Source organism: Stieleria maiorica (genome assembly GCF_008035925.1).
Taxonomy (GTDB): Bacteria; Planctomycetota; Planctomycetia; order Pirellulales; family Pirellulaceae; genus Stieleria; species Stieleria maiorica.
This window is the reverse complement of record NZ_CP036264.1, coordinates 613473-671143: the sequence shown is the minus strand read 5'-3', so window position 1 is coordinate 671143 and position 57671 is coordinate 613473. Positions and strand designations below refer to the sequence as shown.

At 60.1% G+C, this 57671-nt stretch carries 37 protein-coding genes, 1 tRNA gene and 2 pseudogenes (2 of these 40 cut by a window edge); 16 read left to right on the top strand and 24 right to left on the bottom strand.

The annotated features are described in order from the left end of the window. The 5 genes and pseudogenes from Mal15_RS02090 to Mal15_RS02065 form a co-directional block, all read right to left on the bottom strand. Positions 1-2844 carry the 5' end (the start) of a DUF2341 domain-containing protein gene (locus Mal15_RS02090; protein WP_147866230.1) on the bottom strand. It extends 6702 nt beyond the left edge of the window, so 2844 of the gene's 9546 nt are visible here — the first part of the coding sequence; the start codon lies at positions 2842-2844; its stop codon lies off the left edge, out of view. Positions 2845-3182: 338 nt separating this feature from the next. Beyond that, a pseudogene (locus Mal15_RS35045) lies at positions 3183-3263 on the bottom strand (GTP-binding protein); the annotation flags it as partial. 38 nt (positions 3264-3301) lie between these two features. Beyond that, the gene (locus Mal15_RS02075) at positions 3302-10054 is read right to left on the bottom strand and encodes a choice-of-anchor M domain-containing protein (RefSeq protein ID WP_147866228.1); all 6753 of its coding nucleotides are present in this window, start codon (positions 10052-10054) and stop codon (positions 3302-3304) included. A gap of 110 nt (positions 10055-10164) precedes the next feature. Further along, positions 10165-10458 carry a hypothetical protein gene (locus tag Mal15_RS02070; RefSeq protein WP_147866227.1) on the bottom strand — a complete coding sequence of 98 codons (294 nt, stop codon included), beginning with the start codon at positions 10456-10458 and terminating at the stop codon, positions 10165-10167. Positions 10459-10503: 45 nt separating this feature from the next. Further along, positions 10504-11577 (bottom strand): hypothetical protein, encoded by a 1074-nt coding sequence (locus Mal15_RS02065; RefSeq protein WP_147866226.1) that lies wholly within the window; start codon positions 11575-11577, stop codon positions 10504-10506. A gap of 683 nt (positions 11578-12260) precedes the next feature. Between Mal15_RS02065 and Mal15_RS02060 the strand changes: the two genes are divergently transcribed. From Mal15_RS02060 to Mal15_RS02045, 4 genes are all read left to right on the top strand, one after another. Beyond that, complete coding sequence (locus Mal15_RS02060) at positions 12261-13850, top strand: sulfatase family protein (RefSeq protein WP_233903233.1); 1590 nt, start codon at positions 12261-12263, stop codon at positions 13848-13850. Positions 13851-14022: 172 nt separating this feature from the next. Beyond that, a complete protein-coding gene (locus Mal15_RS02055) occupies positions 14023-14967 on the top strand; it encodes a hypothetical protein (protein WP_147866225.1) in 945 nt (314 codons plus the stop codon). Further along, positions 14964-15935 (top strand): hypothetical protein, encoded by a 972-nt coding sequence (locus Mal15_RS02050; protein WP_147866224.1) that lies wholly within the window; start codon positions 14964-14966, stop codon positions 15933-15935. Before Mal15_RS02055 ends, Mal15_RS02050 begins: the two co-directional genes overlap by 4 nt. A gap of 106 nt (positions 15936-16041) precedes the next feature. Beyond that, complete coding sequence (locus Mal15_RS02045; protein ID WP_147866223.1) at positions 16042-17496, top strand: DUF1501 domain-containing protein; 1455 nt, start codon at positions 16042-16044, stop codon at positions 17494-17496. Between the two features lie 267 nt (positions 17497-17763). Here Mal15_RS02045 and Mal15_RS34975 read toward each other — a convergent pair whose 3' ends face one another. The 3 genes from Mal15_RS34975 to Mal15_RS02030 all read right to left on the bottom strand — a co-directional run bounded on the left by Mal15_RS34975 (position 17764) and on the right by Mal15_RS02030 (position 24161). After that, the gene (locus tag Mal15_RS34975) at positions 17764-21261 is read right to left on the bottom strand and encodes a sulfatase-like hydrolase/transferase (RefSeq protein ID WP_315854283.1); all 3498 of its coding nucleotides are present in this window, start codon (positions 21259-21261) and stop codon (positions 17764-17766) included. Positions 21262-22182: 921 nt separating this feature from the next. After that, a complete protein-coding gene (locus Mal15_RS02035) occupies positions 22183-22674 on the bottom strand; it encodes a hypothetical protein (RefSeq protein WP_147866222.1) in 492 nt (163 codons plus the stop codon). Between the two features lie 14 nt (positions 22675-22688). After that, a complete protein-coding gene (locus tag Mal15_RS02030; RefSeq protein ID WP_147866221.1) occupies positions 22689-24161 on the bottom strand; it encodes an alpha/beta hydrolase in 1473 nt (490 codons plus the stop codon). A gap of 413 nt (positions 24162-24574) precedes the next feature. On the opposite strand from Mal15_RS02030, the gene Mal15_RS02025 reads away from it, so the two are divergent. From Mal15_RS02025 to Mal15_RS01995, 7 genes are all read left to right on the top strand, one after another. Continuing rightward, entirely contained in the window at positions 24575-26818 is a 2244-nt protein-coding gene (locus Mal15_RS02025; protein WP_147866220.1) for an FAD-dependent oxidoreductase, read from the top strand. A 341-nt stretch (positions 26819-27159) separates the two neighbouring features. Next, entirely contained in the window at positions 27160-28398 is a 1239-nt protein-coding gene (locus Mal15_RS02020; RefSeq protein WP_147866219.1) for a matrixin family metalloprotease, read from the top strand. A 20-nt stretch (positions 28399-28418) separates the two neighbouring features. Continuing rightward, the gene (locus tag Mal15_RS02015) at positions 28419-29000 is read left to right on the top strand and encodes an ECF-type sigma factor (protein WP_147866218.1); all 582 of its coding nucleotides are present in this window, start codon (positions 28419-28421) and stop codon (positions 28998-29000) included. Positions 29001-29085: 85 nt separating this feature from the next. After that, positions 29086-31512: a serine/threonine-protein kinase gene (locus tag Mal15_RS02010; protein WP_147866217.1), complete on the top strand. Its 2427-nt coding sequence runs from the start codon at positions 29086-29088 to the stop codon at positions 31510-31512. A 244-nt stretch (positions 31513-31756) separates the two neighbouring features. Then, entirely contained in the window at positions 31757-32512 is a 756-nt protein-coding gene (locus tag Mal15_RS02005) for a CYTH domain-containing protein (RefSeq protein WP_147866216.1), read from the top strand. Next, a complete protein-coding gene (locus tag Mal15_RS02000; RefSeq protein WP_147866215.1) occupies positions 32497-33186 on the top strand; it encodes a DUF4956 domain-containing protein in 690 nt (229 codons plus the stop codon). The genes Mal15_RS02005 and Mal15_RS02000 overlap by 16 nt, the downstream gene beginning before the upstream one ends. 53 nt (positions 33187-33239) lie before the next feature. Next, positions 33240-35084 carry a CotH kinase family protein gene (locus Mal15_RS01995; protein ID WP_147866214.1) on the top strand — a complete coding sequence of 615 codons (1845 nt, stop codon included), beginning with the start codon at positions 33240-33242 and terminating at the stop codon, positions 35082-35084. Positions 35085-35282: 198 nt separating this feature from the next. Here the strand turns inward: Mal15_RS01995 and pgm are convergent, their stop codons facing one another. Then, entirely contained in the window at positions 35283-36926 is a 1644-nt protein-coding gene (gene pgm / locus Mal15_RS01990; protein WP_147866213.1) for a phosphoglucomutase (alpha-D-glucose-1,6-bisphosphate-dependent), read from the bottom strand. A 201-nt stretch (positions 36927-37127) separates the two neighbouring features. Here pgm and Mal15_RS01985 point away from each other — a divergent pair, with 201 nt between their 5' ends. Then, positions 37128-37307 carry a carbon storage regulator gene (locus tag Mal15_RS01985; protein WP_147866212.1) on the top strand — a complete coding sequence of 60 codons (180 nt, stop codon included), beginning with the start codon at positions 37128-37130 and terminating at the stop codon, positions 37305-37307. A gap of 122 nt (positions 37308-37429) precedes the next feature. Here Mal15_RS01985 and Mal15_RS01980 read toward each other — a convergent pair whose 3' ends face one another. The 5 genes and pseudogenes from Mal15_RS01980 to pdxH all read right to left on the bottom strand — a co-directional run bounded on the left by Mal15_RS01980 (position 37430) and on the right by pdxH (position 40578). Beyond that, positions 37430-37636, bottom strand: a complete 207-nt coding sequence (locus Mal15_RS01980; protein WP_147866211.1) for a hypothetical protein — start codon at positions 37634-37636, stop codon at positions 37430-37432. A gap of 11 nt (positions 37637-37647) precedes the next feature. Beyond that, positions 37648-37836: pseudogene (locus Mal15_RS34970) on the bottom strand (hypothetical protein); the annotation flags it as partial. Positions 37837-38009: 173 nt separating this feature from the next. Beyond that, complete coding sequence (locus Mal15_RS01970) at positions 38010-38882, bottom strand: SHOCT domain-containing protein (RefSeq protein WP_147866210.1); 873 nt, start codon at positions 38880-38882, stop codon at positions 38010-38012. Between the two features lie 281 nt (positions 38883-39163). Then, the gene (locus tag Mal15_RS01965) at positions 39164-39901 is read right to left on the bottom strand and encodes a hypothetical protein (RefSeq protein ID WP_147866209.1); all 738 of its coding nucleotides are present in this window, start codon (positions 39899-39901) and stop codon (positions 39164-39166) included. Positions 39902-39933: 32 nt separating this feature from the next. After that, positions 39934-40578 carry a pyridoxamine 5'-phosphate oxidase gene (gene pdxH / locus Mal15_RS01960; protein ID WP_147866208.1) on the bottom strand — a complete coding sequence of 215 codons (645 nt, stop codon included), beginning with the start codon at positions 40576-40578 and terminating at the stop codon, positions 39934-39936. A gap of 113 nt (positions 40579-40691) precedes the next feature. Between pdxH and Mal15_RS01955 the strand changes: the two genes are divergently transcribed. Together Mal15_RS01955 and Mal15_RS01950 are read left to right on the top strand one after the other, a co-directional pair. Then, complete coding sequence (locus tag Mal15_RS01955) at positions 40692-41462, top strand: YqgE/AlgH family protein (protein ID WP_147866207.1); 771 nt, start codon at positions 40692-40694, stop codon at positions 41460-41462. Between the two features lie 139 nt (positions 41463-41601). Further along, positions 41602-42039 carry a S1 domain-containing protein gene (locus tag Mal15_RS01950; protein WP_199773799.1) on the top strand — a complete coding sequence of 146 codons (438 nt, stop codon included), beginning with the start codon at positions 41602-41604 and terminating at the stop codon, positions 42037-42039. Between the two features lie 254 nt (positions 42040-42293). Here Mal15_RS01950 and Mal15_RS01945 read toward each other — a convergent pair whose 3' ends face one another. From Mal15_RS01945 to Mal15_RS01900, 10 genes are all read right to left on the bottom strand, one after another. Beyond that, the gene (locus Mal15_RS01945; RefSeq protein ID WP_147866205.1) at positions 42294-42653 is read right to left on the bottom strand and encodes a flotillin-like FloA family protein; all 360 of its coding nucleotides are present in this window, start codon (positions 42651-42653) and stop codon (positions 42294-42296) included. Beyond that, on the bottom strand, positions 42650-44170 hold the full coding sequence (locus Mal15_RS01940; protein WP_167546585.1) for a TlpA disulfide reductase family protein: 1521 nt from the start codon (positions 44168-44170) through the stop codon (positions 42650-42652). The genes Mal15_RS01945 and Mal15_RS01940 overlap by 4 nt, the downstream gene beginning before the upstream one ends. A 144-nt stretch (positions 44171-44314) precedes the next feature. Then, positions 44315-46177: a hypothetical protein gene (locus Mal15_RS01935; RefSeq protein WP_233903232.1), complete on the bottom strand. Its 1863-nt coding sequence runs from the start codon at positions 46175-46177 to the stop codon at positions 44315-44317. Continuing rightward, a complete protein-coding gene (locus Mal15_RS01930; RefSeq protein ID WP_147866203.1) occupies positions 46174-48528 on the bottom strand; it encodes an ABC transporter substrate-binding protein in 2355 nt (784 codons plus the stop codon). The genes Mal15_RS01935 and Mal15_RS01930 overlap by 4 nt, the downstream gene beginning before the upstream one ends. Continuing rightward, entirely contained in the window at positions 48525-51899 is a 3375-nt protein-coding gene (locus tag Mal15_RS01925) for a PQQ-binding-like beta-propeller repeat protein (protein WP_147866202.1), read from the bottom strand. Before Mal15_RS01925 ends, Mal15_RS01930 begins: the two co-directional genes overlap by 4 nt. A 127-nt stretch (positions 51900-52026) precedes the next feature. Beyond that, positions 52027-52815 carry a biopolymer transporter ExbD gene (locus Mal15_RS01920; RefSeq protein ID WP_147866201.1) on the bottom strand — a complete coding sequence of 263 codons (789 nt, stop codon included), beginning with the start codon at positions 52813-52815 and terminating at the stop codon, positions 52027-52029. Positions 52816-52847: 32 nt separating this feature from the next. Continuing rightward, a complete protein-coding gene (locus Mal15_RS01915; protein WP_147866200.1) occupies positions 52848-53273 on the bottom strand; it encodes an ExbD/TolR family protein in 426 nt (141 codons plus the stop codon). Next, the gene (locus Mal15_RS01910; protein WP_147866199.1) at positions 53270-53758 is read right to left on the bottom strand and encodes an ExbD/TolR family protein; all 489 of its coding nucleotides are present in this window, start codon (positions 53756-53758) and stop codon (positions 53270-53272) included. Before Mal15_RS01910 ends, Mal15_RS01915 begins: the two co-directional genes overlap by 4 nt. 6 nt (positions 53759-53764) lie before the next feature. Then, positions 53765-54415: a MotA/TolQ/ExbB proton channel family protein gene (locus Mal15_RS01905; RefSeq protein ID WP_147871803.1), complete on the bottom strand. Its 651-nt coding sequence runs from the start codon at positions 54413-54415 to the stop codon at positions 53765-53767. 94 nt (positions 54416-54509) lie between these two features. Further along, positions 54510-55436 carry a hypothetical protein gene (locus Mal15_RS01900; RefSeq protein ID WP_147866198.1) on the bottom strand — a complete coding sequence of 309 codons (927 nt, stop codon included), beginning with the start codon at positions 55434-55436 and terminating at the stop codon, positions 54510-54512. A 328-nt stretch (positions 55437-55764) separates the two neighbouring features. On the opposite strand from Mal15_RS01900, the gene Mal15_RS01895 reads away from it, so the two are divergent. Next, positions 55765-55837 (top strand) — tRNA-Phe (locus Mal15_RS01895). A 387-nt stretch (positions 55838-56224) separates the two neighbouring features. Further along, positions 56225-57671, top strand: the 5' portion of a protein-coding gene (locus Mal15_RS01890; RefSeq protein WP_147866197.1) for a sodium-dependent transporter. The gene runs 155 nt beyond the window's last position; 1447 of the gene's 1602 nt are visible here — the first part of the coding sequence; it begins with the start codon at positions 56225-56227; its stop codon lies off the right edge, out of view.

Here is a 57671-nt window from a genome sequence, read left to right as displayed (position 1 = left end):
GAACCACGCGGACAGGGTGAAACTGCTGGCCGACTGTGCCACCGTACTCGTAGTCGCGACATAGTCAGTCGATCCGTCAAACGTCAGTGCACCCGAACCGACATAGCCGGTGCTCCAAGTCGGATCATCGGAATCGACGGCGGCGGTTGCGCCCAGGGTCGCATCGTTGCCCATCGATCCCGAATCGACCGTGTTCTGTCCGCTGCCTTCGTCGAATTGCCACCAGTTGGCCAGATTGGTTGTTGTCGGTCCGACGTCCAACGTCGTGTTGACGGTGGTAGAGTAGGCATCATCGGTTGCGACCGGGGCGGTGTTGGTGACCGTGACGTTCTGGGCAAATTCGGATGTATCGCTAAACGAATCGAAACTGATGTTGCTCTTTGTCGCGGTAGCGCTAATGAACTCACCTTCAACAACTGGCGCCGAGAATGTTGCGTTGATCGCCGCGTTCCCTGATCCATCGGTCGTGACATTGACATAGCCTAGAAAACGCTGTCCCTCACCGTATCCGCTGCCATTGCCGGTCGCGTCAGCAAAGAACTCGATCCGGTAGTAACTGTTAGCAATTCCATTGAGCGTTCCGATGATATTCACGTCGGTCGCGGAGACCATCTGCGCCGATGTCAGAATCGGATAATTTTGGAGGTTATTCGCACCGGCATCGCTATCACCAGAGTCGTTAGCTGTCACCCCATCGCCACCAAGATCAATGCCGAGCCCTGCGTTGGAGTGGATGACGTTTGAGAGAATCGAATTGCCGATGATTCCCGCGTCAGCGTACAAACGAATTCCGTCACGGAGATTGCCTGCGATCAGGTTTCCATCTCCAGCACTGCTCCCCCAAATTACATTGTTTGTGGGATTGCCAGTAGCCGCCCCTGCAAATCGACTGATAAAGATGCCGTCAAAATCGTTGCCCAGCGTCGCATTTCCGTCGACATCCGTGCCGATGTAGTTGTTGAGAATGACGTTTCCCGTCGAAGCTGCTCCGCCAATACGAATTCCCAATCCATTTCCGGAGATGACGTTCCGTTGGAAGGGAGACACCCCACCAATCGTATTGTTTGCACTGTCGATAATGACGATGCCGTCGTTGGTGTTACCGAGGTCGTTCAGCCCGTACGCGTCAGTTCCGATGAAGTTCCCCGTGATTGTCGTGTTTGAAGCGCCCGACTTGATGACGACTCCGGAATCTGCATTCGCCGAAATCACGTTTCCTGCTCCGGACACTGAGCCGCCGACCAGATTATTCGTGCCCGAATTGATTTCGATTCCATCCCCAATGCGGTTGCCGCGATCAAGAGCACCGGATTCGTCGGTGCCGATGAAGTTTCCTTGCACGATGTTGTCGGACGTGTTGATCTCGATACCTTCCCAGTTCATCGAAATCACATTTCGCTGGGCCGATGTTGTGCCTCCGATCGTGTTTCCCGTCCCCGAAATGATTGCAATTCCAACGTCCGTGTTTCCGCCACCGGTCGCACCGTCGGGATCAAGCCCGACGTAGTTGCCTTGGATGACATGCCCGGTGACTCCAGTTCCAACAATTGTGATCCCTTCGTCGCCATTGTTTGTGATCACGTTGCGAAGGATTTGCGCATTTGATCCGGCGATATCAATCCCGTCGTCGCCGTTTCCAATGCCCGTCGATCCCGTCCCGGAAGTTCCGATCCAGTTGTCGGCGATCGTGACGTTGTTCGCTCCGGAAGCGATATGGATCCCATCGAGGGTGAATCCGGTGATCATCAATCCCTGAATCGTACTACCTGCTCCGCCCGCAGCGACGCTGATACCGCTAAAGCCGGAAGCATTGCCGTCAATCCGCACGACTGGAGTCCCCGCGTAATCGGGTTCGCTCAAGCCGTCGAGTGTCACTGCGTCGGTGATCGAAAGTCCCGAGTTTAGGCTGATGACATGAACGCCCGTGCCGGTGATGTTGAAATCGATCGTATCCAGCCCCGCGTTGGCGTTGGCGTCGAGGATCGCCTGTCGCAGCGAACCGGCACCGGAATCGTTGGTGTTGGTGACGGTGTAGGTCGCAAGCGTCCCTTCCCACGCGGATCGGGCGGCCAAGGAAAACGCCACCTCCGTCTGAATGGTTCCCACTTGGTACTCAAAATCCCAGTCGCCACCGAGAGTCTGGTGCCCGGTTGCGTCCTCGCTGGCCGCGACGTCGCAATCACACAAAGCAGCGAGTGTGTCGATCAGTTCACGACCATCGTCCGTGCTGGCCAAATCACATCCGTAGATCAGCAAATCCGCATCCGCATCGAGAACGCCCGCCCAGGATGCGATTTTCTGGGCATAGCCGGTTGCCGTGTCCAAATCCAGTCGCGCATTGCCGAGCCGAAGTCCCTGGCCGTCTCCGTGGCTGACCAGATGTACCGCGTCGACACCGGAAAGACCGGCCAGGGAGCGGCTGATCTGGTCGATCCCGTCCTCGTCGCCGGCCAGTTCGATGACCAGCCATTGCGTCGCATCGTCGGCGTCGGCTCGCAATCCATCGATCAGCGTTTCCGCATCTTCGACTCCGGCATCCACGAAGACGACTTCGATCGGGCGAGCCGGATCGAGCGGTGACGGGCTTGCAGCGTCGGAGGCCAGTTCGTCTTGAACCGACGAGTCGGAATATCCATTCTCCGGCGCTGCGGTGGGCAACCCCTCGAAGGCATGCCCGTCTCCCTGCGGCTGACCTTCGGTGGCGATCAATTCGATCAGCGCATCAAGGTACGCTGCATCAGCGTTCGCCCCGGCATCGATCGTGTCCGGAGCGTCGGCGCTGAGCAGGATGCGATCTTCGAGCGGATAGAAGTCGAAGACACGGATGGGTGGTTTGACAGGCAAAAGCGGCGTCTCGTTTCGCAGGACGGCTCGTCGGATTCGGGCCCCCGGTGACGCTCCGCCCCCTACATCGGAGCGGATTTCGATACTGCAAACCTAAGTCAGCAGATCGCAGATTTCCGATTTCCCTAGAAAGGATGGGTCCGATGAGGGAATCCCGGCAATGGCGGTTGCGCGCGATGAATCGACTGAGCAGGTTGTGCGGCTTTCCAACCTTCGGCCAATGCGATTTCGGAATCGCTGCCCACCAGAACCCGCCGAAATCGAGCCGGGCGACGCGTCCGGCCTGGGACCAAGCGCCGATCTTGTCCAGGCGACTCGCCAACCAAAAGAATCCCTTACACGTGATTGAGCAGCGTGGTCTTGCCAGCTCCAAGGAATCCCGAAAGTACGGTGACGGGCAGTTTGGTTGTGGTGGTCATGAGTCGGGTAGAACGTTGACGCGGAGGCGGCTAGTCGCCTAAAAAAGTTGCTGATCGGCGGCGATCAGTTCGATCAACTCGTCGTCCTCGCTGTCCTCGGACATCAGAGACTCGGACGTCAGAGACATCGCCGAAACGCCCAACGTGCTCAACGCCTCGTCCGTTGCGGAGGCTCGTTCGGACTGAAGCCGGCTCAATCGGTTGATCACCCACAACGCGTCCATCGGCGACGTCTGGCCATCGCCATTGACGTCCAAGAAAAAGGGACGTGCGTTCGTCTGTGACGCCAAAGCGTTGATGACCAGCAAAGCGTCCCGGGGCGACGTCTCGCCGCTGTTGTCGACGTCGTAGGCATCGTTCCCGTTGCTGAAGGGGCCGAAGCTGGAGAACGTTTCCAGTGTCGCTTGAGTCAGTTCCGGCGGCGGTGACGGCAGTGGCAGATCGAACTCAGGCGTTGGGTACGCCGAGCTGAACATCAACCTTTCAAAGCCGTCAACGGTCAAACCCTGGTTGGCGTCGAAGTAAGCCAGGTCGTCATAATCGACCAGTCCGCTGCCATCAAAGTCAGCCCAGCGTGCGAACGGTGGTTCTGCATCTCCAACGGTTTGGCCGAAGGCTGCGGCAAAAACGGCGAAGTCCGCAAAGTCGATGCTGTCACTGTCGTCGACATCGTAGGGCACCGCCCACATGGCCGTTGGCGGTGCTGCACCCGCCACCACGTTCACTTCCTGACCTGCGACGTCGGCAACCGCCGATGCCGCCAACCCGATCCCTTGGGGGCCAAGAATCTGCGTGCCCGCTTCATCGACCGCGACGTCGTCCGAATCGGTGGGACTGAATAGCACATGCCCGACAAGCACCGGTTCCGTCCCGAGCCCCGGGTCCGTCGCGATCAACTGGATGTTGGAAATCATACCCGCGATGTCGTCCAACAGCGGCAAACCGTTGGAAAACTCGAACGACGGGCCCGGTTTAAACTTCATCGCGGTTGTGATCGATGTGTCGTAGCTCAGATCGAATGCAATCGTTTCTACTCCAGCCATCTCCGTGACGTTGGACAGATAGACTTCCACGTAGAACGGTTCCCATTCGTGCACATACGACACCGAGTCGGGAACCCGAGCGGTGCTGCCATCGCCGCGCGTCGCCGATGGTTCTCGTACGACCGCGAAATCCAGTTGCAAGGATTCGGTGTGGGTGACGGTTGCGATGTCACTTAAATCCACGTCGTCGAATCCGACGTTTCCGCCTCCGAACGTAGCGAACTGCAGGCTGCCGGGCAGCAATCGGTACTCGGCATCCCCGGCACTGGTGGCGACGACCTCGACATAGCCGAGGCGAGCCCACTGCGGCGCGAGTGCTTGTTGTTGGATCAGAGTTCCGCCACCAAAGTCGTCGATCAGACCCGCCGCATCGTCGATCTCGCCAGATTGCAGAACATCAAAACTCTCGTTGGTCAGCTGCAACGCATCCAGCAAATCTGTGGTGTACTGAATGTCGATGCGGCCGCCCGCGATGCCACCGATCTGACCGCTTCGGTCTTGAACCCAGACTTCGACGAAGTAGCTCTCGCCGACGGGAATCGAGTCGATGCCGGCTGGCAGATCGGCGAGGCTAGCGTCGGAAGGAAGTGCCACGGGCACAAGTTGAACGTCGATCGATTCAACCTCGGCGGGCAGCGTCACCGGCGTCGGCTCGCCCGATTCGTTGACTTGGAAGTACAACGTCGTCACGCCGCTTTCGGTGTAGGGATCCATGCCCGGGTCCAGCGTGCCGTTTCCGTTGGCGTCCAGAAAGCCCGACGCGACCACGTCGATTTCGTAGAAGCCAGCTTCGGTGAACGCCATGTTGGTGTGATCGTGGCTGCCCTCGCGCAGCCAATACGAATCCAACGCATCAAGCCCGTCGGCCGACGCCATCCACACGCGCGGGCCTTCGCTGCCGATCGAGTACATCGAAAACTCGCCCCCAGCCGGACCGCGGACATCCATCAAATCGAGTTTGATCCAACGACTGGTCGTGCCCACACGCGGGTCGTCGACCAGGTACGCGGCAAACGTCCCAGGAGTGGTTTCTTCGGCACCCAATCCTAGGAAGGGCAGATCCGCGGTTGGCGAGGCGGGCAAGACGAACACGGTGCCGTCGGTTGACCCCAGGAAATCCCACTGCGAACCACTCGGGACCGTTTCCGCCGAACTCGGTCCGGCGATCGTCAGGATTTCATCGGTCGCGTAATCGCCCTCGGGGTCATCCGCGTGGATACTCAATTTCCACCCACCGTCGACAAAGTTCACGCCTAGATCGGCATGCCCCGCGGTGTAGAAGGTTGACAGCGTTCGCTCCGGTCGGCGATTGAGCGTGTACACCTGACCGCCCGTGAATCCGGAACCGAGCGAATTTCCGCCAACGTTGGTGACGGTTGCATGTAACAAGACATCCAAACGAATCGTCCCCGATCCGAAGCCGGTCCCGACTGTGACCACGTAAGTCGTGCCGCTGCCCTCGACTGCGGTGACGCTCGCGCCGGCCACTCCGTCGGCGGTGACGTCAAAGTCGGTCGTGTCCACACCGCTGACGGACTGATCGAATTCAACGCGGAAGCTGACCGAACGCGCGACGGTCGGGTTGGTGTCGATGCGAGTGATCGACGTCACCAGCGGAGCGACTCCGTCGATCAGAACGCCCGACAGGTCCGTCGCCGGAACATTCAAATCGTTTCCGGTGATCACCTCGCCGACGACGTCGACAAGGGTCCCGCCGTTGGGATCGATCGATGTTCCGAGTTCGATCCCATCGCTGTCGGCTGCGCCGGCGGGGACGACATAGCGGAACGTCAGCGTGTTGGTGCCGGATCCGCCGACGTAGGCAAATTCAACGGCGCTGCCGCCCACCGTGCCCGGAATGAAGGGCGATCCGGTCACCGTGACCGGCGACCCGAAATACACGCCGACGTTCACGTACTGACCGGTCCGATAGGTCCCCGCCGCCGGTGCGAAGACGGCCGTCGCCGATTCGCCGGTCCGGTTCTCGATGCTCATCACTGCGGTGGCGTACGCAGCGGCCAGCACATCCTTGTCTCCGTCCCCATCCAGATCGACCACGGGCGTGGCCATCACGGCGGTTCCGCCGGTCGAAACAATCGTCCGCGCCGCTTCAAATTCCCCAGCCCCGTTGCCCGGCAACCAGACGACATCACCGTTGGCGCCGCTACCAACGATCACATCGACGCCGCCGTCGCCGTTCAAATCTTCGGCGGTCAAGCGGTAAGGAGTCAGCACGGCGGTGGTCAGGATCTGTTGCGGGCCGAAGTTGCCACTGCCATCGTTCTCGTACACTGCGACCTTGTCGTCATACGAGGCCGACACCAGATCGAGGTCGGAATCCCCATCCAAATCGACAGCGATCACGCTGAACGGACCGGTCAGCTCCGACGTCACCGTTAGAGTCAATCCAAAGTTGCCGTCGCCGTCATTGGCAGCCCAGAGGATTTGGTTGAGTGGGAAATTGGCCGCCGCCACGTCTTGGTCGCCGTCTCCATCGAGGTCCGCGAAAGCCAAGCCGAACGTGTAAGGGACGTCAAACGGCAGCGCTGCTGCCATGGCGAAGTTACCGGAACCGTCGTTGGCATACCAAGTGACCTCGCCCGGCTCCCGATTGTTAGCCACGGCATCCAGGTCGCCGTCTCCGTCCAGATCGGCCAATGACACGCCCAGCGTCCCCGGGGACACTCCGGGAAGATCTACGATCACGTGTCGGCTGCCGAATGTACCTGATCCGTCGTTGGGGTACCAAGCCAGCCCGACACCGGTTTCGGCCACGATCACATCCAGGTCACCATCGCCATCCAGATCTCCCGCGACGGCTTCATCCGCACCAACCGCCGCGACGGTGATCGACGCACCGAACGTTCCGGCATCCAACGGCAGCCACGCCACCGAACCGAAGGACGGCACGAGCAAGTCCTCGTCACCGTCACCGTCAAGATCCGCCAGTGCCGCGCCGGTCGGTCCGGCCGGAGCGGTCGAAAGGGTTGCGGGCAACGCGAACGGCACCACCGCCGCCGGGTGCGGACCCGTTGTGACATCGAGGACCACGGCGGGGGACGGACCGTAGGCGACCGTTCCGTCGGGCTTCAGGATGGAGACGCGATACTCCGCACCGTCATCGGCCATCGTCGCCGCGAACGTCAGCGTGCTGCCGCTCTGGCCCGCCACCGGAGAAAACGTCGATTCACCCGCGCCCTTGCGCTCCCAAAGGTGGCTGGTCAGAATCGTGCCGACATCGGTCGGCAGTTGGCGGGTCAGCGTGACCAAATTGTCGCCGATCACCGACAGCTCACCGGTGACCGTCGGCTGCTGCAACGGAGCGCTGCCGTGGTCATCGATCTCGATCGTGACCGGACCGGCGGCCATCGGATCAAAATTGGAATTCGCGAACGTTAATGTGGCCCGCACTTCAAGCCCATCCATCGCCTGCTCCGCGGTCAGCTGATGGTTCAACCCTTCGGCCCCGGGCATCGTCTCCCAGTCCATGCCGGGCCAACGCCACTGCCAGGCGATCGAATCCCCCTCACCCAATCCGGGATCGGCGAACAGTTGCAGGTCCACCGGGGAACCCTGGTGGTAATGATCCGGCAGCGAGCTGAATAAAAAGAGCTGATCCGACGCGTTGTCGATCACCGTCAGGTAGGGATAGGCTCCGCCGACGAGCGCCGTGTTGCCACTTTCATAGGCCACCCTGGCCTGGATGTACATCCGCTGCCCGTCCAAGTCGGCCGTGAGCGGCATCTCGAACGTTCGGCCTGCTTCTCCTTGCGCGACTTTCATCGGGTTCTGGTCGTCGTCGTACATCGCCCACGAATACGTCACCTTGTCGCCCAGGTCTGGATCGACCGTGATCATCGCACTGAACGTCTGGCCCGCCCGGTAGACAGGCTGCATGCCTTCAAAGAAGAACTCCACTCGTTCAGCGTCGACTTCAAAACTCTCGGATTGAGCCACAACCAGACCGTCCCGGATCACCTGCAACGCCAGCGGGTAGAGGTTATTGCTGGGTGGTTCAAAGGCAAACGTGCGCGCATCGATCTGGTCGTAACCGCGCGCCGACCTCCACAGGGCGTAGTGGTCGAGCGAGGCGTTGATGACAACCTTCAGGCTTTCCCCTTCGACCAACTCCCGACCGGTGGCGACCAGTGACGCCGTCTCACCGATGCGGAACGGAGTCGGCCCGTTGTAGGTGATCGACAGCGGCTCGACCGCGTTGGACACCGTGATCGGACCCGCCCACTTGGTCGTGGCGATCGCTTGGAAGTCCTGCATGACCGCAGCGACCAACTCGTACCCGTCGAAAGACGCGTCCAGCTGCATGTCCAGAAGTCCGGCTCGGGCGTCCGGGGTGTTGGTCTCCGGGACAAATCGGCTCAGCACGGTCCCCGAGAAGTCGGTCCCGGCCGGACGGATCCGCCACTGAACCTCCTGCCCCTCCTCAAGTGTCACCCCGGCGATCCTGGCCTGCAGGACCTCGCCGGGCAGGTAGGATTCCTGGATGCCGGTGACACCGAACGAACCGTCGTTGGCCCGGATCGTCACGGTCGTGGAAACGACATCACCCAGCAACCCGTTCGCGTCGTCTTCGGATTGCCTGAGGTACGTGTCGATGCCCGCCGGCAGCGGCGTCATCAAACCGACGTGGAACGATTCGTCGCCCTCGGCGGTCGCGTCATCCAGGATCGGGATCTCGATCGTTTTCCGCGTCTGGCCATCGGCTAACACGATCTCACCGGACATCGGCGTGTAGTCGCTATCGGCCACCGCCGTCGCGTCGCCGGTGGCGTAGTTGACACTGATCCGCCCATCGCTGCCGCCGGTGCGAACCACATCGATCGACGCCGTGCCGGCATCCTCGTCGACGCTGTAGCTGGACGCATCGAACTGCACCTGTCCGACGCTCTCGACGGAGAAATAGACGGTGATCGGATCGCTTTGACTAAAACCCGCACTGTTGGGAGTCGTCGAATTATCATCGCCGAAGTAGGCGGACAATCGCAGGTCGACTTCATAGCGCCCCGGCTGCGTGAAGCCGAAATTGTAATGCGCGTGGCTTCCCGTCGAGATCCAAACGGCGTCGTCTGCGGAGATGCCGTCGGTCGTGTCCAGCCCCAACGCGTTTGCGTTGGCGACGCCGTCGTCAAACGAGGACATGAACACCACCGTCTGGCCGAAGACTCCCGACTGCCACATCGAGAATTCCCCCGACCCCGCCGAGCCGTCGGGATTCACATGCCTGACGTCGGCCAAGGCTGCCTTGGCCCATCGAACTTGTTGAGCGCCGGTTCGGCCTTTCGACTCTGCTGAAGCGTCATACCGATCAACGGTGTCATCCAAACCATACCCCGCCACTCCAAGAAACAGCGCTTCGGCGTTCTGCGCCTGCGATTGTGGCAACAGGTAAAAGTTCTCACCGGGGTCAACCCCGACAAAATCCAGCGGAGCGCCTTCTGGCATGACGACCCGCGCGGGCGATCCGGCGTACAGCAGCGCCTGATCGTTGGTGTAGTGAACTTTTCCGCCCGTTTCGTCCGCTTCCACGCCCAACTGCCACTGGCCCGATTCGTGCTGGAGATTCAGGTCGACGTGTTGGGTGGTCAAGAGGTTTTCGAGCTCTGCCGCCAACAATTGACGCCGCTCCAGCTGCTCCAGTCGGGAGGCTCTGCGACGCGTCGCTGGCCGCAACCCTCGACCCTTGGCATGACTTCGCGAACGGGACCAGCGGCCAAAACGGAAGGTACTCATCACTCCAAAACTCCAGGCAGAAGGAACGCAGCTGCAGACTCAGACACCGTTTACATGCACACAATGTGCATATACTATGATTGTGCACCCAAGCTTGCAACCGGCCTGTGTTACCCAATCGGCAATTTCGTCCTGACCGTGCATTCCGCAACGACTTCGGTGGCGTTCAAACTCGCTTCGGCCTGGAATAAGCGCCAAAAGTTAGCGGCGACGTGAAATGACAACTCACGCCAAGCTGGCGCAAATCTCTCGGCCGGCGCGAACGGACGTTTGCCGTTGTTCCACCGGATCAGCGTCCCCCGACGGTACTCGATCCCCAACTGCTCGATGATGTGCACTTCATACGCGCGAATCCAATCGATCAGATCGAGGGTCAATGCAACGCATGCGTTGCGTTGCGACATGATGCGAGGATCCTGGAAACGCACGGCCACCCAAGCGGTCGGGTCTCAGGGGGCTTGCAGCCCTGAAGAGGCATCGTCATCACTTGGTGGAGGGACCGGTACCGTTGTCGGGCCGTTATAAAACCGCATCGAGGCCTCGGCGGCCTGCACGGTTTGGGCATCGATGGCCCGCAGCCTTTCGAGCGCTTCGGCCGCCGCCGGCAGCGGGCAAGTCTTCAAGTAAAGCACGGCGGCTGGTTTGACGAAACGGGCTTCTTCGTTTGCCTCCTCGAACAGCTTGGCAACGCGGTCGATCATCGACCAGTCTCCCCAACGCGCCAAGTCAGGGATCACCAGATCGGCAAGCGTCGGCCGGCAGAGCATCAGCCGCAACGCTGCCGCCAAACGCTCGCGCGGTAGGACTTTCAACTGCGTTCCATGAACGCGTATCGCATTGATCGCCGCAAAGGAATCCAAGTATTCGGCATCGGAGCTTGCCAAGTAAGCTTGCTCGACGCGACCTAACCCCCGTTCTCCCGCGAGCGCGATGAAGCAGGCGATCGCGGCGTCCATCCCAGGGTCAAACGTCGCGTCGACTTCCCGCTTGCGAAGCATCTCGTCAAACAGGCTGGCATCCGCCGCCGTCCCGCATTGACTCAAGAACGTCCAGCACAGACGGCGACGATGCACCGGAACCGACGCATCACGGAGCTGGCTGATCACCCATTCTCGATCCAGTTGATCGGCGACCGCTGCGATGTCCTCCAACGTGGCCTCGGCAAACTCGTTGTAGGCGTCGGCCGCGACAAGTTCGTCCCCGTGTTGAAGGAAACGCAGGAAGTACCCTAATCGCCGTGGCCCACGCTCCGGCAAGCGACTCAAGCCGCGCAGGTAGGATAACGCTTTGGTCGATACCTGCTCGGGAGAATCCCATTCGGTGGGAGCCTCGCCGTAGCCGACAATCCAGAAGGTCGCATCCCGTGGCAGTTCCTTGATGGACGCCACCTCGATCACCGAGTCGGCAAGTTTTGGGCGGCCCTTGAAAACTTCGATGACACGCATTCGATACATGCGAAAACCGACCGATACTTCGGAAATGGATTCGCAGCGAGCGATCACTGCCGCTGTCGATGCATCCAAGTCATCGCTGATCGTTGGAGCAAGCGCCGAACAAAAAGGGCATGCCGAGGCGCGCACGCCCCAGCACGGGGCAAGTGCCACGAGAAGGCAAAGCAACAAGCGGCCAATCATTCCGTGGGCCACGCGAGATCCGAACCGCGACGCCGGATCAGCCGGCACGATCGCCGGACTGCAAGCAAAATTCGAATCCAAAACGAGGCCTATCGATGTGGTCGTGACGATCCCTGGGCAGGCACGCAAACGCAGCGTCCGAATGACTCGTGCATCGAGGTGGATGCAACAAGGCATGACAAGCTAGCCGAAAACTGCAAAACCAGACAACAGGAATGTGATTCCCAAGAGGCCCTCGCGAGGAAGTTCTTGCCGGAGAGCATGTGCAGGATCACGAGAGTGGGACGCATCGAAGGTTGGCAGGTGTCCCGTTCGACGACGTCCACTTCAGTGCACAGAAGTGTTGGGCGCGGCAACCCGGCCCAGTCGCCGCCGGGATTTGACTCGGGGGTTGAGAAAGAAGAAACTGTCGCCGGGAGCCGAGTTCGGTTCCTCGCCGCCAGGGGAGCACCATACGGTTTTCCGACCGCAATCCTCTGGTTTTTTTGTGCGCATCATCAACCGCCTCGTCGCGGTGGCGTGTGACCTCGATACGAGCGCGCGGCACGAAAGCGCAGTGAAAGAGACAGACAATGCCCGCATTCAAGAGAATGGGATTCAACATGATTCAATTCCTCGCCTCCACGCAGACCAGTAGCCGCCGGGTATCCCCGCATCAATTACTACACGCACTCGCTGCATTCGCGTTGATTCCCGTTGTCGGCCTGTTGACACAAGCCGTATTTATTCCTGTCGCACATGCCGAATCGGCCACTTGCCCCAACATCGTCTTTATCCTTGCCGATGACATGGGGTATGGCGATGTCCAAGCCCTGAATCCCGCGTCTCAGATCCCCACACCGAACTTGGATCGATTGGCGACCGAGGGCATGACGTTTACCGACGCCCATTCGCCGTCGGCCGTGTGCACTCCGACTCGTTACGCGACCCTGACGGGACGTTATTGTTGGCGAAGCAAGTTGAAACGCGGCGTGCTCAATGGCTATGGAACACCCTTGATCGAAACCGATCGGCCGACCGTCGCGTCGCATCTGAAACAGCACGGCTACCACACCGCGGTGATCGGCAAGTGGCATCTTGGACTCGGCTTCCAGAAGGACGAACGCGGACAATGGGACTGGACGCAACCGCTCAGTTATTCGCCGGTCGACGCCGGGTTCACCCGGTCGTTGGTCATCCCCGCCTCGCTCGATTTTCCGCCCTACGTTTACATCGACGGCCACCAGATCACCGGCAAACCCGACCGCGTGCAGCCGGCCCGATCGTTCCCGGCGTTTCTCAGAAAAGGGGAACTCGGCTCGGACTTTTCGATCGTCGATTGCTTGGACCAACTGACCGCCAAGGCTTCCGAACACATCCGCTCGCGTGCCGCCCAAGACGAACCGTTCTTTTTGTATTTCCCGCTGACCGCGCCCCACAAACCGGTTTTGCCGCATGGGCGGTTTGCCGGAAAGACGAAGCTTGGCCCGTATGGTGATTTCGTCACGCAAGTCGATTGGACGGTCGGGCAAGTGATGACGGCGATCGATGAAGCGGGACTCGCTGAAAACACGTTGGTGATTTACACCAGCGACAACGGATCGTTCATGCGACGGCAGAGTGACGCCGGCCAGGTGGATCATGTCAGCGACGAATCGATCCAGGCCTACTACGAAGGCAACCACAAGGCCAACGGACCCTGGCGAGGGACGAAGGCGGACATCTGGGAAGGTGGTCACCGCGTCCCGTTCTTTGCCCGTTGGACCGGCACGATCGAAGCCGGTTCACGTTGCGATCAACCAATCTGTCATGTCGACCTGTTTGCGACCGCGGCAGAGTTGGCGGGGACCAAGTTGCCGCCGGCCGACCAGGCGGCACCGGACAGTTTCAGCCTCGTGCCACTGCTGCACGACAAGACGGACCAGTTTCGTCGCGCCCCTGTCGTCAACCATAGCGCCAACGGCACCTTCGCGATCCGCGACGGGAAGTGGAAGTTGGTGTTCAGCGACGGTTCCGGCGGACGCGAGAAACCTTCGGGCAAGCCGTTCGGCACGCCGTGGCAGCTATATGACCTGGACAGCGATCCGACCGAGTCGAATGATCTGGCCGAGACGAACCGAGAGGTGGTTGAGCGGCTGGGAGCGGAGTTGTTTCGTTTTTTGGCCGATGAGAAGAGCCGGTAGGGCGTTTCGAGGTCACCCTCCCCTCGCTTCGCTCCCTCCTCTTGCCGAGAGGTTCCTGTCGAATCCCGCGACACCGCATCGGTAACGTGCCGTTCAAAAATAAACCGCCCCGCAATCGCGTCGATCGAGCCTGCTACACTAACGCTTTTCCGTCACGGTGTGCAGGAGATTCATGGCAACCGACTTTGCCAAACCGACGTCCGATCAACTGGAGATTGCGTGCCAGTCGTGTGGTGCGAAATTGGTGGTCCAATCGCACATGCGTTCGACGCTCTGTCCGTATTGCGCTTCGCCGTCGATCGTCAGCCGTCCGCCGTCGGCTAATCGTCCCTCACCAACGTTCCTGGTCGGATTTGTCATCGATCACGAACACGCGACCAATGCGGTGAAGAACTGGATCTCCGGCAGCCATATTTTTGCGCGTTCGGATTTCAAGGCCGCGGTTCCGGAACTGACACGGGGCGTCTATCTTCCGGCCTACCTGTACGCCGCGGTGGCCAACACCCAGTACTCGGCCAGCATCGGGGAAAACTACACCGAAACCGAAACCTACACGACGACCGATTCCAAGGGCAAAACGGTCCGACGAACGCGGACGGTGACGAAAACCGAGTGGCGTCCGTTGAGCGGAAACCATTGCTGTTACGTCGTCGACGTGGTCGTCAGCGCATCGCAGGGTGTCACCAACGCAGCGTTAGAGGCCGTCGAACCGTTCGACCTGCGCGCCCTGCGGCGGTACGCCGATTCCTTCATCTCCGGTTGGCTCGCCGAGGAACCGTCGCGCGGCCAAGACGAGTGTTTTCGCTTGGCACACGACGAGACGATCGAGAAAGTGGGTGGCATGCTCAAAGGATTCATGCCCGGCGACTCCCACAGCAACCTGGAATACCAAACCGATCTCTCGCACGAGGTGATCGATCTGGTACTATTGCCGATCTGGACCTATGCGGTGCGATATGCCGAAGACCGACCGCCGATCCAAATCTTGGTCAACGGTCAAACGGGACGTGTCGGAGGCAAAGTGCCGGTTTCGGCAGCCAAAGTCACCCTTGCCGTCATCGGCGTATTGTTGTTGATCGGCATCGTCTTCATAGCGATCATGGCGGCCCAAGGATGAGTGAGTCAAGTGTTGCAGAGCGAACGTGCGGCCGTTGCGAATCGCCGCTTGAAACCGGTGATCTACGCTGCGCGATATGCGGTCAAGCAGCCCTGGACGCGCAAGCCGATGTACCGAAAAAGCTTGCCGTTCAGATCCTGCGGTGCACCGGTTGTGGCGCGGCGATCGCCTATGATCCGAAACATCAGGCGCCAAGCTGCTCCTTTTGTGGCGATGTGGTCAAAGTCGAATCGATCGACGATCCGATGGAACAGACCGAACACTACTTGCCGTTCACGGTCACGCCCGACGAGGCCCGTGCGGCACTGCGGGGGTGGCTCGATTCACGCGGCTGGTTCCGCCCATCGGACCTCTCCGCCTCGGCTCAATTGACGCAACTGAAACCGCTCTGGTGGGTCGCTTGGGTCTTCGATGCCGATGCCTTCGTCAGTTGGGCGGCGGATTCCAATGAGGGCAGCGGGCGATCGGACTGGGCGCCGCACTCCGGTCAGAACGAAATCCATTTTGACGACATCCTTGTCTCGGCCTCCCGAGGTCTGAGCGTTCGCGAAGCCGCCGCGATCAGCCCGGGGATGAACTTGGCGACCAAACGTGCCGCGCCCGAAGGCGCCGTCCGCGATGCGACACTCGAACAGTTCGATGTCCAACGTTCCCAGGCCCGCCAAGAAGTCTCCGCAGCGATCCATCGGATGGCCGCCGAGCGGGCGCAAAACCACTTCATCCCCGGAACCCGGTTCCGCAACGTCCACGTCGCGATCGTCCTCCGTCGACTCGTCACGCGTCGCTTGTCCTTGCCCGCCTACGTTCTGGCGTATCGTTACAAGGAGAACCTGTACCGTGTGGTGATTTGCGGCCAGGATAAACGTCTGATGGTCGGAACGTCCCCCAAGTCGCTATTGAAAATGATCGCCGTCGCTCTGATGGTCGGCGTCATCGCCCTTGTGATCTTGGGAATCATGGCCGGATAGCGGCAGGCGGGCCACCAACACTCGCTGGCAGTGGACTTTCGCCACCGGCACTCGCTACGATGAGCGATGGCTCTGCAACGAACACAGCCATATTAACGTATGATTCATGATGAAACGCCAGACCACTGATCGACGCTCCATCCTCCGCCAGGGGCTCGGTGGATTCGCAGGAATTGCACTGGCGGACATGATGCATCGTCAGGATGCCGCGTCCGACGTCGTGCTGCACCATCGGCCGAAAGCGAAGCGGGTCGTGCAGCTGTTCATGGCCGGGGCGGCCAGTCATGTCGACACGTTTGATTACAAACCGCTTCTGGAAAAACGCGACGGACAGCCCTGGGATCCCGGCGAAAAGGTGGAACTGTTCCAAAGCCAGCCCGGCGATTGTTTTGCCAGTCCCTGGAAATTCAAACCGTACGGGCACAGCGGCAAGCAGCTCAGCGAGATCGTCGCCCCGCTGGGTGATGTCGTCGACGAGATCGCCTTCATCCACAATCTGGTGGGAAAAACCGGCGTCCACAGCCAGGGTACGCTGCTGCAAACGACGGGATTTAACCTGCCCGGATTCCCCAGCGCAGGGTCGTGGGTTTCGTACGGACTGGGCAGCGAAAACGAGAACCTGCCGACCTTCGTCGTGCTGCCCGATCATCGTGGGTTCGCGTCCAACGGCGCCAAAAATTGGGGCAACGCGTTCCTGTCGGCAAGCCATCAAGGCACGGTGATTCGGCCCAGCGGCGCGACCCCCATCACCGATCTGTTTCCACCCCAAAGCAACTTCATCACCCCCGACAGCGATCGCGCCGGGTTGGATGCACTGAAACAAATCAATCAGGCCTACGCACGGCAGCGGCCCAGCGATGATCGACTCGATGCCCGCGTTCGCTCCTACGAACTGGCCGCCGCGATGCAACTCTCGGCCACCGACGCGCTCGATCTGTCCAGCGAACCGCAACACATCCGTGACTTGTATGGATTGGTCGATGAAGGCTCACACGTCGATGATTCGGAAATCAACGCCAAGGCCGAAGCGGAGTTCTTTGGGCGGAAGTGTTTGGTCGCCCGTCGGTTGCTCGAACGCGGTGTCCGTTTCATCCAGATTTGGAGCGGCAACGACAACGGATTTCCTCGTCGCAATTGGGACAGCCACGAAAACGTCCCCCGCGATCACGGACCGCTCGCGTTGGGGATGTCACGCGGAGCGGCGGCGTTGATCAAAGACCTCGCACAGCGTGGGATGTTGGAGGACACGTTGATTTTGTGGACGACCGAGTTCGGCCGAATGCCGTGTTCCCAGGGAACCGAAGGCCGTGACCACAACCCGTTCGTGTTCACCAATTGGATGTGTGGCGGCGGTGTCCGTCCGGGGACGTACGGCCACAGCGACGAGTGGGGGTTCCGCCCGGAAAGCCCCGATCACGCGACCACCGTTTACGACATCAACGCCACCATGTTGCATTTACTGGGCATCGATCACACCAAGCTGACCGTACGCCACAACGGAATCGATCGCCGACTGACCGACGTCCACGGCCACGTGTTGCGCAATCTGGTCGGCAATTAAGAAACCGGTCGCCCAGTACGACGGCCCTTCCGGGCGATCGCAGCATACTGTACGACGGCCCTTCCGGGCGGTCGCAACACACTGTACGACGGCCCTTCCGGGCGGTCGCAACACACTGTACGACGGCCCTTCCGGGCGGTCGTCGTAAACGACTCACCGCGACGACCCGGAAGGGACGTCGTACAACAAAAGGGACGTCGTACAACAACCTGCCGCCTCGTGCCGCCGGGGATCGGCTAAAGCCTAGACACCAACGAATCCCCGTCGCTACTTCGCGGCTTTCTCTTGCTTCTTCTTCTGATTCAGAAACTGGTACATGTTAAACCGCTGAGGGAACGCGACGCCGGTTTCTTTCGCCCAGGCTTCCCACATCGCGATCATCTCCTTTCGCAACACGGGTTTCTTGTCGGCCAGATCATTCAACTCGTTGCGGTCCTTGGAAAAGTCATACAACTCCCAAGGTTTCTCGTACTCGCGGACGAGCTTCCATTTGCCCATGCGGACCGCCGCGTTGCCTTCGTGTTCCCAGAACATCGGGTCGAAATGGATGTCTTGGCGGACACCGGCCAACAGTGGCGCTAGCGATTCGCCTTCGCACTGGGGGATCCCCTCGGGATAGCTTCCGCCGGCCAGATCGATCACCGTGCTCATGAAGTCTTGCAAGTAGGCGCGTCGGTGCATCAACATGCCACGATCGTCTTCGGGGATTCCCGCCGGCCAATGGGCGATCATCGGCGTGCACGCGCCGCCTTCGTGGACATAGTGTTTGTACTTTCGATACGGCGTATTGCAGGCGCCGGCCCAGTGCAATCCGATGCGTACACCGGCGGTCGTTTCCAGCGGCGGGTCTTTGACCATCGCTTCATCGCCGACGCCGAAGTTACCGCCTTCTTGACATGCACCGTTGTCGCTCAAGAAAAAGATCACGGTGTTGTCCAGCTGGTCGATGGCCTTGAGGTGTCCGACGAGCTTGCCGATGTTTTGATCGATCGAATCGACGCAACCGGCGTAGGCCGCCATGACGGCATCCAGACGATCGCGCTGCTTCTCGTTCAAGCTGTCCCACTGCGGTCCCGGATGCTCGGCCGGCACGGTGTCCTTACGCAGCAGCCCCATTTCACGCTGACGCTCGTTGCGTGCTTTCATCATCGCCCGCCAGCCGTCTTTGTATTTGCCGCGGTACTTTTGGTAATCCTCCCATTTGGCGTTCAGCGGCCAGTGCGGCGCGTTATAGGCCAAGTACAAAAAGAACGGGTCATCACCGGACTCGGTCGCTCCGTCGATGTACTCGATCGCCTTGTCGGTAAAAGTGTCGGTGGCGTAGAAACCCTCGGGTACTTCGATCGCATCGTTGCCCTCGGTCAATCCACGATCGCCGCCGGGTTTGAAATAATTGATCGCGCCGCTGATGCATCCGTAATACTTGTCGAATCCGCGTTCCAGTGGCCAGCACTCCTTTCGATCCGCCCCCAAGTGCCACTTGCCGGTCATCAGCGTGGTGTAGCCGGCCGATTTCAACACCTCGGCCAGCGTCGTGCAGTTGTCATTGAGATAACCTTGGTAGGGGCCTTCGAACCCGAGTGGTTGTCCGGGCGGCGCGGTCATGTGACCGATGCCGACTTGGTGTGGTTGCAGCCCCGTGATCAAGCTGGCCCGCGTCGGGCAGCAGCGTCCCTGGTTGTAGAACTGGGTGAATCGCATCCCCGCAGCGGCCAAGGCGTCGATGTTGGGAGTTTCAATTTCACCGCCGTAGCAGCCGAGATCCGAGTAGCCCATGTCGTCGACCAGAACGATGATGATGTTCGGCCGCGTCTTGGACAGCCGGTTGCCTCCGGCGACCAACTCGGCGTCGACCGCGATCTGTTTCAGGTGGGGCGCGGCGATCTTGATGACGTCGCGATCGTAGGTCATCAAGCCGTTGATCTCACCTTCCACATCGGTGGTCTGGGTGTAGACGGCACCGGCGACGCCTTGCTTTTTGAGCTCTGCCAATCGACGGATCGATTCCTTGTAACGCTCGATGTATTCTTGCTTGGTCTTCGGCAGACCACCATAACCCCAGTTGCGTTTGCTCTTGACCCACAAGTGATCGGCAACCGGCCAGCCGTGACCGCCGAATTCGCCCACGATCTTGACGAAGTCGTTGTAGCGATCGTCATCGACTGGGAAGTCCGGGTGAGGATAAACGTGTTCATCGGCCATGTCACCGACGGCAAAGAAGTTGCCTCCGCTGGCGATGTTGATGTGCCGCGTCGGGTCGTAGTCGACGATCCACTTGCCGACTTTCATCGTGCGGTGTTGTCCCCAACGCTCGTTGAACGGCACCCAGGTTACAATCGACGGGTGGTTGTAAAGGTGATCGACCATCCCCTTCAGTTCGGTCATGTACTGAGCGTGCGCCCAGTCCGGCCAGGTCGCGTCGAGCGGATCGCCGGGCTTCCACGACTTGGGCGTGTTGGCCTTTTCGTGATCCTTCGCCAATCGTTTCCATTTAGGCCATTCGGCGGAATCAAATCCCGCTCCGCCTTCGACTTGATCTTGCCAGACCAGCATGCCGACGCGGTCACAGTGGTAGTAGTACCGTCGCGGTTCGACCTTGATGTGCTTGCGGATCATGTTGAACCCTGCGCGGCGCAAGAAGTCGATTTCGAATTGAATCGCGTCGTCCGACGGAGGCGTCAGCAGTCCGCCGGGCCACCAGCCTTGGTCGAGCGGCCCCCAGTGAAAAATGTCCTGGCCGTTGAGCGTCAGTCGCAGGTTGCCATCGGCGTCACGCCGTTTGCCGACCGTTCGCAACCCGACATAGGACGCGACCGAATCGACCACCTGTCCGGCTTCGTCGAGCAGTTCGATTTGCAGGTCGTACAGCGTGGGTGATTCCGGCGACCAAAGTTTCGCATCGGCGATGGTGAGCCGGACTTCGCCGCTGTCGTCGCGGGCCTGGGCAACCTGTTGGTTCTCGTCTTTCACGACGACGCGCACTGTGTTTGCGTTACCTACCGTGTCGGCTTTGACCATGACGTTTCCATCGGCATCACCGGTGACTTTCAGGTCCACGATGTGGGACGCTGCGACCGGCTCGATCCAAACGGTTTGCCAGATCCCCGAAACAGGCGTGTAAAAGATGCCGCGGTTGTCGACCTTTTGCTTGCCGCGAAGCTGGTACTGGCCCTCCGCGTCGGTCGCATCGACCACCTTGACGACCAACTCGTTTCCCGACTCCCGCAGTTCGCCATCGATCAAGAAGGAGAAAGGCAGATTACCGCCGACGTGTTCGCCCAAGGCTTCGCCGTTCAGAAAGACGCTGCAGCGGTAATCGACGGCCTCGAAATGAAGCCGCAGCGTGTTCGTGTCGCTCGGCGTTTCACCGGTGAACACATCGGCTCGATCAAAGGTCGTTCGGTACCAGAGTGTTTCGTCAGCGGACAGTCGCCGCCCGACGCCGGACAGCGGGGATTCGATGGCAAAGGGGACCAGGATCTTCCCCGCCCACTCGCTCGGCTTCTCTGCGTCCTTTGGCGTGACGGCATAGTCCCACAAACCGTTCAGATTGGTCCACTGCGAACGCGTCATTTGCGGCCGCGGGTACTCGGTCCAAACATGGTCCGGCGTGATTTGTTTGCCCCAACGCGTCAGCATCGCATCCTTGACCGGCGACCAATCGGACGCCGCAATCGTCGACGGATTCGTCCAACACGACGACACGACAAAAATCAATGCGACGGCGTGAAGCACGGCCGGAGCAGGGTTTAAACGAGAGAGCACGGGGAGTTCTCCAACAGGAAAGTTATTCGTTCTTCTTTTTATTCGGGCCGACTGGGAGATCGCACCGACTTCGCGCGCCAAAGACCGCCACCGGCCGGCCACGGGCTTGGGGCAGAAGGATTGAGCCCACGGATGGCAGAGCGTCCCCACGGATGTCATCCAGAACGGTGGAAGCCGCGGTGCGAAGTCATTGCCGTCCCATGTTAAACCAGTCCTAAGCTGCTAGGGACAGGATTTCGCAGTGAGGAGAACATCACGAAATAGATTGACGCAGAATCACAGTCAGCATGTGGAACAGATTTCCAGCGGGACAACGCCCGCTTGACGTAGCGACGCTCGCCAGAGCGCGGTACATGCAGGAGGATCCGCCTTCTGACGAAGGTAGCGACGTTCGCATGACGATTCAGGATCTTTCTTGCATCATGTGGCTCTGTCCAGCTAGATACCTCCTCCCCAGAACGACGAGCCTGGAAGCCTCTCCCTCAGTATGCCGCGCGTTTGAGATTGTTCGGAATCAAACTGCGCTTCGCCGGCTCCCGGTGTGGGTTCTTTGATCGTGCTGTCTTTGGCGGCTTGCCGGAGACACGCGGCGATCCCCCAGCGATCGTTATCCTCCCAGTGCCGACGCAGGGTTCTGGCCCCCAGGGCGCAGGTGATCAACAAGCGCATCGCGGAACCGCTGCAGCCCGGCGGGGCCGGCAAACGATTCGTTGAATCCGTAGGTGGCGAAGAGTAAATCGATTCATCGATCACGTCCTCTGAGACGGGGAGAGATGATTGCAATCGTGCCAGTCTACCAAATGTAAACCCGACGATTTTGCGATTTCTAATTCCTGTCGACTTCCGCTGCGTCATCCGTTTGAATCGATCATTCGATTCTTGAAAACCGCCACGATAGAGACGTCGCCAGATAGCCATCCGTCATTTGCCAACGTCGTGCCTCAAGTACTGTTTCCACGTGATGGACGTCAGTTCCTCCGACTCTCCACGCGTGACAATCAACGTCGTCGAGGAGGCCTCGGAATTGACCAGGATGGTGTGAAACGCAAAGGGGCGTCCTTCGGATTCATCGCTGAAAACGACCGACCGGCCGACGTCCGGTTCGATGCCGAGCGTCTTGTCGTTGGTCGCGTTGCGGGTGAGCAGATCCTGATAGAACGCCAGGACTTTCTCGACCGAATCCGGCGTCGTCATCGTCGTCTTCAGGACTGATGACGGGACCGTGCGATTTCCATCGGCGGCGATGGTGGCTGCATCCGACATCTGCGATTTGCCGATGTCCGCGTCCGGGTAACGCCATTTGACAATCGTTCCGATCAAGGTGACGGGTTCTTCCGCGCACGCGGCGGGTATGACGACGATCGCGTTCGACAAAACCAGCAACAAAATCATCAGTCGACCAACAAAACGCATTTCGATTCTCCGGTTTACGGTTCCAGACGGCGGTATTTCAGCAAAGATGACTCGGCGGGGAGCGATTTCTTAGCCGAATTCCCCGCATTATCACAGACAGTGGTCCCCAAAGGGGACGGGGTTTGATTCGGCAAAGTGTAGAACCGCTGTCCCCAGCTGTTCTCCCCTAAAAGCGAAGCGTAACACTCCGGACGCGTGTGAAACGGAGTCGTCCCGGATGAGGGTGATTGGGTTGTCTTCGATGTTGAGAGTGTCGACGTCCTCTCCGAGGTCGTCGCTGGGGAAGCTTCGCTTCCGAGGGCGACGAGTTCGGAGAACACGTCGACAGGGGCGTCAAAAGGGGGCGGGGATTGATTCGGCAAAGTGTAGAACCGCTGTCCCCAGCTGTTCTCCCCTGAAAGCGAAGCGTAACACTCCGGACGCGTGTGAAACTGAGTCGTCGCGGATGAGGGTGATTGGGTTGTCTTCGACGTTGAGAGTGTCGACGTCCTCTCCGAGGTCGTCGCTGGGGAAGCTTCGCTTCCAGGGGCGACGAGTTCGGAGAACACGTCGACACTGCCCGAGCCGATGGTGACGCCTTCTCTCCCTTCGATTTGCTCCGTCGCGTCGGCGTCGCCGAGATAGCGGTCCAGGAAGCTGAGGATCTTTTGCCGGTAGGCTGCCGGGTTGTGGTGGAGCAAATCGACGTGTCGGGCGCCATCGACCAGCCACAACATCTTCGGCTCTCGCGCGGCGTCAAACATCGATCGTGTTTCGGCGACGGTGGTGTGTCGGTCGTCAGTTCCGGAAAGGATGCAGACCGGACAGTCGATTTCTGCCATGTGGTCGATCGGCCGAAGTTCGCTCGGTGAGATGCCCAGGCGGGGTTGCAGCTGAAGCAACAACAGGGACGCCGGAATGGTTGCAAACCGACCAAGCCGGGCGGCGACGCGATTGTGGACGGCATCGCGAATGTCGGGATAGACCGCTTCGAGCACGAGGGCGTCGATGTCCAGCGGAGACGCCAGCAGAGCCGCCGCCCCACCGAGCGACACCCCGATGACGCCGATCGGTTGCCCCGGGTGTTCACGCCGCGCGAATTCGACCGCGGCGCGAACGTCATGTTGTTCCAGATATCCAACCGTGATCGCCTCTCCCGGGCTCTCCCCGTGCGCCTGCAAATCGATCAGCACCGTCGCGTAGCCCGCATCATGAAGCATCCGAGCGCGATCGAGCATCTTGAGACGAGAGCCACGTATCCCGTGAAGCAGAACGATAACTCCCTTGCTCGCATCGGGCCGTGTCTGCCAGCCGGAGATCATCGCTCCGGAATCGCTGGGCACACTGAAGGCGGTGGCGTTTATCTCCTGTGGCGGAGCACCGATGATGCGCGGGTTGGGCGCGATCAGGACACCGGCGAACATCCAAGAAGCAGCCAAGGCGACGGCGATTACGCATGACGTCGCGACCATCGCGCGGCGGAGGAGTCTTCGTCGCAAATGCCGCATCGATTCAATCCCTCGAGTTCCTTCGCCGTCGCCCGGTATGACCACTGGCCCCACAGTATACTTGCGGCTTCACGCTACCGATGCAGCAGCTCGCTGGACAGCGTCACATCGTGCGGTATCGAATCCAAAACAAGCACGCAGCGCCAGCAAGTGACTCTCTCACTTGCGCTTCGAGCTTGTATTGCTCGAAAGGTGGAGCTATTCAGCCAGGCACTTCCCGTCGATCAAACACAGACAACATGCTTAGGCAACCCCCGTCCCGTTTATTGCGCTACGAGACGGCAGCGAAGAAAACCCACAGATGGCAAAGCGTACCCACGGATTCCAGGTTGCATGACATCCGTGGGTACGCGCTGCCATCCGTGGGGTATATTCGTCGTAATGGCCCCTTCGTCCGAACGTAAACTGGTAACATGCTGCGATCCACTGCTCACCTTCCCTTGCTGCTCATCGCGACGCTGACCGTCGCGACTCCGTTGTCGTTAAAATGCCATGCCCAAACCGCTGCGACCGCCGTCCAGGCCGACGTGTGCGTTTATGGCGGCACGTCAGGCGGCGTGGTGGCGGCCGTCCAGGTGGCGCGGATGGGAAAGCGTGTGGTGCTTGTCGAACCGGGGCGGCACCTCGGCGGGATGACGTCGGGAGGATTGAGTGCCGTTGATATCGGCGACCCCCGCAGCGTCGGCGGACTCGCCCGCGAGTACTTCACGCGGTTGGTCGCGACGTACGGCAAGGAACTGAACTGGGGGCAACCGTTTCGAGGCAAGGGCGGACCCGCCACCGGCGGAGCCTATTCGATCGAACCGCATGTCGCCGAACAGGTCTTCGATTCCATGGTCGCCGAAGCCGGCGTCGTGGTGCTTCGGGAAGCGCGGCTGGAATCGGTGCGCAAGAGCAACAATCGCATCGGTGCACTGGTCACCGAAGACGGCCGGTCCGTGTCGGCAACGATGTTCATCGACACGACCTACGAAGGCGATTTGATGGCCGCCGCCGGGGTGTCGTACACGCTCGAGCGTGAAGGCAACGCGAAGTACGGCGAACAGTACAACGGGATTCATTACGCCGCGAAGTATGCACCTCGCACCGACCACCCACAGCCCGGAAGCAACGGCCGCGTGCCCGGCGGGCAAGGCGTCTGGGATCGCGACTTCCCACTGGATCCCTATGTCGTCAAAGGCGACCCGTCCAGCGGGCTGCTGCCGCTGGTCAGCGAAGGCGCCCCTGGCAATCCCGGCGACCCTGCCCCGGGAGTGATGGCATATTGTTTCCGGCTATGCCTGACGACCGACGCGTCCAATATGCTGCCGATCGAAGCACCGGAAAACTATGACCCGAAACGCTATGAACTGGTCGCCCGATTCATCGAGGCCTGTCTTGAAAACGGCGACGAACTGGACCTGCGGTGGTTCAGCAAACACGATCCCCTGCCCAACGACAAATGGGATTTCAACACGGCGACGTTCGGCGGGAACCTGCCGGGAGCGAGTTGGGAATGGCCGGAAGCCAGCTACGACCGACGCGAGCGAATCGCCAAGGAAATCGAAAATTACCACCGCGGCTTGTTCCACTTCCTGGCAACCGATCCCCGAGTGCCGGCGAAGCTGCGAAAGGAGACACGCCGATTCGGATTGCCCAAAGACGAATTCACGGACAACGGTGGTTGGCCGCATCAGATCTATGTCCGCGAAGGACGACGAATGGTCAGCGATCTGGTGCTGACCGAGCATCACACCTTTGGACGTGAGATCGCGCCGCGGTGTATCGGCCTGGGGTCGTACGGCACCGACGTACATGAAATCCGCCGCATCGTCAAAGATTCCGTCGTCATGCGTGAAGGCAAGGTTGCGTCGGGGCGCGGCGGTTATGGCCCATACGACATCGGGTACGGCGCCATCGTGCCAAAGCAGGCGGAGTGCGAAAACCTGTTGGTCACGTTTGCACTTTCCGCCAGCCACACCGCGTTCGCCAGTATTCGGATGGAGCCGGTTTTGATGGTGACCAGTCAATCAGCCGCGACCGCCGCGTGCCAGGCGATCGACGCGAACGTTTCGGTCCAGCAGGTCGACTATGACAAACTGCGGAAACGTCTGATCGCCGACGGCCAAGTGCTGGAGTGGAAACACGGCAAAAAAAAGCCGCCCCGCCGAACAGTCAACTCCGCCGACCTGCCGGGGATCGCGGTGGATGATGACGAAGCGGTGTACACCGGACATTGGGTGCAAAGCTCCGGAGTGCCCCCGATGATCGGCAACTCCTACCGGCACGATGCCAACACCGATCGAGGGAAGAAATCGGCAACGTTCGCCCCCGACGTTTCCACCCCGGGACGTTACGAAGTGCGACTGTTGTACACGCCGGATCCCAATCGCTCGTCAGCGGTGAAGGTCGTGATTCATTCGAGGGAAGGGATGAAGGTCGTTTCGGTCAATCAGAAACAGCCGGCAATGGTTGATGGAATCCCTCGCGCACTGGGGGTGTTTGATTTTGACGCTGGCAATTCCGGACGAGTGATCATCACGAACGAAGACGCCGACGGCTACGTCAACGTGGACGGAATCCAGCTGGTGCCGATCGAGATCGCCAAGGACGAACGGATGGGGAAACGCCCTTCGGGGTATGTGGAACCGCCGTCTCACCGGACAACGCAACGTTGATGTAGCTTCTGGAAGTCGTGCGGTTTTTCATCTCTACGATTTCTGTCGTACAGGCTCGTCATCCTCCCTGCCAGGCATCGGTGTCTCCACAAGTCGGCTCGCAATCGAGGACATGGCTCCCCTCTCCCTAAAACAGATCGCGCAAAAAACTGCATGACTGTTAATTCTCAACTTGCTGCCCAAGCCCCTCGCTTCGCGACGTCGGGCACGATCGTGTCCGTCGTTTGGCGGAAACCGACAGTGCAGTGTTTTTTGTGTGAATCGAGTGACATTCGGGGCAGGAAAGCATCCTGTTGCGGGGAAGGCCCATCCACAACCGAATTCCCGAGACATGCAATCCGATGCCCGAATCACGATTCTTACAACGCCATCGTCTTCGAAAACAGCCACGTCAACGCCGTCAACTATCCGTCCAGTCGCTGGAGCCGCGACGCGTGCTGGCGGCCAGCTTGGGATGGGACGGACCGGGGTTGGGCAGCGCGGAGTTGACGTACTACATCGCCAACTCGCCGGATTCGCTTTCACAGGCCGAGACCGATGCGGCGATCGAAACGGCTCTGGATGCTTGGGCCAGCGTGGCAGACCTCACGTTCACTCGCACCGAACAAGCCGGGCTGCGTGATTCGATCGACATTTCATTCACCAACATCGATGGCGTCGGCGGCACGCTTGCCCAAGCCTACTTTCCCGACGACGTGAACCCGGCGCGGATCGCCGGCGATATCCAATTTGACATTTCCGACGCCTGGGAAGTCGGCAATTCGCTCGGCAATCAAGCGTTCGATCTCGTCTACGTCGCCGTCCACGAGATCGGCCACGCGCTGGGCCTGGATCATTCCGATATCGAAGACAGCGTGCTGGAACCGTTCGTCTCGGCCGGCCAAGTGTTCACCACGCTCGAAGCCAGCGACGCCGCAGCGATCCAGCAGTTGTATGCTGCGGCCGACGAGGAAACGCCCCTGACCGCCGAAGTCGACGATGAGACGAGCGACAAAGTGGATGACTCGGTTGACACGGACGAAGAAACCACCGACGAAGAGACCATTGATGACGGGGGAGTGACGGACGACAGCGGCGATGACGCGGAGCGCGGCTTCCGCCATCACCACTTCGTCGTCAACGTCGGGCGGTTCGGCAAAGACGCCGAGACGCTGATCACACGATTCGACACCGACGATGACGCCGCGTTGTCGCAAGACGAGGTGCCCGAGCGGTTGTGGGACAAGTTCGTCGACATCGAAGCGGATACCGATGCCGACGGCTTGGTCACGCTGGCGGAACTTGAGACCGCCTTGACGGCCGCGCGCCAAGAAGCGTTTGACGAACGAGACACCGATGCCGACGGCCTGTTGACCGAAAGCGAAGTCTCGGAGCGATTCTGGATGCGGATTTCCGCGGCCGATGTCGACGAGGACGGCGGCGTGTCGTTTGAGGAGTTGGAAGCCCTGCGGGAACAGCGACTGGCCGATCGAGCCGACGACGACGCCGATCGATTCCGCCGACAGCGGCACCCGCCTCGGCACGTTCGACGGGTGGACCGCGTGTTCGCCATGTTCGGACGAGCCGCCCGCAGGCGGTAGATCATCGCTAGAATGCTGGAATGGTAAAAAGCGAAGTCAGTCAAATTCTGCACCAGATCGAGAACGGGGACCAGCATGCGGCCAGCCAGTTGTTGCCGCTGGTCTATGAAGAGCTGCGCCGGTTGGCATCCAACAAGATGGCGCAGGAGAAACAGGGGCACACGCTGCAGCCCACTGCGCTGGTCCACGAGGCGTTTGTGCGGTTGGTCAGCGGAGAGGCCGACGGCGATGATCCACACAAGTGGGATGGTCGCGGGCACTTCTTTGCCGCCGCGGCCGAATCGATGCGCCGCATCCTGGTCGAAAGCGCCCGCCGACGGAATGCTCAAAAGCGTGGCGGTGGGATGCAGCGTTGCGAGTTCACCGAGGACGACGCGATTCTGGACCACCAGGACGACGCCACCCTGTTGTCGCTCGACGACGCCCTGACCAAACTTGCCGCCGAGGACGCGGAACTGGCAAAACTGGTCCAGCTTCGCTATTTCACGGGGCTGACGATCGAAGAAACCGCCGACGTGCTGGGCGTCTCGGCCAGGACCGTCAAGCGACATTGGACCTACGCACGAGCTTGGCTCCGCCGCGCCATGGACGCCGAGGAATAAATTTGGCCCGGTCTTACTGCCGATCACGCATGAACCGCCGGACGAACTGTTTTCCACCCCCATCACCGATCGGCACAAGAAATCCATGAGTCACCCGAGCCCACGCACCGTTTTCCTGGAAGCCCTGGACCAGGAAACCGCGGATCAACGCGAAGCCTACTTGGCGTCGGTTTGCGGTGACGATGCGGAGTTGCGTGCGTCGGTGGAATCGCTGTTGGCCGCCCACGAGCGGCCCGCCAATCCGCTGGATCAGAGTCCGCTGACCAGTCCGCTGGACCCGACGCTGGTCGCCGATTTGGCCGGACCCTCCGAGCACATCGGCATGACGATCGGCGTGTATCGATTGATGGAGCAGATCGGCGAAGGCGGATTCGGTCTGGTGTTTGTCGCCCAGCAAGAAAAACCCGTTCGGCGCAAAGTGGCCTTAAAGATCATCAAGCCCGGAACCGGTTCGCAGGAGGTGTTGGCTCGCTTTGACGCCGAACGCCAAGCCGTGGCGATGATGGATCATCCCAACATCGCGCGTGTGTTCGATGCGGGCGTGACCAAGGACGCGCGGCCGTATTTCGTGATGGAGTTGGTTCGCGGCGAGCCGGTCACGGACTTTTGTGACCGCCACGGACTTTCCTTGCGCGATCGATTGCAGTTGTTTCAAGACGTTTGCGCCGCGACTCACCACGCGCACCAGAAAGGCGTCGTCCATCGCGACCTGAAACCATCCAACGTGATGGTCACCCTGCACGATGACAAACCGGTCGTGAAGGTGATCGACTTTGGGGTGGCCAAAGCCATGGGACAAAGCCTGACCGACGCGACGATCTACACGCGATTCTATTCGATGATCGGAACACCGCTGTACATGAGTCCCGAGCAAGCGGCGATGAGCGGGTTGGACGTGGACACCCGCAGCGACATCTATTCCCTGGGCGTGTTGTTGTACGAATTGCTGACCGGCACGACGCCGTTTGATCGCAAGCGACTCGATTCGGCAGGCTATGACGAAATGCGGCGGATCATTCGCGAAGAGGATCCGCCCAAACCCAGCACCCGGTTGACCACGATCCAGTCGCTGAATTCACCGACCGTAACCGCGCCGCGCGAGTCCGAGCCCCAGGCTCTCAAGGCGGCCGCCCGACGTGAATCGATCCCCAGCGACCTGGACTGGATCGTGATGAAGGCGATGGAGAAGGATCGCAATCGGAGGTACGAATCGGCGGCGGCGATGAGCGCCGATGTCAGGCGTTTCTTGTCGGAAGAGCCGATCGAAGCGCGCCCGCCTTCGCGAGGCTATCGGCTTCGCAAGTTCGCCGCACGCAACCGCGCGGCGTTATTGACTGGTTCCTTGGTCGCCGCCGCCCTGGTCGTCGGCACCGCCGTCAGCCTGTACCAGGCTTCGGTCGCGATCGCCGAACGCAACGAAAAAGAGATCGCGCTGCGGGATGCGATCAACGCGCGTCAGGAGGTGGAAAGTTTTACCGAACGGCTCAAGACGGCGAACGTCTTGCTCGGCAACGCCCGGTCGTACGAAGATTCACAGCAGTATGCCGCCGCCGATGCGGCCTACAGCGAAGCGGTCGACTTGGTGCCCAACTACTATCTGGTTTGGGTGCAGCGGGCGGCGCTGCGGGGACGGTTGCATTTGTGGGACGAAGCGGCCGACGACTTTGCCGCCGCGATGCGTTTGGAGGCTCCGATCGATAGCCGCCAGTGGGAGGGAGCCGCGGCGATCTTTCACTTGGGCGACCGGACGGACGACTACCGAGCGATCTATTCGCGGCTGATGGAACCGCCCACCGACAACCCTCCGCCGCTGAACTTCCATTCGATTCGCGCCTGCCTGATCTCCCCGGCCGATGTGCCCGACGCACGACAGTTGGCAGCGGAAATCGAATCGATGCTCGCACGCTCCGCCGGACCGCCCGGGGGGCCGTGGGGACCAGGCTCCTGGGGACGCCCGAATCGCGATCGCGACTTCCGACGCGACGGGACTGACCGCGGCCCCAGGCCTCCCGGACCAGATGGGTTCGATTTCAATCGCCCCGAACCGGGTGAGCCACCGCCGGCTGGTCCTGGATTCTCCGGTCCCGAGCCAGGTGGTGGGCCGCGACGTCCGTCGTTCGAAGATCGCGTACCGCAGAGCGTGATGCAGTACGTCGCGGCGTGGGCCAGCCTCCGCGCCGGCGAAGAACAAAAAGCGTTGGAGCACCTGGATGCGGCGTCGAATTCGCGCGGCCCCAGCGGCGACATGGTGCATTCGCTGCGCGCGATCGCACTGCATCGGACCGGGGAAACCGAACAAGCCACCGCGGAGATGCGGCGGGCGGACAACGCGCTGGACAAGGCGATCAGTGAAGCGATCGAGTCACCCGACCGGCGCAGGCCCTGGATCGATTTGCTGGAAATGATCATCTTGCACCGCGAAGCCACACGCGAGGTGTTGGGGACCGACGCGGAATTGGATCCACGGCTTGTCGCGGCCCAAAAAACGGCGCGAGATCTGTTGCAACTGTAAGTTGGTCTCTCGCAGCAAGGTTCTCGGGTAGCGGAACTCGCCAAGAGTTTCGCACCGACGCGGTGACGCCGCACAGCGGACCGAAAGCCTTGGCGGCTTCCGCTACGACGCGGAGCGGCGGCTTGCCAAATCTGTCCTCGAGAAATGTACGAATTTTTTTGGCCCACTGTCGGCCTGCGGCACGCATGACGTCCTGACCGAGCGAAAGGCTCGAAGAAACGGAATGCTCTTGCGAGGAACCGCCTTGAAATCCACACCTCAGTTCCAGTGGGTCTTTGCCCTGGATCGCCCAACCGCCGACGCGTTGGCCGATTCCGCATCACGTCAGATGCCGGCCGGCACGCACCGCCAACACGTCTCGGACTGCTACTACGAACCGGCCGAGGGCACACAGCGGGCCAAGGCGAAACTTTCTCGCCGACGACAGCTCCGCGTGCGGCGGGTCGACCGTTGCTGGGACGTGTCCCTGGAACATGTCAGCTGGGATGGCGAGCTGCGTTCACTGCGTCAAACCACGGTGCCGTCCAACGAATTGGTGTGCCTGGATGCGTCGAACATCGATCCGGCGTGGCGGGGTAAATGGTTTCACAAAAAACAGCTCAAGCACGACTTGGTCCCTTCGCTAGAAACCTGTTTCGATCGAACCACCTGGAAACACCGAACACTGGACGGCGAGATTCGGCTGACGATCGATCGCGAGCTTCATGCCAGCCGGATCCAGACGCCGTCGAACCGCCAAACCGCTTGCGTGCCGACGATTTTGGTGCGGATGAATTTCGCCGTTTCATTGCCAGCAACTTTCAAAACGCTGGTTTATGAGTTCGCGTTGTTGCCCGAGCAACCGACGGTCTTGTTTGACCTCGCCAACGCGGCACTCGCGAAGGCTTCGATCGACGCCACGCAAGCCGACGCCACGATTGCCGATCCCCTGAATTCAACCAAAACGACAAGCACTTTGTTCGGCTCCGGCCGAGAGGTAACGACATGCCAAGTTGGCTAACCGATCCGATCGACACCACCGCATGGATGGGCACGCCGGGTGACAGCGACGCGCTGCAGATGGCGTTGCGGTTGGGTGCGGCGTTCTTATGCGGATGTGTGATCGCTGGGATCTACTGGGCCGTGCGACCGCGCGAGCAGTTCATGCCCACGTTCCCGGCGACATTGGTCTTGCTGGCCATCCTGTGTGCGATGTTGCCACTGGTGATCGGTCAGAACGTGGCTTGGGCGTTCGGCCTGGTCGGCGCCCTGTCGATCGTCCGTTTCCGCACGGTCGTGGAGGACACCCAAGACATCACCTTCGTCATCTTCGCTGTTTTGACCGGGATGGCGGTCGGTGCGGATCAGATGACCGTCGCGGTCGTCGGCATGGCGGTTACCGGAATGGCTGCGTTCCTGTTTCGCCCCAAAGGTTCAAACGGACCGTCCTTTGACCGAGGAGCGAAACTGCAAATCCGACTCGGCGCCGGACGTGACCCCGACGTCGTGTTCAAAGACGTGTTTGCTCAGGCGCTCCGCCATGTGCAACTTTCCGCCGGGGCAACGAGCAAGCAAGGCGCATCGATTGATTTGACCTATCAGGTCTGCTTGCAACCCGACTTCGCACCGACCGATCTGATCAACCAATTGAACCTGATCGAAGGCGTGCAAAGCGTCGAACTGCGTCAGAGTTGATCTTGTCCTTCGAAACCTCTCACCTTCTCCCAAAACCAACTCAGGAGTCTTCCATGAAAAAACTCACGCTCACCGCGCTGGTGATCACCTCGACCGGGATGCTGGTCGGCGGGCTCGTCTTCTCACAACCCCCGGGCTCGTTCGGCTTCGGCGGCCCCGGTGGCTTTGGCGGACCGCCCGGCTTTGGAGGACCTGGCGGCCCCGGCGGCCCGAACCGTGAAAAACGCAAGCTGGTCGAGGAACATGACAGCGACGGTGACGGCTGGCTGAATCAAAGCGAACGCGCCGTCGCTCGCAAGGCCCTCGAATCGGACGATCGCGGCGGATTCGGGCGTCGTAGAGGTCCGGGGGGCGGACCCGGCTTTGGTGGACCCGGTCGACGAGGCCCCGGAGGTCGCGGCGGCAACATGCAACCCGGTACACCGGGCCCGACGGTCACAGCGGATTCCGTCGCTTCCTACAGCGACAAACCGTTGTACGACACCGGCGTGCTGCGAACAATCTTCTTGGAGTTTGAAGACAAGGATTGGGAGGAGGAATTGGAAGCGTTCAAGGAAACCGATGTCGACGTCCCCGCGCAGATGCTGGTCGACGGCAAACGTTATCCGAACGTCGGCGTTCACTTCCGCGGCGCATCCTCCTACGGACATGTTCCCCGCGGCAGCAAACGCTCCTTCAACATTTCAATGGACATGGCCGATGAGGATCAGCGGATCGACGGCTACAAAACGTTGAATCTGCTGAATTGCCACGGCGATCCGTCGATGATGAGTTCGGTGCTGTATTCGCACATCGCACGCCAATACATCCCCGCCCCCAAAGCCAACTTCGTGCACGTGGTCGTCAACGGAGAAAGTTGGGGGCTGTACAACAGCGTCCAGCAATTCGACAAACAATTCATCGCAGAGAACTTTGACGGCGCCAAGGGAACTCGCTGGAAGGTCAGCGGCAGCCCCGCCGGCGACGGCGGACTCCGCTACTTGGGCGACGACCTGGAAGACTACAAGGCACGGTTCGAAATGAAGTCCGACGACGGCAAGAAACAGTGGTTGGCGCTGATCGAACTGTGCAAGACGCTCAACGAAACGCCGCTCGATCAGCTCGAATCCGCACTCGAACCGATCCTGGACATCGACGGCACGCTCAAGTTCCTGGCCTTGGATGTCGTGCTGGCCAACAGCGACGGCTACTGGACGCGGGCGAGTGACTACAACTTGTTCCGCGACAAAGACGGCAAGTTCCACGTGATGCCCCACGACATGAACGAAGCGTTCGCGTTGGCCGGCCATGGTCCCGGCGGGCCGGGTGCCCGAGGGCCGGGTGGGCCAGAAGGCCGTGGGCCGGGAGGTCCCGGCGGACCAGGCGGTGAACGCAGGGGAGGCTTTGGCGGATTCGGATTCGGCGGCTTTGACTTCGGGCCTCCGCCCGCTGATCGTCCGCCGGTCGCTGACGGCGAACCACGCGACCAACGTCGCCGTGGCCCCGAAGGCGGCGGACCGGAAGGACGCGGCCCCGGTGGACGTGGACCGGGTGGCCGTGGACCGGGTGGCCGTGGACCGGGTGGCCGTGGACCGGGACACGGCAGCGTCGATCTGGATCCGCTGGTCGGCCTGGACAACGATCGCATGCCGCTGCGAAGCCGCTTGCTGGCGATCCCTCATTTGCGTGAACGTTACTTGCAGTACGTCGACCAAATCGTCGAGGAATCATTGTCGTGGTCGAAGCTCGGACCTGTCGTCAACGACTATCGCGACTTGATCGACCCGCTGGTCAAAGCGGACACGCGAAAGTTGGACACCTACGACGCCTTCGTCGCGGCAACCGGCACCGATGACGGCGGAGAGCAAATGTCGATCCACAAGTTCGCCGTCGAGCGAAGCGAGTACCTGCGGAAATAGGCGGTCGACACCCGAGCCGGAATTAAACTAACCCACGGATGGCAGCGCGAACCCACGGATCCCTGACTGCTCACCATCCGTGGGTTCGCGCTGCCATCCGTGGGTTTTATTCGTTGCGACGGACCAGCGTGAAAGCGAGGATCCACCTTCTGGCGAAGGTAGCTACGATTTACCTACGCGCGGAACTGTCGGCTCAGGTCAGCCGGCCAGAGCGTCGGAGACGATTTGCTTCGCCTCGGTTTGGATCCGCTGCAGGTGCTCGGCTCCCACAAAGCTTTCGGCATAGATCTTGTAGATGTCCTCGGTTCCCGAGGGTCGGGCGGCGAACCAGCCGTTTTTCGTGACGACCTTCAGCCCGCCGATGGCAGCCTTGTTGCCGGGGGCTTCGGTCAGACGTGCTTCGATCGCGTCCCCGGCCAACTCTTGCGAGCGAACCGATTCGGGACTCAATGCCTTCAGCGCGCTCTTTTGTTCCGGGGTCGCCGGTGCATCGATGCGGTCGTAGACCGGGGCGCCGAATTTTTCGACCAACGCCTGGTAGTGCTGCCCGGGATCCTTGCCGGTCTTGGCCAGGATCTCGGCCGCCAGCAAGTCCATGATGATCCCGTCCTTGTCGGTGGTCCAAGTCGTTCCGTCCATCCGCAGGAACGAGGCTCCGGCGCTTTCTTCACCGCCGAAGCCCAACGAGCCATCGACCAGTCCGTCGACGAACCACTTGAATCCCACCGGGACTTCGCACAGCGTTCGGCCCAGGTCCGCCGCGACGCGGTCGACCATCGAGCTAGATACCAGTGTCTTTCCGACCGCGACATCCGCGCCCCAGCCCGGACGATTTTGGAACAGGTACTCGATCGCGACGGCCAGGTAGTGGTTCGGATTCATCAGCCCCACCGACGGCGTCACGATCCCGTGTCGGTCGTAGTCGGGGTCGTTACCAAAGGCGATGTCGAAGCGGTCCTTCAAATCGATCAGCCCGGCCATGGCCGACGGCGAGGAACAGTCCATGCGGATCTTGCCGTCCTTGTCGACTCGCATGAAGGAGAACGTCGGATCGACACGCCGATTGACGATTTCGATATTCAATCCATAGCGATCGGCGATCGGCTGCCAATAGCCGATTCCCGCACCGCCCATGGGGTCGACGCCGATCCGTAGGCCCGCCGCCTGGATGGCGTTCATGTCGACGACGTTCTGCAGGTCGTCGACGTAAGGGGTGACGTAGTCGTGTTCCTTGACGAACTCCGACGCCAGTGCGGCCGCAAGTCCGATGCGTTTGACGTCGGCCAACCCGTTACCCAGGATCTCGTTCGCCCGGTTCTGGATCGTGGTCGTCGTCGCCGCGTCGGCCGGTCCGCCGTTGGTCGCGTTGTACTTGAACCCGCCGTCGGACGGCGGATTGTGACTCGGCGTGATCACGACGCCGTCGGCCAATCCTTCGCTGCGGCCTCGGTTGTGCACCAGGATCGCGTGCGAGACCACCGGCGTGGGCGTGAAGCCACGCTGGGCGTCGATTACGGTGGTGACACCGTTGGCGGCAAACACTTCCAAGGCCGACGAGAAGGCGGGTTCGGACAGCGCGTGCGTGTCCATGCCCAAGTACAGCGGTCCGCTGATCCCCTGGGCCGACCGATACTCACAGATCGCCTGGGCGATGGCCAGGATATGGTGCTCGTTGAAGCGGCCGGTCTTGGAGGTGCCGCGGTGACCGGAAGTGCCGAATTCGACCGCCTGAGCCCGTTCGCTGGGGTCAGGTTTCAGCGTGTAATACGACGAAATCAGCCGCGGGATGTTCTCAAGTAGGTCGATCGGAACGGGCTGGCCGGCAAGTTCGTGCAACGTCATGGTCGGATCTCGTTCGGAGGAGTGGTTCGCTTTGGAAGCGGTATCCTAACATTCCTCGTGCCCCCAACGACGCCCCAGGCCGGCGATGCCAGCCAATCGGCGCCCTTCGTGGGACAATCGCAAAAAAAAGCACGATCGACCGTGACAATTGCGTCAACCTTTCGGCCTACTCCAGAAGAGCCAAACCCACGGAGGAGAGCCATGTTGGTGTTGTCAAGAAAACTGGGCGAGCGGATCGTTGTCAATGATGAAATCCAGATCGTCGTCTCGCGGATCAAAGGCAATCGAGTTTCCATCGCCATCGAAGCCCCGAAATGGGTTTCGATTCAGCGCGGCGAGCTGACGGTGCCGGCCGCCGAGCCCGAAGAAACCGTGGGATAGGCTTCCAGCCTGGCATTTCAGGCTTCACCCTGTCAAATGTAGCTACCTTCGCCAAGAGGTGGATCCCCGGTGATTTCCACGCTCGCATCGAGCGTCGCTACATCACAACTCATGTTGTCCAGCTAACCGTCGCTCTCGATCACGCCTCGCATCTGAACCGAGACGTCCGGGTTTTCGTATACACGGTCGATCATCGCCGCATAAGTGTCGGCAAACCGCGGACTCGACGCCAGATCACCAAACACCGTCGTGAGTTTCAAGAATGAAAGCTTGTCATCCTTGGTCCCGCTGGCGGCTTGGCACAATTCCTCTTTCGTCTCGTCGACCACTTCCAGACGTCTACCGTAAAGATCAACAAGTTGGCCCAGTTGTACAGATCGGCCATCGAATCGCTGGCGATCTTGTGCAGATACGTGTACAGACTCAGCCGGGTCTGCACCGCGATCGGCACCGCGATCAACGTCCAGCTGGCAATCGCCAGGCAATTTCCGATCAACAGCCCGATTAAGATGTCCGTCGTGCTCGCGCCCGCCGATGGTTGGGAGACTAGACCTGCGATTATACCGGAATGTGAGGTGTCAAACGGCGACTTTCGCAGCGCGAGCCCTCTCTGGCGTTTGCTTGCTGCGCAAACGCCGTCTCTCCCAGATGGAGAGAATCTCGACCGGTTGCCTGGCGACGCGAACAGGGCAATTTGGTTGATTACAGGCGAGCCAACAATTCGCTTTTCTTGTTGGCGAATTCTTCATCGGTGATGTAGCCCTTTTCTTTGAGTGCCCCGAGTCGTTCCAGCGTTTCAATGACATCTTCGCGAGACTGCGGGGCCGTGCCGGAGTCGCTCGGCGCGTTGGGCGTTGAACCGTTCGACGGTTGGCTTTCGACGGGAGCAGCGTGGCTTTGCGTTGGGGCGGGGCCGGTTGACATCGAAGGCGACGCGGGAAGCGTGCCGTCGCGCGAGATCACCGGTAGCGTTGAAAGATCGACTGTTCCGTATTGGCTGGTCAACAGGATGGACTGTCCACCGCCTTGTTGCTGACTGAATCCGCCGATCTGATGGTCCAACGTATCATACACCCACGGCGTGCCTCCGGTCGTCACCGCCAAGCGATGCTTGTCGGCAAAGTAGGCGTAGCGAAGACTGTTCTGCGACCCCAGCGAGGTCGGCGTCCCCAGTTCCCGCGGCCACCAGTTTGTCGTCGGATCGGGAACGAACAGGCTGTTGGCCGAGCCCATTTGCCCACTCGCCTGAGCCTGCGAATTCATCCCGCCCTGGCTTTGCGATTGAAACGAACCGCTGAAGGGTGTTGTTTGATGGTTCGCCAATTCGTTGGCGATGTCATTGCACAGGTTGTCGACGAGACTTTTCAAGTTGTTATTGAACAGATCGCTGACCATGGTCATGCCGCCGCGCATCCATTGGCCCGATCCGCAGAACTCGGGATGATTGAACTGGGCCATGGATCCGTTGCCGTAGTAGACGGCGGTCAACATGTGGGTCACCGCATCGGTGGAAAGGCCGTAACGATTGGCGAGAGACTGGACGATTTGCTGACCGGTCGGAGAAAGATTGGGCATCGTGGTTTATGGGTTAGAAATGAAGTCGTCACGAGCATGCCCCGATCAGACCTGCAGATAGCTCGCGTCGCCAGCCTTGGAGTCATTCCACAAACACGAGTGCTCAAAGTTCGAAGGAACCTTAGAGCGTACCAGATACGCATCGAAAATGAATGTCCCAAACCGGGAGGGATTCTCCATTCATTGAAACCCGAAGGGCACGCAAAAACCATGCGTTGACAAGCTGGAATCCTCTCCCATCTCGTTTTCACCCGTTGCCAGCGGGAACCCGCCCGGACGCATCAATTCTCGTCAGTCGGTGGTGTCTCGGCCGGCTGGATCTCAACCGGCTGGCTCGGCCGGGGTTGTTCGGGGCCTTCGAGCATCGATTGCAGCATCGGCATGACGACGCTTTGATACACGCCGCGGGCCATGGGATACCGCCTCATCAATTCGAACGTGTCATACAACTGTTGGCCGCCGACGGCATCGGTCGGCACGCGCATCTGACGGCCCTGCGCATCGACCATGACGGTTTCGTATTGCCAGGCTCCCGACTCATCTCGAGTCCGCAAGACATCCGACAGCTGTGCCGTATCGATATCGAAGGTGCCTTCACCAGATGGCGTTTTGCTGGCGTACTGGTCGACATCCAGCCCCAATGACTGGGCGATGGTCGACGAAACCTGTTGGACCGATTGTTCATTGGCGACCGACTCCAGTCGCTTGAGATTCCGTTCCAGCTCCGTCAACTTGCGCTGATCGGAAAGCTTTTCGGTCGCCAGGATCTGCGAGTCGACCGAACGCCGAATCTGTTCTGGCGGAACCTGCGGCGGCGGCACCTCGGCTTGTTGGAGATCCGCTTGCTCGTCAACGATCGGGGAGGTCAGTGACGGAGATGACGATTCATCCGCGGCGCTGGTGGCCGCCGTCGGGGGCAATGCCACATCGCCGCGGGGCACGTACCACACCAACAACACGGCCAACAAGCAGACGTGAAAGGCGAGTGAGATGACGATTGCTTTACGATTGCGTGTCATGTCGATCTGAAAACGTCGGCCGGCCACCGGTCTTAAGGGGAAAGCCGCTGAAGGATCCACCGTGAATCTTGTTTTCGATAACAAAGTCGGTCGTGCAGACGACTCTCACGGCCTTGCCAGAATTCAAACCGGCCGGGGGTGATACAGTATCCGCCCCAATCCTCCGGGCAAGGGATCTCTTTGTCGGCATACCGCTTCTTCAACTCGGCCAAACGTTTTTCTAACACATCGCGGGAATCGACGACGGCCGATTGCTGGCTGACCAGGGCGCCGAGCTGGCTGTCGCGCGGCCGACTTCGAAAGTAGCGGACGGATTGATCCCGCGATGCCTGAGCCGCGGTGCCTTCGATCCGCACCTGGCGCTGGACGTGTGGCCATAGAAAGCACAGCGAGACGTTGGGGTTGGAACGGATCTGCCCGGCCTTATGGGACTGGTAGTTGGTGTAGAACCAGAACTTGTCGTCGTCGAGCCCCTTGAGCAAGACGATGCGGCTGGTCACCCCGCCTTGCCCATCGCTGGTGGACAGCGTCATCGCGTTGGCTTCGACCCAATCCGGCAGCGGCCCCTCGATCGCCTCGCCCAGCCAGATGCGGAACTGAACCATCGGGTCCGCAGCAATGTCTTTTTCTTCCAGCCGGCCGAGCTTGTAGCTCTGCCGCATTTCGTAAAGGCTCATGGGCGTCTCTTCTCGGGGCGACTCGGTTGGCACGCCCGGTGCACTAAGAGGTCTCGGCGAATCTGCGAGCTGCCAATTTGGCAGCTCGCATTGTCTTGTTTATAGGTGAAGTCATGCAGGAATTGAACCCTCTCCAACCGTCAGAATCCATGATCGGAAAGCTGCTCGTTGCATCGACGTCTGTGCAAGACCCGGTGTTGAGCCGATCCGTTTCCCTGATCGTGCATCAGGATAGCGACAACGTGTTTGCAGTGCTGCTCAATCGCCCCATGACCGCTCCGGCGGGCTTGGCAAAACTGCTCGGATCCTCGGCCGGCAAGGCAACATCGGCGGGTACGAGCGATCCGATTGCGTCGCAGGGGCGGCTCGGGAAGTCCACTCCCCCCGCGGGCGAGGTGTCTTTTCCGACGAATTTGCCGGGGACGGGTTCGGAGGCGACGGGGCCGTCCGCCACGAACTCGACGCCGGAAAACAAGCATGCGTTGGCCGCCCAGGCGGCTGCCGAGGCATCCAAGTCGCTGGGGACGATCCATTTCGGCGGCCCGCTATCCGGTCCGGTCGTGGCCGTTCACAACTCTAGCGAGCATGCCGAAGCACAGGCGGGAAAGGGGATTTATGTGGCCGCCCAGCGGGACATGTTGGAGACCCTGGTCCGACAACAGCCGGGACCGTTCCGCTTGATCGTGGGGCACCTGGGCTGGACCAACGAGCAGCTTCGTGCCGAACGTGAAGCGGGTTTCTGGCACATGATCGATGCCACCGATGAAGACGTCTTTGCGGGCGACCATGAACTGTGGCCGACGGTCATTCGCCGGGCGACCACGCGTTCGCTGGCCAACTGGCTGGGGATCCCGGACACACCATTTGCCGCAGAGGTGAATTAGTTCGCGCGCAGCTTGCGTCGACGCGGCCGATCATCGGCCAGGAATTTCGGCTATCGCGGATCTGCATTCTTGGTACCTTTGGAGCACGTTTTAGCGGTCTAGCCCCCGTCCCGTTCCATCCTTGTGTTGCCCGTTTGCCGTGTCCGAAGATCAACCCCAACCGACCGAAGACGAACGCCCCAAAAAATTTCGGATCACCCGCAAGCGTCTCGGGACGATCCGTTTCATCGACCCCAAGGGTGATTACGGCTTCATCGAGGCGGAGGACTTTCGCGAGGACGTGTTCTTTCACCACACCGTTTGGCAGTTCGGGGGCGCGGAATCAGAGGGGCCGGTCGAACTGCGTCAAAACAACTCGGAGCAACCGCGAAAGCTGGTCCCCGAAGAATTGGTGACGAAGTTTGTCGAGTTCGAGATCGATGACGAGATCTTTGAATCGGAACAGCGTCTGCGTGCCAAAGCGGTCCGATTGACCAAACGTCCCAAGGGCCGAAAGCTGTCGGGCCGCGACGCGACATTCAATGTCGTCACCCATCACCCCAAAGCACGTCGCAAACGCCCCGACTGGCGGAATTGAAACGCCGAGAACTGCTTGCCACCCCAGTGCTCTGTCAGCATCAAATCTTCGGGTTGCGTTTGTCGAGCGGATAGGGGGTCAGGTACGAATGGCACGGGCATAAGCGCTGGTGTCTAGCTTTTAGGCGATTCTCGGTCGCTGCTTCACAGCGACACTGGGCGGCTAAAGCCTGAACACCGGCGATTGCTGTGTCCCTTTTCCGCGGCACCCTAAGTTTGAAAGTTGACGCAGCACTCGCGCCGCCGATACCGAGATCAGGCGACCAGCTCCGTGTGCAATAGCTCGTCCCAAGTCACGTCGCGGTCGCTCCGCCGGGCGAGACACAGCGAGTCGGTCAACTTTTCAATGTCCGCGCCTTTTCGATGAGCGTCTTCTAATTGTTCAACGGGCAAGTCGACGCCGACAGAGCCGGCCTTGATACGCTGTTCGCAAATCCTTCGCACGGGTGCGTTCCTCAGCCGCATTCCCACGATCTTGAACAGTGGCACCGGTGTGCCGCTTAGAAAACATTGCAGCCACGGACGAAACATCGCAAGAAGTGTGATCGCGATGGTGATGAAGAATACGAGTATCAGCAAGATGCCACAAAGCAGCACGAGAGCCTGAGTATTCATGACGTCTCAGGACTTTCCTCTGCTTCAGGACTTTCGGCGGGCCCGATCAACTCCTCCAACAGCGCGGGCAACGTTTCGCCGCGAGCTTCCAGCGAAACAATCTTGCCATCTTGATCGACCAGGATGGCCGTTGGAATTACGGTGATATCGTACCGCTCGGCCATTGACTTCCCCTTGGCGTCCGGATCGTAGATCGAAGGCCAGGGGATTTCGGCCGAGTCAATGTATTCTTCGGCCTTGTCGCGATCGCGGTCCAAACAAACGCCGACAACATCGAAGCCGCGGTCATGATAGGCTTCGTACTGCTCTTTGATGTTGGGGATCTCGCGTCGGCAGGGGCCACACCACGACGCCCAAAAATCGACCAAGACGACTTTGCCTTCATAGTCTGTCCAGTCGATCGGCTCGCCGCTGATTAGCACTCCGTCGACAACGATCGGCTTTCCGATCAGGTCAAGTTTCGCTTGAAGTTTGTCGGCCGAGCGTTTCAAACTTGCGATCGGGGACTTGATTTTCGGATCGTCTTCGCCACGTTGCTGAAGAAGATCTGCGAACTCGCGGTACACTCTGACCGCGGTGTGCGGATTTCCGGCCTGGCGAAAGGAGCTTGCCAGCCCGTTGGCGATGCCCAATGCAAGCGGTTGCGGCAGACCATCGACGTCTTCGGCGGCCAGTGCTTTGGCGTCCTCGATCAACTGGTCGATTTCTTCATCGGACATCTCGCTGACGTTTTTCGATCGTGCCTGTAGTTGATTGATCCGAGGCAATAATTTCATTAAAGCGGAATTGGGCAGCGTTGGCAGGGCCGCCGACTGGGCAGCGGGTGAAAGGTCGATCTCGGAACTGTCCGAGGCCTCGACACTCCGTGCGGGTTGAATTCGGAAGTCGCTGAACGTGACGTCGACTTCATCGGGAATCGTCTTCACGCCCGAGATACCCGCGTGAAAGTTGCGGCCGGCGGGGACCTTCGCGGTCCCCATTTCGTGCCACTCCTCGCCGACATGGCGGACGAGTCCCCGGACAATCGATCCGCTGATTTCCAACCGCAATTCGACATCCCGGGCCGCGTCGAGCGGGTAATCGGCGAACCGTCCCATCCGCGTCCGCTTCGCATCGATGCGTTGCTCGAAGTTGGTGTAGAAAGATTTTTTGCCGTTGCGGATGAAGCTGGCGCGTTCCAGCCGGATGTAGCTCCGCAAATCCTGTATCAGTATCAAACCGCCGCTGACGTAGGCGTAGGGCAGTTCCGGTAGCGGCAGATTGCCTTGCACGATGACCGAGACGGAGTGATCGCCGCTGATCGAACGCAGGACGCGGGGGGCATTCATGCGATTGCTTTCCGCGTCCAAACCATGGGGGCCGGGACCAAAACCAACCGTGACGCCGTTCTTTCCCACCTGGAAACGGCAATCGCCATCCGGATCGACCATCTGTCCCCAACCATCGATTGTCCCGTACAAATGATCGGCCGCATGGGCCGACGGAATCAGTAGACAAATCAACAGGGACGCGTTCATCAGACGTATCATCGTGGCCCTCGCCGCCGGCGTTTGGAAAAGTGTCTCCTCTTAATAAAAACAGATTTGCGGCGGGAACATGGCGGCGAAAGTCGGAAAAAACGCTGAAAATCCTTTTCAGCACGTCGCCATCGCACCGCCCCCTCAGGCGTTTTCGTCTTCGGCCGGTTCGTCCGGCAGTTTACCGCCGTTGTCTTTGGCGCGTTGGACGTCGGATTCCAAATCGCGGATAACGGTCGGGTTGATTTGCTTGCCCAGCATTTCGCGAGTTTCTTTGAACATGATGTCCACCTTGCGGCGCTGGTTGGGATTGCGATTGCCGATCTCCTTCAAGAAATCCCCTTGCTTCTTTCCCATGTCGTCGGCGAGTTGCTCGTTGGTCGGTTGCTCACGCAGCGCATTGAGCAGTTCTTCGGCCTGCTCCATCTGCCCATTCTTCAACCGCATGCGGATCCGAGCGGCCAACAGCTTGCGGATGGCGACCAAGTCGATGATGGCGTTTTGCACGCCCCGGATATACGCTTCGGCCTGCAACCGCATGTCATCGCCGGTCAGATCGGCGACCTCCTGGGGCGTCAGTCCCGGCACCAGGGGCAGTCGCGCCAACACGGCGCCGCCGTTCTTGACGTACAGCAAACGCAGCGGGTCGTCCGTCTTTTCGATCGCCAGTCGTCCATTCCAGTCGGTCCGTCCGACGAAGGTCATGGACTTGCTTTTCAATTCGCGTTCATAGAGTTCATAGCCGATCAAAGGCAGGTCCTCGCGTCCTTTGACGTGCAGCCGCAGCATCGTTTCGTCGCGGAGCGGTTTGAGCAGCATGGCCATTTTAAAGGTCCGTGAATTCTTTCGGCCCTGCAGACCACCGGCCATGCCGGAGTAGTAATCCATCTTTACGTTGGGGCCTTCGCGTTCGGTCGCGATCAGGTACGCCCACTCGATTCGGCCGATCGCGATCGGTTTCCCGTTGCGATCATTCTTGCGGATCATCGGTTGCAGAGCGCTTCCCACGGGGACGTCGGCGGGGGATTCCGGGTCCAGGATCAGATTGCCGGCGCGGATCATTCCGGTTGCCGTACTCTGCCCGGCATCGTCGATCCGCACCATCGGCGAGAACGCCCGCGTGACGGTGTGCCCGACGACGTTGGGCAGGTCATAGGCCGACAGAAAAGGTGCCTGGACGACGGCGCCGAAGGACCGCATCAACGTCTCCATTTCGATCACTGCGACGTTCGACCCGCTGGCCTCCTGCAGGATTCGGACGATGAAGACTTTGTCGTAACGTCGGACGGTCGAGGCGACCAATCCGGTCACGGGCAAGGGCACGATCTTCGCCCCGGGCTTGGAAAACGTGGTCGCTTGTCCGCGGGTGACCAACAAGGCTTCGGTCGACGCATCGTTCCAGAATTCCGCCAACGCAATCGCGTCGCCTTCGATCGGTTGCAACTTGGCCGATGTGCCGCCCATGGTCGCGTCACCGTATTCGGTTGCACGACGCAGCACGTTGGCCTGCATGCCTTTGGTCGTGGGCACGGCGTTGACGTATTGTGGCAGGCTGCGTACCGACTGGATGCGGATCGCGTCCTCGTGGTCACGTTTGACCGCGATGACCGGGTCGGATGCGGCGATGCGGTCGTACGTCAAATCGTCCATCGAACGAAACGCCGCGGTGGCCACCGACGCCGGCGCGTCTTCGATCGTCGTTCGCCAGAGCGCGTTGAAATCGCGATCCAAGTAGTCCGCCAGGGGCTCGTGAAGCGTTTCGGCGGTGAACCGCGGGTCCCGCGATGCGATCCAGATCAGCACGCGATAGGGAGAATAATCCCAGGGCTCATCGGCTCGCGGATCGGGCTCGGTGAGGGGGGCATCGCTTTCCGGTTCAGCCGACGAGGCGTTGTCGGGGGCGTCGGCGGTCTGCGCCGACAACGAAGGCGTCGCCGTCGAAAACAGCAACGCGACGACGGCGACGGCGAAGACAAGTTTGGTCGGGGTGGTGGTGATGCGGTTCAAAATTCCAATCTCCAATTCCCGGCATTCTGATAAAGCGAAACGATGTTGCTGCCCATCCCCACCAGGTTGTTTCGGTACGCAAACGAATCGACCATTTGCCATAGCGGCAAGACCGGCAATTCGTGATGCGAGATCGAATGCAGGACCAACAAACGGTCGCGAACTTCTTTCCAGTTTCGCGCTTCTTCCAGCCGCCGCAATCCGAGCCCGATCAATTGGTCTTCGCTGCGGGCCAATCCGCGCGGCCCGAGCAATCGACGCGCATCAATGATGGGTTCCCAGATCGCACAGGAAACATAAACCAGATCTGCGGTGTCGGGGTCCGGATAAGTGCGTCCGATCGGCAGCTCGACCAATTCAACATCCAACCCGATCAATTCCCATTGGCTGCGAATCGCTTCGCAAGCGACGCGTGAGAGGTTATCGGCGGGAAATGCCAGTCGTACGGCACGAAGTTTCGGTTCCGGTTCATCCTTGCGCTTCGCTTCAGCGATTTTCAAATTCTTGCTGAGCGCGACCAGCAACTGGGCCAAGCTGGGTTCGAAGCGTCGCGGCAGGATCGTCGTGTCGTAGGCATAACCCAGCGGGTCGTCCTGGCTGAGACCGGCGGGGAAGGGCCCGGAGAGGACGCGACAGCCCGGCGACGCATGGTTTTCCAATAGTTCGCCTTGAAGGATGTCTTCGCGGTTGATGCCGTACAGCAGCGCCCGGCGGAAATTTTTGTCGGCGACGAACTGATGGTCCGAGCAAGGGACCAGCATGTGGATCGTGGGCAACGGGTACTCGACGACTTTGACGTCACGTCGCTCTTTGAGTTTGATCGCGTCGGCGGGGAACAGTTGATCCAACACGTCGATCTCGCCGCTGAGCAATTTGGAGACCGATTCGCTGCCGGTGTTGCATCGGACCTCGACGATTTCGCGGGGTTTGCCGCTGTCACCGCTGGCCCGCCGCGCATCCTCCGTCAGCATGAAGCGGGTTTCTTCATCGTTGACGACATCGGTGAAATAGTCCCCGGTCGCGCCGCCCTTTTCTCCGCCGAACCAGCTGGCATCGACGTTGATTTGAAGCAAGCAGGTGGGCAGCACGTGGGGACGACGCAGGACACACTCGATGCGTTGCGGGCCGTCGATTCCGATGCCCGTGACCGATGCCGCCCAGGGGGAAAAGTAGGTTTCCGATTCGGGCATCGCCCGCAGGGCCAATTGATCGGCCAAGAAGTCGACTTCGATGCGGTTGAGCGGGTTGGGCAGTTTGGCGGTTTCCAGAGTCAACTCCAAGACTTGGCGGTCGGGTGTGGTTTCCGCCGATCCGAACAGAAAATCGTATTCGCCGCCTTCAGGTGCGGCGCCTTGGATTTCGAACAGGTTGCGGTAGAGCAATCGGCCGGCGCGCCGGGCCGCCCAGTTGTCCATGCGGACGGGGTCGTAAATGCGCGCCGCCTGCAACACACCGACCGAAACCAGCGGGTAGGCTTCGTCGATCTTTTTGACCAGGTCACGCCCGCCGTCGATGTCGGGTTTCAGATACAAACTTTCCCGGGCCAGTTTACGCGCGGATCGAAAATCCTTTCGCTTGACCGCTTCGATCGCCTCGTTTCGTTTCTCGGTCGCCATCCGCAGAAACTCGCCTTCCCACTTCGCGATCGCCGGCAAATCGAATCGCCCATAGTCTTCTTTCAGTCGGGCCAGCAACTGCTGTGCGTTATCCAAGTCCCCTTCGTCGATCAGGGACTGCATCAGCGATCCGGTGGTCAAACTGATCGCCTTGAGCACTTGGGCTTGGTTGTACTGGGGATCATAGCGATGCAATTCTTCCAGCATCGCCAGCGACTCGGCGCGTTGGCTGCCCGAGGCGCGTTGGATGGCGTTGCGCCACAGGAACTCCGATCGCAGGGTTTTCAGGCCCGGACGTCGCGGATAGTCGCGAATCAAGATCGATAGGAACGGATAGGCACCGACGAAGTCCCCGTTGGCGATTCGCGAGGCGGTTTCACGTTCGAGTCGCTTTTCCCAGAAATCGATGCGTTCGATATCCGTCCACTTGGCGACAAATTCATCGAGCTCGATTCCCAAAATGGAAAACCGCAACGAACCACGCGTCGTGGCCGGCATGTCACGGATGGGCAACAGCTGGACCTTGGCCCAGCCGCCCCCGGAGGAATCGGTGAAATAGATGATGTCGTGGGGGGCTTCTTGCAACAGCCCCAGCCCGGAATCTTCGGGTTTGCCAGATTCGGCGTACGTCAGGGTTTGCGCCGACGCCGGGGCGTGCAGTGCCGATCCGATCAGGGCGATCAAAGCCAGCGCGAATCCGGTCGCCGTTGGGTTGAATTGAAACGGAAACTTCATTGACCACTCACCCCACTGGGAATCTTGACGACGTAGACGACACCTTCTTCGCCGGGGACCAGCAATCGATCTTGCAGGACCAGGGGAGTTGCCGAGAACGGTTCGCCGATCTCGGTCAGGCCGACCGGATCATTGGAGGCCGGATCGATCACCACGATCCAGCCGGTATCGGAAACGATGATGATGTTGTCTTGGTGGATCACGGGGTCTCCGACCGGCAACCCGCGTGGGACGGTGACGGCAAAGGTGGGACGGCCGTCGGTCGTGATGCCGCGTAAGACTTGATCGTCGGTCAACACGACCGCCTGATCGCCGGCGGTGACCGGTCCCCAGATGACGCGACCGTCCATTTGCGTTTGGAACTTTTCTTTCAGTGTCGCCAGATCGCGGCCGATGACCACATCGGCGGCCGGCCCGCTGGTGGCGGCCATCAGCGTCATCCCCACGCCCGCGATGGTCCCCAACGTCGGCGCGGGCAGTTTGGTTTCGGCCAGCGGTGTCGTCCGCTCGCCGACACGCAACCGATACAGCCCGCTACGGCTGTCGGCGACGACGACCTGGCCCGGGTCATCGGGAAGCGCGACGGCGTTGGTCCAGGTGACCTTTTCGACGGGGCTGCTGACCGGCTGGAAGGGATTCCCCATCTGCGATCCGGTTTGGAAGTTCATCACGACGGCGCGTCCGTTGTCGAGCGTTAGAAACAACCCGCCCCCGGCGACCAGACCGCGGCCGGAAGGTTTGCCCGACAGCACGTTCAAACTGACCAGCCGCAGCTTTTCGGTGTTGCGGGTCGGGTCATAGACGGCCACTTGTTGACCGCCTTCGCCGCCGGCTTTGTTGAGCAACACGGCGCGATCGTCGTCGATCTTCAACGGGTCTTCGAACCGCATGATCACGCCCACACTGCCTCGGTTCTCGATCGGCGCCCGTGTCGCGCCGCTGCCGATGGCCGATCGGTCCAATTCGAACAGGGCCGCTTGGCTGGTCAATGCGTGCACGCCCGCCTCGGCGCGGCGGAGCATCGCGACGGGGGCGCCGATATCATTGCGCCACAATTCCTCGCCCGACTTGGGATCGACCGCGGAGACACGGATTCCGGAGGTCCCGCGAAGCTGACGCGCGTGGACGAGCGCGTCGCCGATCGCCAGCGGTTGCCCGACGAATCGGTCGCCTTCGTGTTTGAACCAGTCCGGGACGACGCGGCCACGATTGACCTGCAATTCATAGCGTCCGATTCGCGACCCGGTCGTCCACATTTGGCTGCGTCCGACGGCCATTTGTGTCAGCGTCGGCGTGCCGTAGGAAGCGAGCTGGTTGGCGACGACGGAAACCTTGTCGGTTTCGCTGGTCACTTCGACGTCGAACACCGAGATCTCCCCCAGGTCGGTCAGCACGACCAGACGACGTTGTTGGGCAACGATCGGCGAAACGACCACGTTGCCACTCATCCGCACCGGGTCCTGAACCTTTTTCACGTTCATGCCCGACTGGTCGACCCCCAGGATGTGAACCAGGCAGTACTCGGGGCCTTTGTTTTCGATCACAAACAGGTGTTCCAGCAGCGGCGTGGGCGGCACCGCGATCGTCCCGGCCTTGTGCCCCATGTAGTAGCTTTGCACGCTGTCGCCGTTGTTGCTGTCCAGCACGTACAGGTTGCTGTGGTCACCGGGGATGTAGGCGATCGAGGCGCGGTCATCGACGCCGGGGCCGACTTCCAAGGCTTGCGGAATCTGCTGAGCCCACTTGGCATCACCGGTGGTGGCGTCCAGGGCGATCAAACGTCCCGATTTGGTCGAGAGATAGATTTCGTTGTCGCTGACCACAGGCTGATTGAAGGGTTCGCCGATCTCGACGCGCCAATCGATGTCACCGCTGCGGCCGTCGCAGCGTTCGACCGTCAGTTTGGCCGAACCGGTCAAGAGCACGGCGGTACCGCCGTCCAAGCGGATCGGGCTGTGGGCCAGCGAGTTTCCGACGTAGCGACGCCACAGCAGCGTGCCGTCTTCGCCGTTGAAGGCCAACACACTGCCTTTGGTGCGGATAAAGATCACTTCGTCACGCAAATCCGGCACGCGATCACCCGAACGTGCGGTCAACACGATCGGGCGGAGGTCGGTTTGCAATTCGGCTTCGATCCGCTTTGGCAGCGCCGCGGTGGTTTCCACCAATTGCTGTTGGATTTCGCTGGCCCTGGCGATCAACGTGATCAGCCGTTCGTTGTCGCCGAGTTCGGGAAACGACTGCAGCAATTCATAACGCACGTCATAAGCCGCTTTGGTGTTCTTTTCCGCCAACAGGGCGGTCATCTTTTCGACCGCGGCGTCCAACTGTTCGTTGCGATTGATTTCGCGTTCGACCCGACCGCGGGCCTCATCGATCTCTTTCAGCCGCCCCGACAACGTGGTCCGCATGGCGCCGGTCATGTACAGCGGATTGTTGGTCAGTTCGATTTGCTCGTTCAGCTTATCGAGCAACTGCCGCTTGGCGGTCGTTTCCGATTTTTCGTTGGCTTCGGCGACGATGTTCTCGGCGATCTTGACCAGCAGCGCGGCCAGGTTGCCCCGTTCTTCGTTCAGCCCTTCTTCGTCTTCGATGGTCGGCAGTTTTTCCTGTGCCAGTTCGGTCGCGTACGTCGGATCGGTCATCCCTTCGGCCCGATACAGTTCGGTCATGATGACACGGGTTCGCGCCAGAGTGCTGTGTTCGTTGGAATTGCCGAATGAATCGAGAAACTCCAAGTATTTTTCTTGGGCCGGGGTGTAGTTCTGGTTGTCGTAAAGCTCGTTGGCGATCTTGATGCGTTCATCCGCGTTGCCGCGCGAAAGGATCCAATAGAGTCCTCCGCCGGACAACAGCAGGAATCCGATGATGCCCAGAAAGCCGTAGATCTTGAACGAATCCCATTGATTATCTTTCGGTTCCGGTTTGGTTCGTCGGGTCCGCGGTCGCTCACGTTCGGGAGCACCAGCCGCCAAGTCATTGACGGGGGCGCCGGCGACCGGGACGGCTGCCACGGGCACGGCTTCGGCTTGGCCGAATTCATCAAACAGGTCGGCGTCCTCGTCCACCGGAACGGCCTCGACGGCTTCGACTTCGATCGCATCGTCCTCGTCGATCGCGATCAAATCCTCTTCGACGATCTCGGCGGCGGCCATGGTTGAATCGTCGGCATATTCGCCGCTGCGCAGTTCGCCGATCAGCTTGGTCGCTTGAAAACGGGTCAGTTGTCCGTTGTCGACCAGCAACTTTGCCACGGCCTCGGGCGTCACCCGTGCGCCGCCCTGGTCGAGTTGTTCGCGCAGCGCCTCGATGATCTCCTGGTCCAGCAGACCGCGTCGCTCCAGTTGATCGATCAGTTCGTTAGCAAGCATCGTGTTCAAGAAAGTGGTGGTGAAAAGTGATTTGTCAATCGTCCCGTGGTGCCGCCGCCGAGCGTCACGGAACTGGTCAAGTGAATCGGTAATGCGTCAAACGCGGAACGCACCTCGCAGGGTCCCGTTAGTCAAACTCCTCGACCTGGGTGACCTGAGTTTCGGTGAATCCCGCAATGGTTCCAGCGTCCATCGCGTCGACCAGGTACTGCAGCTTGCACAGCTCATGGACTTTGATCACCAGTCGCGCCGGGTTACCGCTTTCGTTGGCGCGTTTGAGGGTGGTGATCAGATTTTGTTTACCGGGCGTTTCTTCTTGCCAATCGGTCGCCAGGACCAGAAACGACCCGAATTCGTCGACTTGGACTTCGACCATTTCCAGGTCTTCCTCTTCCTCTTCGACGACGGTCGTGCTGGGGGCGTCGGTCTGTTGCCGCGGCATTTCGATTGATTTTTGCAGGCTGAACGCCGCGGTGACCATGAAGAAGATCAACAGCAGGAAGGTGACGTCGACCATCGGCGTCATGTCGAGCTCTTCTTCCTCACGCTTTGATTTTTGGAAGATCGGCTCGTCGTCATCATCGTCATCATCGTCATCGCCGGGCGGCGCGGGCGGCGACGGGCTGCTGGGAAACGCAGATACCGCTGCGTCAGCCGGCGGGGTCGTGTCGACCGCCGGGGTGGCCGCCGGTTCGACGGTGACGGGCTGGGCCGCGGGGATTTCCACGGACTCGGCGGCCGGGGCCTCGGTTTCGACCGGCACGTCGCTGGGCAGCGGCGGCGGGGCCGCCGTTTCGTCCCACTCGGGGACATGCACCGCGGTGTCGCACTGGGGGCAGCGCACGCGACGACCGGCCAACGAATCGTTGACCTTGTTGGTCGCGCCACACTGGGGACAGGTAACTGGAATCGACATGCGCTCGGAAAAGGAAGAAAAGTTTTGTCTTGTTAAATCAATTCGGAATCGGATTCAGCCAGCTGGTACCGATCGAATCCGGCAATCGTCGCGGCATCCATCGCGTCGACCATGTGTTGCAAACGGGCAGCGGACTCAACTTCGATCCGCAGTTCGACGTGCATCGCCCCCCTCCCTTTCGCCGCGGCCAGTTGGTTCACCAATTCCTGCTTGCCGACAATTTCCTTTTGCCAGTCGGTTGTCATCAACAAAAAGCTGCCGTGGCGGTCGACATGCAATCGGATCGGATCGAGTTGCGTGGCAATCACATCGCGGCTGGCTTGATCGCTCTCCGGAGTCGGCGTCTCGATCGCATGTTGCAACGAAAAGGATGCGGTGACCATGAAGAAGATCAGGATCAAAAACGTGACGTCGATCATCGGCGTCAGGTCAAGTTCTTGTTCGTTGCGGCGCGTCATAATTCTTTGACCGCGATGTAGGTGGAGGAAATATCCTCGAACGCATCGCCGATGATTTTCTGCACACGGGTGACTTCGCCGACCACGACTTCTCCGTCGCCCATGATCATCACGTGGTTCTTTTCTTCGCCACGGGTGGTCTTGAGTTCTTCGGTGATGTATTCGATCAGTTCGGTGGTTTGCGTTTCCTCGTCGGTGCTGAATTCGGTGCCGTCGATTCGCTTCAGCACGACCTTGTCCTTGCCGGCCGGCTCGATGAACACGACGGCGGATTCTTTGGCGCTGATGGCGATGCCGTTTTGTGCCTCGGGGATCTTTCCCATTTGGGTCGGATCCATTTTGGAGCAGACGACGAAAAAGATCAGCAACAGGAAGGTGATGTCGATCATGGGGGTGATGTCCATTTCGTCATCGTCTCGCTTGCTGCGAGGCATTTGGAAATCGTCATCTTCCTCCAGAACATCGTCTTCGATCACGCTACTCATGATGGATCAGCGTCCCCCGCTGCGGGCGAGTCCGGCTTTGAAGGCGTCCATGAAACGGCTGAGTCCCGAACCGACCAGGTCTTCCATTTTGGCGATTTTGATGTTGACGTTGGCGACCAGGATCATCAACGGAATCGCGATCGCCAGTCCGCTGGCGGTCGTGACCAGTGCGACGCGAATGTCGCCGGCCAGCTTGCTCGGTTCGACCGATTCGGCGGTGGCCAGGGTCTGGAACGCCCCCATCATCCCGAACACGGTGCCGAACAGCCCGATCATGGGGGCGGCTTTGATGACGGTGCTGACCCAGCTGAGCCGGTAATCCAGGTCGCTCATCACGTCGCGTTGAAAGCGATCCATCATGAACTTGCGGGCCCGGTTGTAGCCCAGGTTGCGGTGGCTGACGGTCAGTTCAATGATTTGGGGCAGCGCCCGCGCGTCGCCTTCGCAGTAATCGATCGTGCCTTCGAAATCGCCGGACTGGATCATCTGTTCGATGTCATCCAGGAACTGGTCTTGTTCGTCTTCGGACTTGAACCGCTTTTGTCCGACGCGGTTCCAGACGACGACGATGCAGTACAACCCCCAAAGTGCCACCGCCGCGAGTGCCAGGTAGGTCGCATCGGCGATCATGTTGAAAAGCGAGTACGCAAGGATCATTGACATTCGTGTCTTTCCCGTTGATTGATAAGTTGATTGTGTTTGGTTGAAGGGGGGGAGGAGAACGGTCGGTCGGGTTCAATAGCCTTGGGGTTCAATAACCTTTTCGGTAACGCTGGCTGATGATGTTGAACGTGTACCCGCTGCCGTCGGCGGTGCTCTCGAACACGGTTTTGGCGATCGAGTGGGGGAATTTCTTTCCCTTGCCTTCGGCGTATTCCTTTTCCATGTTGGCGAGCCGGTTTTCGAGATCCTTGGGGACGAACCGGATCACATTTCGGCCGTCGACACTGATTCCGGCCGCACTGAGCAGTTGGCGGTCAAACTGCATCAGGGGGTTGGACAGTTTCCAGGAAAAATACAGCCGTTCTTCGGTCTTGGGCTCGGTGTTGACTCGCTTGGTCGGCGACCCGGACAAGTTGCTGGCCATTTCGATGACGTTGGGGCCGCCGCCGCCGAACGCGGCCAATTCGATGTTGTAGTAATCCAGTTGTTTGGCGTAGTCCGTTTTGCCTTTGGCGTTGAACGTCAATTCCCAGCGTTCCCAGCGGCCGATGATGTCATCCCCCTCGCCCATGGGGCCCGGCGGTCGACTGTCGCCCTGGCCGGTGCCTTGGGTCGAGGCGGCGGCGTTGGTGTCGGCGGTCGTCAGCGAGGCGGCCACGCTGCTGACCGCGTCGGTGACCGCTTCGATCGTGTCGGCCAGGGTCGGTTCCATCAGGTCTTCGACCTCTTCGGCCCCCGGCGGCTCGAAATCGCGTTCGAACCCCTCCGGGTTTTCGCCGCGGCCCGGCGGGTTTTCGATGATCGGTGCCAATGCGATCGGCTTGGGTTCACCGCTGAGCAGCCAGACGACGAACATCATGAACACGAAGGCGCCCAGAAACAGGATCAAGGCCAGGAACAGGGACGTCACCGAGTCGAAGCGGCTGAGTTTCAGCTTTTCGCGTTCGAGTTCGCGCTCCTGCCGCGCCGCTTCCAGTTGATCCGTTTTTTTTTCTTGATCAATGATCGATGACATCTTTAGATACCTCCGCCCAAGCGAACGTGGCCGGAATCCTTGATTCGTGTGTCGACCCGAAAAGTCTGATGGGCTGACGATCGTTTAGTGTGATCGGAAAACCCATGGGCCGCGAGTGCAGGCAGATAATTGGTCTGAAAAGTTGGCGAACGAATCACCGAGGTGACGAAATCGCCGTTTGGGGAGATAATTCGAGCTATCATACGGTGTCGGAAGCATCTGCCAAACGTCGGTGCCAAAATCAAAGATGTCTCAAGTGAAGTGAACCAATTGACGAACCATGGCATCATAGCCTAGGATCCCCGCAGATCGAATGAATCTTCCAGCTGGTCAGGTAGCTCAGTTGGTAGAGCACGGCCCTGAAAAGGCCGGTGTCGCCGGTTCGAGCCCGGCCCTGACCACTTTTCTTTGACGCGTCCCGTCTCTCAAGTTCCCTTGGGGGGCCCACCCCAGCGAGACGCGTCCTGCCGCCGAAAACCCCACCTGCTGTGGTCCCCTGGCGGCGGCCCTGACGCAGACTCCGGTTGCCTTGGCAGCATCGGCTGCGGCGCGGCTGAAAAATCGCGGGTCGCGTCGGACCTCGACTTGCAGATCCCCATGGGCCGGCCAATGGTCGTCCGGTGAAAGGGGCGACGGCTGGCTGGCCGGGCGAACAAAAATCTTTGCGAATTTTCGAGGGCGAATTTCCGCGGCAGCAGAATTCTGACTTGCCGTCGCCAAAAATTGACATTGCCGGGTAAACTGACCACTCGCCTGTCCGCCTGTCCCGCTCCAAAGACTGGAAAGACGTGGAAAATTCATCCGAAAATCAACCGGCACAAAACCATGGCAGCAACGAACAGTGGGGGACTCGGATCGGCGTGATTTTGGCGGTGGCCGGTTCCGCCGTCGGTCTGGGGAATTTTTTGAGGTTCCCCGGCCAAGCGGCACAGAACGGCGGCGGGGCATTCTTGCTGCCGTACTTCATCTCGCTGCTGGTGCTGGGGATTCCGTTGTGCTGGGCCGAATGGACGATGGGGCGGTACGGGGGGCACCACGGATTCAATTCATCGCCGGGGATCTTTAGCGTCGTCTGCCGAAGTGCCAAGGCGCGGTATTTGGCGGTGCCGGCGTTGTTGATCCCGCTGGTGATTTACATGTATTACGTCGTCATCGAGTCCTGGTGCCTGGCGTACGCGTTTTCGTATCTCAACGGATCGCTGATGCTGGGTGAGGACACCGACGCTTACGGATCGTTTTTCAGCAGTTTCGTGGGCAGCGGCGAGGGGCAAAACGGGGCAGCGTTCCGCGGCGAGTCCTCGTTGCTGTACTTCGTCATCGTCACCTTCGTCATCAACTTTATTTTTATCTATCGGGGCGTCGCCAAGGGAATCGAGACGTTCTGTCGCTATGCGATCCCGCTGATGGTCGTGTGCGCCCTGTGCGTTTTGGTCCGGGTATTGACCTTGCCCGCCGATCAGGTGAACGCCGGGCTGGGGTTCATGTGGAACCCTGATTTTTCGGCGCTGCTGAATTCAAAGACTTGGTTGGCCGCGTCGGGCCAGATTTTCTTTTCCCTGTCGGTCGGGTTCGGCGTCATCGTCAACTATGCCAGCTACCTGAAGAAAAAGGACGACGTGGTGCTGAGCGGATTGACCGCGTGCAGCATGAATGAGTTTTTTGAAGTCTGCCTGGGCGGGCTGATCACGTTGCCGGCCGCATTCATCTTTCTCGGCGCGGCGGTCGGCCAGCAGGGCACGTTCGGATTGGGGTTCACGGCGCTGCCGAACGTGTTCGCGCAGATGCCGGCCGGCCAGTTTTTCGGGTTCTTGTGGTTCTTCATGTTGTTCTTGGCGGCGATCACCAGCAGTTTGTCGATGCTGCAACCGGTGATCGCGTTCTTCGAAGAAGGCTTCGGGATGCAGCGTGGCGCGTCGGTGTCGCTACTGGGAATCATCTCACTCTCGGGCAGCGGATTCGTGATGTACTTTTCCGCCGGACTGAAAGCGCTCGACACGTTTGATTTCTGGGTCGGCACGTTCTTGATCTTCGTGCTCGCAATGGTCCAGGCGGTGATGTACGGCTGGGTGTTCGGGATCGAGCGCGGGGCCGAAGAGTCCAATCATGGATCGCACCTGAAAATCCCCACCGCCGTGCAGTACATGCTCAAGTACGTCGTCCCCGTCTATCTGGGTGTGATCTTCATCGCGTTCGCTTGGGAAAATGTGTTGGACAAAACCGATCCGGAAACGGGCG

Bases quoted from the DNA above. Each gene is read 5' to 3' on its own strand.
- Mal15_RS02075 (WP_147866228.1), bottom strand. From the start codon at position 10,054: ATGAGTACCTTCCGTTTTGGCCGCTGGTCCCGTTCGCGAAGTCATGCC.
- Mal15_RS02070 (WP_147866227.1), bottom strand. From the start codon at position 10,458: ATGTCGCAACGCAACGCATGCGTTGCATTGACCCTCGATCTGATCGAT.
- Mal15_RS02060 (WP_233903233.1), top strand. From the start codon at position 12,261: ATGCCCGCATTCAAGAGAATGGGATTCAACATGATTCAATTCCTCGCC.
- Mal15_RS02055 (WP_147866225.1), top strand. From the start codon at position 14,023: ATGGCAACCGACTTTGCCAAACCGACGTCCGATCAACTGGAGATTGCG.
- Mal15_RS02050 (WP_147866224.1), top strand. From the start codon at position 14,964: ATGAGTGAGTCAAGTGTTGCAGAGCGAACGTGCGGCCGTTGCGAATCG.
- Mal15_RS02045 (WP_147866223.1), top strand. From the start codon at position 16,042: ATGATGAAACGCCAGACCACTGATCGACGCTCCATCCTCCGCCAGGGG.
- Mal15_RS02035 (WP_147866222.1), bottom strand. From the start codon at position 22,674: ATGCGTTTTGTTGGTCGACTGATGATTTTGTTGCTGGTTTTGTCGAAC.
- Mal15_RS02030 (WP_147866221.1), bottom strand. From the start codon at position 24,161: ATGCGGCATTTGCGACGAAGACTCCTCCGCCGCGCGATGGTCGCGACG.
- Mal15_RS02025 (WP_147866220.1), top strand. From the start codon at position 24,575: ATGCTGCGATCCACTGCTCACCTTCCCTTGCTGCTCATCGCGACGCTG.
- Mal15_RS02020 (WP_147866219.1), top strand. From the start codon at position 27,160: ATGCCCGAATCACGATTCTTACAACGCCATCGTCTTCGAAAACAGCCA.
- Mal15_RS02015 (WP_147866218.1), top strand. From the start codon at position 28,419: ATGGTAAAAAGCGAAGTCAGTCAAATTCTGCACCAGATCGAGAACGGG.
- Mal15_RS02010 (WP_147866217.1), top strand. From the start codon at position 29,086: ATGAGTCACCCGAGCCCACGCACCGTTTTCCTGGAAGCCCTGGACCAG.
- Mal15_RS02000 (WP_147866215.1), top strand. From the start codon at position 32,497: ATGCCAAGTTGGCTAACCGATCCGATCGACACCACCGCATGGATGGGC.
- Mal15_RS01995 (WP_147866214.1), top strand. From the start codon at position 33,240: ATGAAAAAACTCACGCTCACCGCGCTGGTGATCACCTCGACCGGGATG.
- pgm (WP_147866213.1), bottom strand. From the start codon at position 36,926: ATGACGTTGCACGAACTTGCCGGCCAGCCCGTTCCGATCGACCTACTT.
- Mal15_RS01985 (WP_147866212.1), top strand. From the start codon at position 37,128: ATGTTGGTGTTGTCAAGAAAACTGGGCGAGCGGATCGTTGTCAATGAT.
- Mal15_RS01970 (WP_147866210.1), bottom strand. From the start codon at position 38,882: ATGCCCAATCTTTCTCCGACCGGTCAGCAAATCGTCCAGTCTCTCGCC.
- Mal15_RS01965 (WP_147866209.1), bottom strand. From the start codon at position 39,901: ATGACACGCAATCGTAAAGCAATCGTCATCTCACTCGCCTTTCACGTC.
- pdxH (WP_147866208.1), bottom strand. From the start codon at position 40,578: ATGAGCCTTTACGAAATGCGGCAGAGCTACAAGCTCGGCCGGCTGGAA.
- Mal15_RS01955 (WP_147866207.1), top strand. From the start codon at position 40,692: ATGCAGGAATTGAACCCTCTCCAACCGTCAGAATCCATGATCGGAAAG.
- Mal15_RS01945 (WP_147866205.1), bottom strand. From the start codon at position 42,653: ATGAATACTCAGGCTCTCGTGCTGCTTTGTGGCATCTTGCTGATACTC.
- Mal15_RS01940 (WP_167546585.1), bottom strand. From the start codon at position 44,170: ATGAACGCGTCCCTGTTGATTTGTCTACTGATTCCGTCGGCCCATGCG.
- Mal15_RS01930 (WP_147866203.1), bottom strand. From the start codon at position 48,528: ATGAAGTTTCCGTTTCAATTCAACCCAACGGCGACCGGATTCGCGCTG.
- Mal15_RS01925 (WP_147866202.1), bottom strand. From the start codon at position 51,899: ATGCTTGCTAACGAACTGATCGATCAACTGGAGCGACGCGGTCTGCTG.
- Mal15_RS01920 (WP_147866201.1), bottom strand. From the start codon at position 52,815: ATGTCGATTCCAGTTACCTGTCCCCAGTGTGGCGCGACCAACAAGGTC.
- Mal15_RS01915 (WP_147866200.1), bottom strand. From the start codon at position 53,273: ATGACGCGCCGCAACGAACAAGAACTTGACCTGACGCCGATGATCGAC.
- Mal15_RS01910 (WP_147866199.1), bottom strand. From the start codon at position 53,758: ATGAGTAGCGTGATCGAAGACGATGTTCTGGAGGAAGATGACGATTTC.
- Mal15_RS01905 (WP_147871803.1), bottom strand. From the start codon at position 54,415: ATGATCCTTGCGTACTCGCTTTTCAACATGATCGCCGATGCGACCTAC.
- Mal15_RS01900 (WP_147866198.1), bottom strand. From the start codon at position 55,436: ATGTCATCGATCATTGATCAAGAAAAAAAAACGGATCAACTGGAAGCG.